Below are 42,257 nucleotides of genomic sequence, written 5' to 3' on the forward strand. Positions count from 1 at the left end.
TATGTGCTTTTAATTTTCCAGTATTATCCCATCTTTGCAAAGTTAATACTGATACATTTAAAAGTTCTGCAAATTCTTTTGGTTTATAATTTTTACTCAAATATAATCACCTCTAAATATATTATATTACATTTGATTATATTTGAATATATTTTTAATAACTATTAATATTCTCCTTCCTTTCTCATTGATAATTTAGAAAAATGCATAGTATTATTTTTTGATGAATAAAATGCTATTGTATCTTCACTTAAATCTTCATATTTTAGTAAATCAGTAAAATCTTTTTCGCTTTTTAAATAAATCTTAAGATAAGTAATTGTGGAATTACTTCTATTTCTTTATTTAAGCCTTTAAAATCGTAATTATTGTTACCATTGCTATAATTATCTATTATCATTGAATTAAATAATAATTTTTTATACTTATTAATATTTTCAGTAGTATAATCATTAACAAATTCTTCATCTAATATAGTGCTTTCTATTAAATATCCATCCAAATTGTATTGTTTTAATTTATTATTATCTAAAACAAGAACCTTATAATTTCCTTCAAATAAAACATCTATAGGATTTTCACTTGTATTATTAAAATTATATTTGTTTTTTAAAGCAAAAATATATGCGTAACTTCCCTTACACCCATTAATAGGCAAAATATTCTTTTATATTATTTGTATAATGGGTACTTGTATCTCCTAAAAGTTCATTCTTTTCTTCTAAATTAAATATATTTAGAAAATCATCACTTTTTTCTGAATAGTAACTCTTATTTTTATCACTTAAAATATAACTATCATAAAAATGGCCTATTTCATGAATAAGTACTCCTTCCTTATTTTGTTCTTCATTATTTAAATATATTCCTGTTGTAGCTGGTGTATAAAAAGCTATTGTATTATTTTCTAATTCCTCCTCATAAGAAACATTAGAATCAAAATCTTCTTTACTTTGCAAATAAATCTTTAAAGGTGAATCATAAATTTTTTCAACTAATGATGTAGGCAATTCCTTAATTTGTTCATTAATTTTACTAATGTCATAATCATTATCTGCAAGTATTGAATTAATTAACATTTCCTTATACCAATTATTATTGTTTTTTTCATAATTCTCTGAAATAATATTTGTACTAATATTATTCCCAATTTTGTTATATTCTATTAAATTATTATTATCTAAAATTATATCTTTACATTCACCTTCATAAATATTATTAGATGAATCATTTTGTACATCATTAAATTCAAGACCATTTTTTTTTGCAAAACTATAAGCATAACTATTTTTTACTCCACTTATAGTAAATTTACACTTATCAGTATCATTAAATACACTACTTTCTATGCTTGTTACACTTTTAGGTATTTTTACATTTTTAAGATTTTTGCACCCATTGAAAATGCCATACTGTATTTCATTTACACTTTCAGGTATATTTATTTCCTCCAAATTATAGCACTTACTAAAAGCATATTGAAAAATTTGTGAAATAGAGTTAGGTAAATGAACAGACTTTAAAGATTCACATTCAGAAAAAGCTTCTTTTCCAATATATAAAGCTCCACCATTAATTTAAACATTTTCAAGTAATGTACACCCCTTAAATGCCCCTCCTCCTATACCTTTAGAAATACTTGACATTTCAATGTTTCTTATCTTATTGCAGCTTGAAAAGGCATATTCCCTAATTTGTATTATTCTATTAGGTATTTTTACATTTTCTAAATTAGTGCAACCATCAAAAGTATGACTGTCTATTAAACTTAAGGAATTAGGCAATTCAATATTTTCTAAAGCTATGCAATCTTTAAAAGAACTACTTCCTAATTTAATTAATCCTTTGGGCAAATTAATATTTTTTAAATTTAAGCAACCTGAAAAAGCATCTTGCCCAATCTCTGTAATTGTATCTGGAAGAGTAATTTTTTCTATTCCTTCCTTTCCGGTAAAAGATCTATCTCCTATTTTTAATACTTTTTTATTGTCTATTTCAGATGGTATACTTATATTGGTAGAATATGAACCTACATAAGTAATAATTTCTATACCATTTTCATATTCGTCATATACAAAATTGTCATCATCTGTTATTTTATATAAAGTACCATTCCAATAAGAATCTTTTTCATAATATCCCCTATTTTTGTTAATATACTTACTATTTTAAACTATTGTTATATTATTTTCCACTAATACTTTATTTGTCACAAAAAAACTGCTGCAAAAACACTTAAGCAACAGTTTTTTATAAATTATTTAAGCTTTACCCTTATAAATCTTGGCAAAAATTTTATTATCTTAGGTGAAATAGATTCTATATCCTGCTTTCTAATTCCCTTTATAAGAATCATTGAATAGAAATATATAAATCCTCCAAATATTAATGATAATATTAAAAATATTATTGATAAATATCTTGATGGTGATAAAAATCTATATACTATACTAAATGGATATTTAATTAATATTATAGTACCTGCCATTAATGCAGATGCAAATAGAGGTTTTAATATAATTTTCATCATTGGCAATTTCATTTTCATAGTTTTTTTAATTTTTTTGTGATTTAAAAGTGCCGGTATCAAATGCCAGAAACAATTACCTATTAAAACACCATAAATATTAATATCCGTTATCCCAACAAATATATAGTTTAATGTAATTTTAAAAATTATGCCAATAACAAATGTACTAAGCATATAATAAAATTTATTTATACCTTGAAGTACTATTGACTGAAGTTGAGTTGTGGCCATTAGAACAATTACAAAGGAACCATAAAACATTAATGATGCTCCATTTGTATTTCCTGTAAGCGCCCTATATACATCATCACAGGCTACAGAAAGAGCTATAGCTGCTGGAATGGCTATTATATATATAAGCTTAAAGCCCTGTCTTATTTTTCTTCTTGCTTCTTTATGATCTTTAAGTACAACAGACTTTGAAAGTGCTGGCAAAACAGTTGTACCTATTGCTGTTATTATTACAAGAGGTACTCCATAAAGTGTCTGATAAAAGCCTAAATGTCCATATAAAATATCAGCATCTGTTGGTGAAAATCCAGCTACTAAAAGTCTCGCCTTAACATTAAATAAATCAATAAGACCTCCTAAATTTTGAAGTCCTGCACTTAAAATAATTGGTATAGAATAAGCTATAAGCTTATGAAGTATTCTTTTGTCACTTATTCTTTTACCATTATCATATTCTATTGCCTTATGCTTATATTTATTTTTAAAATAGCAATATACAAGGTAAAAACATGCAAAAAGTGCGCCTACAGATGTACCTACCTGCGCTCCTGCATTACCAAAGGCAAGACTTGCTTTTACTAAAATATAAGCACAAGCTAAGCTTAAAACAATATTTACAGCCTGTTCAATTATTTGAGATACTGCAATAGATGTCATATTATTTTTACCCTGCATAAAACCTCTATATGTAGATAATATAGATGTAATTACAACACAAGGGGCAAGAGCCATAATCCCATAAGCTATATCAGGTGAATTAGTTTTTTGGGCAACTATTGGTGCTAATGCTACCATTAAAAGTGCCAAAATAAATGCCACTGATCCATAAAGCTTTCTTGATATTTTTAGTGCTCTAAGAGCTCCTTTCTCACTACCTGTTGCTGAAAGTTCTGCTACTACTTTTGCTATGGCAGGTTGTGCTCCCATACAAGCTATTGCATAAACAAACACAAACACTTGAGTAGTTTGAGAATACATACCATATCCCTTATCACCTAGTATACTTTTTAACGCAGGTGTATAAAAAACTGATAAAACTTTTACTAAAATACCAGCAATTGAAAGCACAAACATTCCCTTTGCTGCTGAATTTGTTTCTTTCATATTTTTTCCCCTATCTTAACGAAAATTTAAATACATCTTGCTTAATTTTCTTAAAAAGAGGCGGAAGTGATGCTGGTATAGTTTTATTTTTTAAATAATCAAGCTTTCCCCCTACATTTCTAAATATTAATTTATAAGCATATAAATACTGATAATTTAAACCATATTTATTGTCAAAAAAAGAGTTTAGTTTTTTGTCACCATATTTATTGTCACCAACTACAGCATTGCCTAAATAAGCAAGATGTGCTCTTATTTGATGACTTCTTCCTGTAATTAAATGAATTTCAAGAAATGAATAAGCTCCATTTGTTTGTATGGTTTTAACTTCCATTGATATTTCCTTAGAGCCTTGAACCTTTTTATCAAAAATCTGAGATACATTATTATTTTCATCTTTTTTAATATATCCACTATATAAACCATCTTTAATTTTTCCTTTTACTAAGGTATTATAGTATTTTTCAATTTCATTTTCTCTTATAGCCTCATTTAAAAGTCTAAGACCTTCAAAGGTTTTTCCAAATAAAACTATACCTGATGTATTTCTATCTAATCTATTGCATGGTGCTGGTGTAAATGTAATTTCATTTTCTGGTGTATAATCACCTTTTCCATTTAAATATGAAAGTACATAATCAGTTAAAGTTGGTTCTTGCTTTTTACTATCTGGATGAACTAAAATTCCAGGCCACTTTTCAACTAATAATACATCTACGTCTTCATATATAATTTTTAAACCACTTGCATTTACTTTAATGAAATTTTCCTTTTTTTCTTTTTTAGTTTGAATATATTTTATTGTTACTATATCTCCATCTAAAAGAGAGTATTTTTCCTTTTGCTTTTTTCCATTAACTCTAACATCACCTTTTCTAAGTGCTTTAAATATTGCACTTAAAGGTACATCCTTTAAAAGTTTTCTTAGGAATTTATCAAGCCTTTGTCCTGCTTCGTTTGGGCCTATTTCTATCTTCAAGTATATCACTCCTAATTTTTTCCACTAGAATAGTTTATTCATTATATTAGATTAATATTATTTCATCATATTGTCAAATTATAATCTTATTCTTCTAAAAAATCATATGCTACTTGACATTGAATAGCAATTCCAATTTTAAGTGCTTCTTCATCTATATTAAATTTACTACTGTGGGCAGGCTTTGTTGTGTTTTTTTTACTATTTCCAGTTCCAACATAATAAAAACATCCAGGAACTTTAGATGCAAAGTAAGCAAAACTCTCTACTCCCATACTTATTTCCCTTTGATATAAAACATTATTTGAACCTATTATTTTTTTTGCAGAATTTATTAACCTATCACACATTTTTTCATCATTATATAAACTAGGATATCCTTCTTCTATTTCGATTTTTACTGTAGCCCCATGAGCTTTTGCTATATATGTTGCTATATTATATAAACTTTCTTTTGATATTTTTCTATCATTGTTATTGGTAGTTCTAATAATGCCACTTAAAGTAACTTCCTTTGGTATTACATTTTTAGCAGAGCCCCCATTAATTGATCCAACAGTTACAACTACTGGATTTTTAGGTGATATTTTTCTTGAAGAAATAGTTTGAAATGCCATAATTATTTCAGCAGCTACTACAATTGGATCTATTGATATGTCAGGTGTTGCACCATGAGCACCTTTTCCAATTATAATTATTTTAAAGGGATTAGAAGCAGCATTTATATATTTTTTGCGAACCATTATTTTATTTGTTTCAAGATTTTCAGTTACATGAAGTCCAAAAACTGCATCAACCTGCGGATTTTCAAGAACTTTTTCTTCTATCATTATTTTTGAACCACCAACAGTTTCCTCAGCAGGTTCAAAAATAAGCTTAACAAAACCACTAAATTCACTTGAATGATCTTTTAATATTTTTGCTGCAATTAAAAGTATTGCCATATGGGCATCATGACCACAAGCATGCATAATTCCAATATTTTTTGATTTGTAAGAGACATTATTTTCTTCTAATATAGGAAGAGCATCCATATCAGCTCTTAATGCAATAACTTTTGGTATCTTTTCTGATATTTTGCTTCCTTTAATTAATCCAACCACTCCTGTTTTACCACATGTATAGTAAGGAATGCCTTGCTTTTTCAAATATTCTATTATTATTTTACTTGTGCTTATTTCATTTAGTCCAAGTTCTGCATTTTCATGAAATTTTCTTCTTAATGATATAGCTTCCTTCTCCATCTTTGCAGCTTCTTCTAAAAAGTCCTTCAAAATGCTACCCCCATATAAAATTCATATATTAATATTTTATACAGAGCTTATTAACTTATGCATAAAATTATGTATAAAAAAAGAGACTGCATATAACAGTCTCATAATATTTATACTTCTTTAGCTTTTAATTTATTTTTAATATCAAACATTTTCTCTTCAAGCTGATCAATTTGCTTGTCAAGTAATTCTGCATCTTTTTGTCTTGAATGTGACTTTTTATCTAATAAATCGTCTATTTCCTTTACTGTTCTTAAAAAATCTAATGCTAAATCATAACAATTCATTATAATTCCTCCCTTAAGCAACTAAATTTGTTATTTTTATATAACTTACTATATCTTATTATCGTTTTGTAGTATAAATACTTGACCCCTTTTAAGTAACTGCTTAGAATGCTTGTAAGAAAATAATCTAACAATTACTACTTACATTATAATATTTAATTTTTACATAATCTAGTACAAAATTTAAAATTAAGAAATTTTTAATACTAATTATTTTATTCACTTTTTATAAGCTTTGCATGTATTAATAACCTTCCATCATCCATACTATAATCACATGTTGATAAGGTAACTATTTTATCATTTGGGGTAAATTCTTTTATATCATCATTTTGAACAAGAGATTTTTCTTTTAAACCCTTTAAAAAATTTAGATAGTCTTCATCCTTTTCAAATCTATTTTTGTATGGAGCATTACTTACTTTCTCAACATACACTGAAAATATCTCATATTCATATGTATGATCTCTAGTTGAAATATATACTATTTTATTATTATTAAAGAAATCATATTCCCTTGAAAATAATCCTTTCCATTTGTATTTATAAAGCTGTCCAAACATGCTTCCATTTTTCATATGATGACCATGAATAGTTGTATTTCTATCATTAAAATCATCATTATTATTAGCCCCTAAAAATATAGAGCCACCAGTTAACAAATATTTATCTAAGCAATGTTCTAAATAATATTCATTATCATCAGATTGCATAATAGGATAATTAGCTGTTGTATTTTCAACTGTAATCCATCCCTTAAAATCATTATTTTTTTCTTTAAGTTCATCAAACTTAATTGGATCCATTACATATCTTTTTCCTAAATTATCATCTACTAAAGTAGGACCATATTCCTTTTGAATTGCAGAATAATACTTATAATTTTCATAATAATCTCTTACTATAAGAAATAAATTAAAAGCTGAATACAAAAATACACATAAAGAAATAAAAAATATTATTTTTCTAATAACTTCTTTAAATGAATTTTTATTGTTACTCTTCTCTTCTTTTATATTATTTTTTTTCTCCTGTTCCCCCATATGTTACCTCACTAATAAAATATTTTACTTAATTATATATTTTTTTTAATACTTGTTCAATAATTTTTAGTTTTTTATTAAAATTCAATATCAAACTCATATTGCTTTATAAATTCTTTTGTGAGTTTTAATTTTTCATTCCATATTTTTTTACCTGGTTGCGTAACAAGTGGACATTCTATCATTTTTTTATAAATATGATCTTTCATTTTCTGTAAAATTTCTTCAAAGGATGTATCATTTTTAGCTTTTATCCATGTATCAATAACAAGACCCATAGCACCAGTATCATCAAGAACATCAGCTTCTAATAATATAATCATTTCGAGACTTGTACTAATATTGTATAAAAGACTTTTGTCTGAATGTTTTAATATTAAACTGCATATATGCTCTATCTTTTCGTTACTAAAATTGGTATTATTAATCAAATATTTTCTGCATATTTCACTACTATAAATTGCATGATTATTAAGGTTCTCTTCCTTTGAATATCCTGCATCATGAAAAATAGCAGCTATATAAAGATTTTCTCTATCAAAACTTACATTAAGCTCATTACACAAATATTTTACCCACTTTAGTACTCTTTTTGTATGAGCAAATCTATCATAATCTATTGCAATTTTATTTTTACTTTTTCCTCCTTGTTTTCCTTTTAACAAATTTTCTACAAATAAAAGCATTTCCTGATACACAAGTTTTCCTCCATTTTATAAATTAATGCACTTTGACAAGTATTTTTTTATTTCATCAATATACATCTTTCCAATATTGCTTATTACACTATTTTTTCTTGTAATATAACCAATTTTCATTATTTGCTCTGTTTCTAAAGGAACTGCTCTATAATCACTTCCATTTAGTTCTTCACAAATAATACCAGAACATAATGTATATCCATTTAATCCTACCATTAAATTAAGCATGGTAGCTCTATCACAAGCTTTTATTATTTTAGGATAATTATATGTACTTAAAATTTCTTCTGCAAAATAAAAAGAGTTATTTTCCCCTTGCTCAAAAGCAAGACATGGATAATCTTCTAATTCTTTCATTGTAATAATTTTATTTTTTGCTAATGGATGATCTTTCCACAAATATACATATCCCTTACACTTAATAAGTTCCTCAAATTGAAGTTCATTTGATTTTAAAAGCTTATGTATTACTTTTTCATTAAAATCATTTATATATAATATTCCTATTTCACTTTTTCCATTTTTAACATCTTCTAAAATACTATTTGTTCTTGTTTCCCTTATGGCAAATTCATATTTATTCATATCAAAGTCTTTTACCATTTCAACAAATGCCTTTACAGCAAAAGAATAATGCTGAGTTGACACTCCAAATTTTTTCTTTATATCATGATTTATATATTTTTCTTCAAGAAGTTCTACCTGATCTAATATTTGCTTTGCATATATTAAGAACTCTTCTCCCTCCTGAGTTATTACAACTCCCTTGTTAGTTCTTGAAAAAATGGTTATTTGCAGTTCATCTTCAAGTTCCTTAATAGCACTAGATAAACTTGGTTGAGAAACAAATAAATTTTTAGCTGCTTCATTCATTGAATTAGTATTTGCAATTGCAATTACATATTTTATCTGCTGCAAGGTCATTTTTGACACCCCATATATTTTATTAAAAAGCTATTTAACTTTTATTCAAGTATATTACATATATATATTATTGTCTAATGATAAAAAATAAAGACTGAGTATTAAAAATTTTATCTTCTAATACTCAGTCTATTATATTTTTTATTATTTTACAGCTTTAAATGCTTCATCTAAATCTTCAATTATATCATCAATATTTTCTGTACCTATTGATAATCTTATTGTATTTGGTTTAATACCTTGATCTAAAAGTTCTTCTTCTGTAAGTTGAGCATGTGTAGTTGATGCTGGATGTATTACAAGTGACTTAACATCAGCAACATTTGCAAGTAAAGAGAATAATTCTAAATTATCAATAAAGTCCTTAGCTTTTTGTGCATCACCTTTAATTTCAAATGTAAATATTGAACCTCCACCATTTGGGAAATACTTCTTATATAATTCCTTTTGAACTGGATCCTTTGAAACTGCTGGATGATTAACTTTTTCAACTTGTGGATGATTATTTAAATATTCAACTACCTTTAATGCATTTTCAACATGTCTTTCAACTCTTAAAGATAATGTTTCAAGTCCTTGTAAGAAAATGAAAGAATGTATTGGTGAAATTGTAGCTCCAGTATCTCTTAATAATATGGCTCTAATTTTTGTTACAAAAGCTGCTGGTCCTACTGCTTTTGTAAAGCTTATTCCATGATAGCTTGGATTTGGATCTGTTAATGATTTGAATTTGCCACTAGCTTCCCAATCAAATTTACCACTATCTATAATTACTCCTCCAATTGTTGTACCATGACCACCAATGAACTTTGTAGCAGAATGTACTACTATATCAGCACCATATTCTATAGGTCTAACTAAATATGGAGTAGCAAATGTATTATCTACAACTAATGGTATTTTATGTTCATGAGCAACTTTAGCTAAAGCTTCTATATCTACAACATCTGAATTAGGATTTCCTAAAGTTTCTATATATACTGCTTTTGTATTATCTTTAATAGCATTTTTAACTTCTTCTATATTATCTGGATCAACAAATGTTGTAGTTATACCATAGTTTGGTAATGTATGTTCAAGTAAGTTAAAAGTTCCTCCATATATGTTTTTAGCTGCCACTATGTGATCACCATTTTGAGCTAAATTTTGAATTGTGTAATCTATTGCTGCTGCACCTGATGCAACTGCTAATGCAGCTACACCACCTTCAAGAGCTGCTATTCTCTTTTCAAATATATCTTCTGTTGGATTTGTTAATCTTCCATATATATTTCCCGCATCTGTTAATCCAAATCTTGCTGCTGCATGATCGCAATTTTTAAATACATAAGATGATGTTTGATATATTGGTACTGCTCTTGAATCAGTAACTGGATCTGGTTGTTCTTGTCCCACATGTAATTGTAAAGTTTCAAATTTTAAATTTCTTTCTTCATATTTCTTTTTAGTCATAATTATCTCCTCCAAAATTCACTTATAATTTTTAATATAGTAACTTAAAAAATTTCTAATTAATAAAACTTCTACATTCGTCTTTCCTCAATTGTCACTCTATTATAATTATGAATCACTCTCATAAAACCAACTCCTTATCATATTTAATAGCTTATATGTTTTATATGTTTACTAGGACTTGCTATGTATATATAGTATCACCTGCTTCCATTACTGTAAATTATCTAAATTTTATAGCTTGTTATAACTTTTACCTTTAACAACCTTATTAGCTATTAACAAAAAAATCAAGAATATATTTGCTTTAACTTTGCAAATATATTCTTGATTTTATCTATATTAGAACTAACCTAATTCTTCTTCTATTTCATTATTCATATTATCTTCAGTATTTTTTCTTTTTCCATAATCTTTTAAAATTCCTTAACATTCTTAGGAACCACACTACTAACATGATAATTTTATTCTAACACCTCAATAAGCTTGCTTCTAAGAAGTATATCAAGGACAAAATTTCTTCTTACTCCATTTTCAAATAATATGCTAATTTCATTATCTGAAATACTTTGAACAATTCCTATTCCAAAGGCATTATGTTTAATTTTTGCCCCCTTAACAAGTCCTTTTTGTGTTGCCTTTTGAAGCTTTAACTCACCTTCTTTTATAAATCTTGAAACTTCTTTTATATTGTTTCCTTTAACCCTTGGTGCATAAAGATAAAGATTTTGTATTGCTCGAGTAATTGCTACATAAAAAAGTCTTCTTTCTTCTTCTATGTTAGTATCCTTACTAGAAGCATGAGGTATAATATCCTCTATGCAGTTCATAATAAAAACATTTGGAAACTCCATACCTTTAACTCCATGAATTGTACTTAATAATATTCTATTTTTATCTGTACTTTTTTTACTTTCTTCTATATTTTTATTAAATTCCTCTACATGTGCAAAAAATTCTGGTATACTTTTAAATTCTGCAGCAGATGTTTTAAAAGCTTCTACTATTTCTTCTAAATCTTCAATACTACTTGAAAATTTTTTAGAATATTCTTTTAAATAATCAATATAACCCATTTCGCTAATAATATATTGTATAGCTACATTTAGGGAAGATTTTGAAAGAAAAGCAAAATCTCTTTTTAAATCATCTAATTTTTTTCTTTGAAATGATGGTGTATCTTCTTTTTGAATTAATATATCAAAGGGATTTATATCTTCTTTATAATCTCTTACATAGCTTAAATTAATTTTGCTTATATATCTAAAAGGCTTATTTATAATTTTAAGAAAAGCTTCTCTATCATTATTGTTATAAACAAGTTGCAAATAAGATAATAAATCTCTGCATATAAAATGACTAAAAAAATTATATTCTCTATCAATCATAGTAAAAGGCATATTTCGTCTTATAAATACATCTATTATAGACATAGATTCAATATTAGTTCTATATAAAACAATGTTATCACTATAATTGTAGTTACCTTTTATTAGTTCTTGTATCTTATTTGATATTTCTTCACATTGAAGCCTCTCACTAGATGATTCTTGAAATTCTATAATCCCCTCCTTTTCATTATTCCACAAAATTTCTTTTTTATTTCTTTTTTTATTATGTGAAATTATCTTTTTGGAAAGTTCAATTATATTTTTAGTACTGCGATAATTTTTAGATAAATAATATTTTTTTCCACCTGTAAATATCTTATTAAATGTAACCATATACTCTGGTTTTGAACCTCTAAAACTATAAATGCATTGGTCCTCATCTCCCACAGCAAAAAGATTATTTTCATTTCCCTTATTTATTAAATTTAAAAAATCAATTTGAAGTTCATCACAATCTTGAAATTCATCTACAAGTACATATTTAAATAAACCCTTATAGCCCTCTCTTATTCTTTTATTATTTTCAAAAAGTTTTAATGTTTCAATAGCCAAATCATCAAAATCCATTAAATTATTTTCATCCTTATACTTAGAATAAGCTTCTAAACATTCAATAAATATATCCTTAGAAAAAGATGGTTTAAAAGCTTCTAGAGTATTCCTTGAGGTTTTATATAAAGATATGTTATTAAGAGCTTCTTTAATTTTATCTTCATTTACTTCATCAAAATATCTTCTAAGAACTGACTCCATTATCTTATTAGATATATATCCTTGAATTATATTTATATTAATTCCATACCTTTTTAAAATTTGATAAAAAAGTCCATGAAAAGTACCAAAAAAAGGTGTCTTTGATCTATTGAAGGCCTTTTTATACCTATCTTTCATATTCAATGCAGCAGCTTTTGTAAAAGTTATTACAATTATATTATCCTCTGATATTAATTTTTTTCTAATAAGATAATCTATTCTATTAATTATTACAGTAGTTTTACCTGAACCTGGAGCTGCCACTACTAAAATATTTTTTTCTTTCGCCTCCACTGCTTCCATTTGATATTTATCTAACTTCATTTAAGCATTCTCCCACAAAACATTGTTAATAAATTTATTATGTATTAATTTTTTCTTTTTTACAATATATTATTATTTTTTTGACACATAAAAGTAACAATAGTTACATATAATAAAAGTACAAAGAAGAATAAAAGCTTCTTTCTTATCCCCCTATAATTTTGTACTAAAAAGACCAAGGTAACCCCCTAAACCTTGGTCTTTTTAATATAAAAAATTGTATTATTATTCTAATGTTGTACAATATAATTGTATAAAAACTTTTGAGGTGAAATTTATGAATAGTACAGAAAAATTTAATTTTAAGTCTAGAAGAAATTTATCAATGCTTTTAGATTTTTATGAACTTACCATGGGAAATGGATATTTAAAAAATGGTCTTAAAGATAAAATAGCAGTTTTTGATATGTTTTTTAGACGAATACCTGATGGTGGTGGATACACTATTATGGCCGGTCTTGATCAACTTATTGAATATTTACAAAATTTGAAATTTGATGATTATGACATAGAATATTTAAAAAGTAAAAATTGTTTTTCAGAAGATTTTCTAAATTATTTAAAGGATTTTAAATTTGAATGTGATGTATATGCAGTTCCTGAAGGCACACCAGTTTTCCCAGGTGAACCTCTTGTAACTATAAAGGGACCTATTATACAAGCTCAGCTTTTAGAAACAATGGTACTTCTTACAATAAATCATCAAACATTAATTGCAACAAAATCAAGCAGAATATGTAGAGCAGCTGGTAACAGACCTGTTATGGAATTTGGTTCAAGACGAGCACAAGGATATGATGGTGCTATATATGGTGCAAGGGCAGCAGTTATTGGAGGATGTAGTTCAACTGCATGTACAATGTCTGATCAATTATTTAATATTCCTGCTGTTGGCACTATGGCTCATAGTTGGGTTCAACAATTTGATTCTGAGTATGAAGCCTTTAAGGCATGGGCTGAAATATACCCTGATAATTGTCTTTTGCTTATTGATACATACAATGTTATAAAATCTGGAATTAAAAATGCAATTAAAGTATTTGATGAATGTTTAAAACCAAAGGGTATAAGACCAGCAGGTATTAGAATTGACTCCGGAGATATAACATATCTAACAAAAAAATGTAGACAAATATTAGATGAAGCTGGGTATACTGATGCAAAAATTGTTATTTCAAATTCTCTTGATGAATATATTATAAGAGATGTTTTAGAGCAAGGAGCATGTATTGATTCTTTTGGTGTAGGTGAAAGACTTATTACAGCAAAATCTGAGCCAGTATTTGGTGGAGTTTATAAGCTTGCAGCAGTAGAAAAAAACGGCACATTAATTCCTAAAATTAAAATAAGTGAAAATGAAGAAAAAATAACAAATCCAGCTTTTAAAAAAATAATTAGAATATATGACAAAGAAACAAATAATGCTTTAGCAGATCTTTTATGCTTAAAAAATGAGGAAATTGATATTTCAAAACCTATTACTATTTTCAATCCTGTATATACATGGAAAAGAAAAACTATAAAAAATTATTATATAAAAGAACTTCAAGTACCTATATTTAAACAAGGAAAACTTGTTTATAACTCTCCTTCTGTACTTGAAATTAAAGAATATGCCAAAGAACAACTTAATAATATATGGCCAGAAGTATTAAGACTAGAAAATCCACATAAATATTATGTAGACTTATCCCAAGAACTTTGGGACTTAAAAGATGAACTTTTACACAAAAATGTATTTTCTGAATAAGTAAAAAAGCGTACTATGATAAAAAATAATCATAGTTACGCTTTTCATTTTACAAACCTGAAATATTTAAATATTTAAAATTTAAAAGTGTGCTATCTGCATAATCATCTTGAATTATATCTTTATATTTCAAATTAAATTTATCATAATCAGACAAATATTCCTTAAAAGCACACTCTTCTCCTTTAAATTTTAACTCCTGCATAGGACACTCCCCATAACAAGATACTGTTTCACCATTACATGACCAAAATGGACATTTACTCATAATTCCCCCACCCCTTTTAACTTTTGAAAACGAAATCATTAACTATTTGTATTATATTACATTTTTAATAGAATTTAAATAGCTAATGTTTTAAAAAAAGTTAAATTATTTTAAACTAATTGTTAATTCATTTAACCAATCAATGGAATCAAGGTACATTTGCAACAATTCTTTTTTATTTAATGATAATTTATCAGTTAAAAAATCCATTTTTTCACTGTCCATTACTTCATATGCTTTTACTAAACTTAAAATATTCCCAAGAGCGTTTTCTTTTCCAAGAAGTGCATCCTTTATATCATTATCTATTGGAAGTTCACTTACGATACTTTCCATATCCATATTAATAAATTCATTTAAATTAGAAAATAAACCAACTATAAATGCATGAGATTTCTTTTCCTTAGATATCTTATCACATATAAGCTCGCAAAGTCTTCCTCTTATAATAGTATTATTACTTAATTCTTCATTACTATCTATCTGCATTTCACTTATTACTATTAATGTTAGCCATTTTCTAAGTTCTTCACGTCCAAGAAGCATTATAGCTTGTCTTATAGAACTAATTTTTTGTACAAAGGAAAAAGCTGCAGAATTTAAAAATCTCATAAGCTTATAGCTAATACCCACATCTGACTTAATTATAAATTCAATTTTATCTATATCAAAATTATCTTTTAAAAGTTCAAGAATTATGTTAAATCTATTTACATTTCTGGCTGTAATGTCCTTATCCATCACTCTTTCACTTTTCCCAAAAAATGAGCCTTGAAAATATGTATACCCTTCTTTCACTGAATCATTATACTGCATTTCATTATCCACATTAATAGCCATAAACATAGCTTTACTATTAATACTTGAAATATGATTTTTTAAATATATTCTCTTTTCCTTAGAAAGAACACTAAAATCAATTTTATAAATATCAATAAAATTTTTAAATTCTTTTATCTTGTCAATATTAGATATATTATACATAGAAATAGTATAACCATCTTCCTTAAGTTCTTTTAATGCTTCTAAAGTTTCTGAATTTAATATAAAATCTTCTGAAATGTCAACTATAATTACTTCACGACCAAGAAGTGATGGAATGTCTTCAAGGATAGCTATTTCATTAAACTGCACAAAAGCTTTTTTGCTACTTGTAAAATGACTAATTCCAATTGTACCACAGCTACACAGTAGCTGCAATTTGGCATTATCACTATCTTCATTGCTTACTGTATTACTATTGTAAAATTTTAATTCAAATGCTTCTACTTTTTTATTTTTATTATAAACACCTTGTCTTGCAAAAAATATATCCATATTACTTCTCCTACTTCTTTATAATTACATTTTTTATACCTATTTAAGTTTATTATACATTATTTCAAATTGATAGTGTCTATTTTCATATGAACATTATTTTAATTATTATTAAAATTTTTGATAATATTTCACAAAAAAATAACAAGATATTTTAATACCTTGTTATTTAAAAAAACTATTTTATTTTACTATTCTTTACAACTGAAATATCAATAATTTCATTTAAAAAGGCTTTTAACAATGCCTTTTCAAGGACTTTTTCTCTGTCAAAAGTTTCTATATCCTTACATACTGCAAAAACTTTATTTTTTTCTCCTGCTACATTTCTGTAAGTTAATGTAACATTAGGTTTATCATACTCAACATTAATTATCTTAATGCCCCAAGAAAGATTTGCATAATCATCTTCTACTGTAAGATGGGTAAGTTTCTTTAACTTCTCTTTTTCCTTATTAGGATCATTTACTATTATAAGTTCATCTCCAACTTTATACTTAGCCATATATAACACTTCCTTATGTTCTTTCTCCTATAAATAACAATAACATATATTATTATACTTAATATGTTAAGTTTATCACCACTTTAACATAAATGCAAATGAATGAATAAATTAGTTATTTACATAAACATTTAATTTAAAAGTAATTATTCATTAATAATTTTTATTAATCATAGTTTTATTTTATAATAATAACTATCTTTTAAAAACCACTTGCTTTTTGTAGAAGTTTTTTGTATAATCAATTACAAATATAAAGGAGTGATTATTATGGATGATATTATCTCAATTTTTAAAGATAAAAAACTTAAGTTAACTCCTCAAAGACTTGCTGTTTATAAATATTTAATGGGTACAACAGCTCATCCAACTGCAGAAACAATCTATAATGCCTTACATAAAGAATATCCTACTATGAGCTTAGCTACTGTTTACAAAGCTTTAAAAACTTTAGCTGAAGTTGATTTAATTCAAGAAATTAATGTAGGAGAAGGAAATTTTAGATATGATGGTAATGCAGAGCCTCATCCTCACATTCAATGTATAAAGTGTGGAAAGGTTGATGATCTTGGCGATTTATCTTTTAACCATTTAAATAGTAAGGCTAAAGATTATACTTCTTTTGATATTTTATACAATAAGGTTTATTTTTACGGAGTATGTACTAATTGCAAAAATTCATAATCTAAAAATCATCTCATATAAATTTATGAGGTGATTTTTTTATGAACCATTTGTTATTAAAAAACAATTATATACAAGCAATTTTATCATTTATTCTTATTATGACATTTTTAATTATATATTACCCAATTAACAAAACCTCTGGGAAATCTCTTTTAACACTTAGTGAAAATGATACTTCATCAATATCACTAGATATTAATGGTGATGGAATTGTAGATAATGCTTATATAAAAAACTCAAAAATATATTTAAATTTAAACAAGAAAACTTTTTGTCTTAATGATTTTTTTCAATCAAAAACTATTATCTCAGCAAAATCCTGGCCTATTAAAGTATACTTTAAAAAAATATCTCGAAAAAATTCCTATGATATTATAGTAGAAGCCATGGAAAATTCTAATAAAAATTGCATTATGGTATTTTCCTTCAATAATGATATGCTTGAAAAAAAATATGAAAGTAACAATAATATTTTTGGTATTCTTAATTTAAATACTTCAAAAACACCTGAGTGTTTTTCATTAAATTCCTCTTGCGGAAATAATTCTAAAGACTCTTTTATGATTATATCTAATAAGAAAAAAGATATAACTAAAAATTCTCATGATATACCAGATATTGATGCAATGCTTAAACTTGTTAATATTATAGAAGCTGATTATGAAATTAATGAAACAAATGATATTTTTAGTCCTAATATATCATCTGAAGAACTCGGAATTTTATGGAATTTAAATAAAGAATATAATCATTACAGCTTTCAAAATGCTTATTTTGAAAATAATTCCTATGATTCAAAGGGAGAATTAAAATCAATAAAATGGACTTTATCCTTTGAAAAATATCCCCTTGGAAAAGATGATTCATATAAAAAAGAAATAATATTTAATGTAATAACAGAAAAATGCCAAGATACATTTAAAATATCATCTATTACTAATAATAACAAGGAATTAAATTTATATACAACATATAAAAAAGACCACTAAATAATAGTGGCCTAAAAGGGGGATGGGGGGGTACTAAATAATTGCCTAAAGGTAAGCTTTTATTTAGCCAGGAGAATTTCTCCTGTACAATTATTAGTATTACCTTTTTTTCTTTTTTTATTCATTTATTTAAGTAATATATCAATTATATTATCTATAAACACTTGCTTTTTCAAATCTACAATTTGTTTTAAATTAATTAAAAATTTCATATTGTCTTCATCTATTTTTTTTATTTTTGCTTTTTCTAAAATACTTTTTACATCTTTATTATTTAAATTGTTACTTTTCTCTAAATCATTAGAATTATGTTCTTTTTCGTTTTGTGGATTATTATTATACTTCATACCATTATTAAAATTATGGTTTTTCATTTCTTCATGTAATCCATTTATATCATATCCTTCTCTATTCATTGATGATAATATGTTATTAATTCTATTCATATCAATATTGCCACCAAACATAGATAAAAGCTGCTGAGGGGTTATGCCAAATGGATTATTCATAGGTCCTCGCATATTATTTCGCCATGAATAACCAAAGTTCTGATTATTCATATTTCTATTTCTGTCCTTATGCCTTCTTTTAGACATAAATCTGCCTCCATTATTTCTTTACTTTATTATATGTACATTTTTAATTTTTGCTATAATTTTTGGAGGATGTTTTTTTCATCCTCCACCTAACTTTACTATATACCAAATAGACCATTTTGGCAGCCACAACCATTGCCGCTCCATCCATATAGTAAGAATAGTAATATTATTAAAATTGAACTAGTATTTAATAATCCTGCACCACAGGCTATTAACCAAAAAATTATAGCTTCCCAACAGCCATTATTGCAGCCACCAAAGATTCCATTGTTTCCATAATTATTATTATAGCCATTCATCATATTATTGCAGCAACAACAATTATTACAACAACAGCTATTACAACAACAATCACAACAACATGCTGGTTGCATGCCATAAGGTGTCATTACGCAGCAACATTTACAGGAATTATCTTTGTGTTTTTTCTTTGACATAGCTTATCCCTCTCCTTATATTGTTTTTTTATCTCTCTAGCAGCCACAACCACAGCTATCTCCAAAACATCCTCCGCCGCAACTATCTCCAGAACATATAAATAAAAGAACTAATAAGAATAGCCACCATGCTCCACCAAAGAATCCATTATTACCGCCATTATTACCATATCCATTCATCATATTGTTGCAGCAACAGCAGCAACTGTTACATCCACAGCAATTGTTGCATCCATCATTCTTTTTCTTTTTTCCACTATTGCAGCAGCAACAACATGGCATATAATAGTTACCATATCCACCATAACCATAGTTATTACCACCCCAGCCGCCATAGCCGCCGCAGCCATTTCCTCCCCATCCAAAGAAGAAGAATAAAAGAATTATCCATATCCACCAGCCGCCAAAGCCGCCTCCAAAACCGCAGTTTCCGAAATTTCCTAACCCATTACATCCATTATTGCACCCACAGCAATTACCGCTATTATTGCAGCTACAATTATTGCCAGAAGAACAGTTATCACTAGAATTATTATTTAATCCATTAATAATATCATTAATCTCCATATTATTTCCTCCTAAGAATAAAATAATTAATTTTTATACTATATCTTATTCTAAACAACATTATTTGACACCATTTTTTTATTTTAGTAGTCAAAAAAAATCTGCCTACTACTTAAGGAGACAGACTTTTTAATAAAGTTTTTAATAATTTTTATCAACAGCTTCTTTTAATATATTTTGAAGAACATTATCATTAATTTTAATCCAATTATCTTCAAAAGCATATTTTGTTTTCATTCCATGTTCATCTTGAAAAACAATTTTTGTAGCTTGAACTGCTTCAGATTTTACATCAATTTTAATTTCCATATCTTTTATAGTTTCTTTATAATCTCTAGAAATTTCTACAGATTTTAATAAGGATTCTGTTCTTGATTTTTCATAAGCCCCTTCTTTTGTTCCTTTTAATACTTTTTTATAGTAATAGTATCCATCATTGCCTTTATACCAGTAATCACTATAGTTATCCATAAAATTAAGCTTAATTTTCTCCATATCAATTGCTTTAACTTCCTGTGGATTATTAGGATCAAATAATCTTACATTTATACTTACTCTTACTAATGAATCTGTATCAATAGGATTTTCTGTCCAAACTTCCTTGTAACCTGTTACTGGATCAAAATTCTCATTTATTTCTGTTTTTATACTTCCTACTAAAAAGTTATTTTTCACACTATCTTTTGATGAAAATGATGCAAGTGTTACCCCAAGGGCAATTGCTGCAGTTATAAGAATTAAAGAGATAATAATTGCAGTTACTTTGTTTTTTTTCTTCATTATTTGTCACCTGCCCCTATTTGTAATGACTCTATTGTATTTACTTTTACATCATCATCATAAAAATTTCTATTTGATATTTTCTTATTTATAATATAAATAATATCTTTATCTTTTATATTGCTGACATTTTCTTCTACTAAACTACTGTTTGTTATTTTTATATTTTTATTTAAATTTACTAGCTTGCTATTTTTAATGGCAAAATCAGTATAATTCATAGGCACAATTTCTGATATAGTATATTTTACTCCATAAAATAAATCTTTAATTAAATATTCTTTATTTAATTGTGCTTCTAAATTATATAAAGAATCATCACTGCCTTTTATACTTACAGAATAAGTTTTTTCTTCATTTTCCTCATTTATACCTTCATTATCTAATATCTTTTTAATCTTTAATGATGGCCTTTCTATTTCAAAATTTATTTCAGATTCTTCATATTCATTATTTTTGCTTACTATTACTTTATTTTTTAAGTAATAAGCCTCTTTTTTTGCCTTTGGTTCTAAAAGATCATAACTTATTACTATATTAACTTCTTCTTTGCCTTCTAAGTTGAAATTATTCACATCAAAATCTTCAGGTGATTCAATGGTCCAATTATTATCTTTTATTATTTCCCCAAGTTCATTAGAAAGTGTATCTTCTAATTTTAATTTTTTTATCTCTCTATTAGAATTATTTTTAATTAATATATTAAAAAATATTTTATCTCCTGGTAAAAATTTAGTATCTTCAATTTCATCTACTTCTTCAGTATCATTTCTAATATACTTTTTTATTGTTTTATTAACTGATATATTAAATTCTTCAATTTCTTTAGTCTTTACTATAAATTCTGCTTCCTTTGCCATAGTAAGACCTCCACCTAAATAAGACACATAAGATTTTACTGTATTTTTATATTCACCTGATTTTGCATCTTCTTCACTTATTTTGTGCTTAAGAATACTTGGAAAATCTACTTTAATACTTTCATTATAATTACTATTTTCAGGAAGAACCTTTAACAAATCTAACGCTTCTTTACCTTCTTTAGTAATACCATTGCTTGTTATTTTCAAATCACTATAATCTTGAATTTCTTCATTTTTATCATAATTTCCATCATTATTTTTATCTAAATATACTCCATCATTTGTTATTTTTACTTTCAAATTATCATCTTGAAATGTAATATTAGCATTACTAAATTTTTTATTTTTATTATTTTTTATAGAAAAAGTATAATAAACATCAGTATCTTCCTCTATTTTATTTTCATCATCACCACTAACTAAATCCTTATTGTTTCCTTCATTATCTTTTATATAAGCATCTTTTTCTAAAGAATAATCTGGTTCATCAGCACAATAAACTTCTAGCTTTGACATACCGCCTCCACCACAAAGATCTGCTGCAAGTATTTCTATAGTATGGTTATTTCCATCTTTTAAATAACTTGTAATATCTCCAAGTCTTAAATTTTCTCCATCTCGATTTGTTGATTCATCTAAATGAGCATGCCAATAATCTGTGTTAATACATTCATTTAAATGACTACTATTTGTACATGCAGGTTTTTCTTTTTTTTCATTCCAATATAGTGGAGTAAATTCTAATTTTTGACCATTTATATACATTGCTCCATTATAAACATGGTTTGAAAAATTCATCTTTGTAACTTTACCATCTACTAAAATAATAACTATATCATTTATTGGAAATATAAGACTTTTATTATTTAAACCTACAAATACTTTTTTATCTCCAATATCTGATAAATTGAAAGTTCCTTTAAACATTCTCCATTCAAGCTCTTGATGATCATTTCCAAAAAACCTCCATGTAGCAAAGTCCGGGTACTTAGCCAAATTATCCTCTGATATTCTACTTACATAATCATTATAATATCTATTGTTTTTGTTTTTTCCATCCCATACATTTTTATTTTCTGCTGGATCTAATATTTTCTCTAAATATCCCAAAGTATAATATTGAGGATTTTCAGGTGTTGGCTTATTTATTCTAAATACACCTTTTTTAGAAACTTCAGTATTATCATTAAAATTATTTCCGTGTATTTTTATTCTATCATCCTCTGGTGTTCTGCTCCAATTTACATCTATATTTTCATATTCACCTTCACTACTTGAATCACTAGCTAAAATATTTTTTCCTTTAATACTTGGAAATAATATTACTTGAAAAAGAAATATAGTGGATATTATAAATACAAGGGGCATTATTTTTACTTTGTTTTTTTTATATTTACATAATCTAGTTTCTTTCATTTCTACCCCTCCTATTTAATACACCTTTTATTGCAAAGTAAGATGCTAACAAAAAGCATAACATGAAAATCACCAAAAATAATATTGCAAAAGGATCACCAGTTTTAAATTTTGTAATAATATTGTTAACTGGAGTATTTATATTCTTTGTAGTTTGTATATAATTATTTACAGGTTTTTCTATATTTTCATTATCACCTACTGCAGTAAATATCCATTTAACTTTAGCAATTTTGTTTTTATATTCATTACCTGCATTTTTATCAAAATTAACCTGAGCCTGAAGTTCTTTAACATCACCTGGATTAAAAATTCCAAGGTCAATATTACTGCTCATACCATCTATTCCTGATGCATTTCCCTCATAAATAATTTTCCCCTTATATGTTATTTTTAAGCTTAAAACATTAAATAAATCGTCTTCCTTATCTTCTGTCATTTTTTCTGCTCTTAAATATAATTTATAAGAATCATCTCTTCTATTTCTAATGGTCATACTTCTTGATATAGTATCACCAGGAAGCATATCCTTATTTTCTAAAAAAAGTTCATCACCAGGTATAAAGACAATTCCATTTGCATTTCCATCAAGAATTACATTAGAAGGTACTGTATCATCTGCCAAAACAGTTATACCTGAAATAATAATAAACAGTGCAGTAAAACTAAATATGGCACTTAAAATGCTGCCTTTATTTTTTTTCACTTTTAAGCCTCCTTTGCCACTTTAATTAAAGAAAATAAAGGGCATACAAAAAATGCAAGCCCTTTATTTATTGTTTATTTTATTATTTATATACTTCTTGAGATGTTGGTTGAGTTTTAGTTCCTTCTCCTTCATATTGTTCATTTCCTACGCCTACTGAATGAATCTTATCTTCTTGTAGAACAGCCAATTTACTAAGAACAGCATCTCCAGCACCTTTAAATTGCTGTGCAAATGCACTATTTTTAGCCTGTACAGCTTCTGCATCTACATCCACATCAAATATTGCATTTTTATATTCATTTCCTAAACCTAACTCTAAACTAACTGATCTTAATAAAGAAGTAGTCAAAGTATTTTCTAAATCTCCATTTTCATTATTAGCTCTTACTTTTCCTATAAAATAATAATAGTCATCATTACCTTTTAGCCAATATCCATTTTCACCATCCACAAAAGCATTTTCACTAAAGTTTAATTTTACAACATTAATATCTGGTGATGATGTTTCAGATAACCACCATGAAGGTTTTTCATCTTTAGAAACATCTACATGATTACCTTGTCTATCCAAATTCATCCATTTTGGTGTTAATTTAACTCTAATAAATTGGTCATAATTTGCTAAGTTTTTAACCTGTACAAGTTTTGGTCTTGTATCACCTGGTAATAATTTATCCTGTTCTGGAAAGTATTCGTTTATGTCAATTCCGCTATTTGGATCATCACCAATATTACCTCCCTTTGTTTCGAATTGGTTAACAACAGAATCTTGAGATGTAAAATATGCCAAAGTTCCTCCTACAACTCCTACTGTTAATGTCCCTGCCACTAATAGTGTTACAATTTTTCTCTTATTCATCTTAATACCCCCGATGTTTTATAAATATTATAATAATTAATATAATAAATTTAATTATTACCACCATCACTACACTTAACTGCCTTGTCTTTTTTTAAAAGCTTAATTGCAATTGTCCAAAGCAGTATTAATCCTATTATCACTGACATAATGATAACCTTATGTTCATTAAGAAATTTAAGAATAGTACCAAATCCAGGTATAACCTTAACTACCTTACCTATTAAATGGTCAGAATCCACAAAACCACTATCTTGTATATTATTTGCATCTCCCTTTGTAATTAAATTTATATTATTTGAAACTGCAATAGAATCTACCCTGTGAGTAACAGTATTGTTAGATTCTCTTGAAGTAAAAGTAATAACATCTCCAATTTTTATATTGTCTATATCTGTATTTTTAGTTACTACAAGATCTCCTGCACATATATTAGGTTCCATACTGCCAGTTAAAACTCCATAAAATCTATATCCTAGTATTTCAGGCTGCTTTCCCTTTACCTTTGCATTAATTAAAAATACACAAAAGACCATAAAGAATAATATGAGCAAAGTAAAAATAATATTAGATAATATATTTATTATTTTTATAATCCTTCCCAAAATACTTTTGTCCTTTTTCCTTTTTATCCTTTTACTTCTCATATTTCTTACTCCTAATAATTAAATTTAGAAACTTGTCCTTAAAAGACTGTCTTAATCACTTACATTTATATTATATTAGCCTATTGTAAAATTATTCCATTAAGTGATAAAAAATAAGCATTATTTTTTGCCTTTGCAAAAATAATGCTTATTCCCTATTCATCTTCTAAATTTACTTTACCTTCTTCTGATAAGTCTAAAAATAAATTATCTATAAGTTCTTCTTTCCCTTTCTTATTTAAAGAGGAAAAGAAATATAACTTATCATTTTTTTCAAGCTTTAAAGTTTCTTTTATAAGCTTTTTAGCTTTTGGAAGTTCATTATTAGAAAGCTTATCACTTTTTGTTGCAACAACTATAACATCATATCCATAATGCTTTATCCATTCATGCATCATAATATCATCAGCTGTTGGCTTGTGCCTTGAATCAACTAATAAAACTACTCTTTTTAAGGGTTCCCTTCCATGAAGATATGTTTCTATAGTTTTTCCCCAGCTTTCCTTTTCCTTTTTAGATACCTTGGCATATCCATAACCTGGCAAATCCACAAGATAAAAATCATTATTTATTAAAAAGAAATTTATAAGCCTTGTTTTTCCTGGTGTCTGACTTACTTTTGCAAGTTTTCTTCTATTAGTAAGAGCATTTATAATAGAACTTTTACCAACATTAGAACGACCTACAAAAGCTATTTCAACTCTATTATCTACAGGATATTGATTTCTTTTTACTGCAGAAATAATAAATTCACTAGTTTTAATTATCATTAATATCCTCTCCAGCTATTGCATTTTTTACGACAGTATCAACTTTTTCAGCAGTAATTACTTTAATTTTTTTTCTAATTGATACAGGAATTTTTTTAATATCTCTTTCATTTTCCTTTGGAATTATTATAGTATCAACTCCGGCTCTATAAGCTGCAAGAGTTTTTTCTTTTAAACCTCCAATTGGTAAAACTCTTCCTGTTAATGTAACTTCTCCTGTCATAGCAACATTTGATTTAACTTCTTTTTTAGTAAGAGCAGATACTAAAGCTGTTACCATAGTAACACCTGCTGATGGACCATCTTTAGGTACAGCGCCCTCTGGTACATGAATATGAATATCCTTATTTTTATAAAAATCTTTATCTATACCATACTTGCTGCAATTTGCTCTAACATAAGAATATGCAGCCTTAGCAGATTCCTGCATAACATCACCAAGTTTACCTGTAAGCTGAAGTTTACCTGTTCCTTCCATAACAGCAGCCTCTATTTTAAGAGTATCACCACCATAAGCTGTCCATGCCATACCATTTACAACTCCAACTTCACTTTTTTGAACTTTATCATAATCAAATTTACGTTCACCTAAAAGCAATGTTACCATTTTAGTATTTACTGCTATTGATTTTTTATTCTCTTTAAGAATTTTTGCCATAGATTTTCTCATTAAAGAAGCAATAGTTCTTTCAAGACTTCTAACACCTGATTCTCTTGTATATCCATCAATAATTTCCTTTATTGATTCATCAGAAATTTTAATAGTTTTACTAGAAATATTATATTCTTTGTAAAGCTTAGGTATTAAGAAATCCTTAGCTATATGAAATTTTTCTTCATAAGTATAGCCTGAAACTTCAACAACTTCCATTCTATCAAGAAGTGGTCTTGGAATTGTATCAAGGCTATTAGCTGTTGTAATAAACATAACTTTTGACAAATCAATAGGAACTTCTAAGAAATTATCTCTAAAAGTATTGTTTTGTTCACTATCTAATACTTCAAGTAATGCATCTGCTGGATTTCCTTTGTAATCTTGGCTAAGCTTGTCTATCTCATCTAATACAATAAGAGGATTCATGGATTTTGCTTCTTTTAATCCATAAACAATTCTTCCTGGAATTGCAGCTACATATGTTCTTCTATGACCTCTAATTTCAGCTTCATCTCTTATACCCCCAAGAGACATTCTAAAGTATTTTCTATTTATTGCATAAGCTATAGATTTTGCAATAGAAGTTTTACCTACTCCTGGAGGTCCCACAAGGCAAAGTATAGGGCCTTTTAAAGAACCACTTATTTTTTTAGCTGCTAAATATTCAATAATTCTATCTTTAACATCCTCAAGTCCATAATGTTGTTTATCTAAAATTTCTCTTGCTTTTACAATATCTAGCTTTTCCTTTGTAGTTTTATTCCAAGGCACACCAAGTAGCCAGTCTAAATAACTTTCTATAGTATTTCCTTCACTAGAAGAAGCATTCATATTTTTTAATCTGCCTAACTCATACTCAGCCTTTTCCTTAATTTCTTTTGGTGCCTTAAGTTCTGAAACTTGTTTTTCATATTTTTTTATAAGCTTAGTTTCTTCATCATCTTCTCCAAGCTCTTCTTGAATAAACTTCATTTGCTCTTTTAGATAATATTCCTTTTGAGAATCATCTACGCTTTTTTTCATTTTTGTGGCTAATGTTTTTTGAACTTTTATTATTTCAATTTCATCATGAAGACACTTTAAAAGTTCCTCAACTCTAACAAAAATATCAAGACTTTCTAAGATAATTTGCTTTTTCTCTTCACGAATTGGAACATAACTTGATACCATATCTACAAAGTCATTTACATTATCTTCTTTTTCTATACCTTTAATCATTTCAGGGTTACTTTCCCCTGCAAGATTAATAAATTGAATAAATACTTCTTTTAATGTATTAAAATAGCCTTGAACTTTAGGATCATCTCTATAGTCTTCTTCTACTATTGGTTCAATAGACGCTTCAAAGTATTTATCATTTTTATAATATCTCTTTATTCTACCTCTTGATTTACCTTCTACAAGTACCTTAAGGGTTTTCCCTTGAAGTTTTATTATTTGTTTAATAGTACTTATTGTACCTATACGACTAATTTCATCTGTTGTTGGATTTTCAATTTCAGAATCTTTTTGAGATACCAAAAAAATAGTTTCATTATTTTTCATGGCAGCTTCTATAGCTTCTACTGATTTATCTCTACCAACATCAAAATGTAATACCATATTAGGGAAAATTGTAAGTCCTCTAAGAGGAATTAATGGTAGTCTTAAATTCTTTTGGTTCATCTTCTTCCCTCCATCCATATCCAATAAAATTATTTGGACTTAATTAGTATATCATAAAATAACTTCATTTAGAATATTTAAGAAAAAAAGTGTGATAAAATATCACACTTTTAAGCAGTTTCTACACCTTTTTTCAGTTTAGACTTTTTAGCTTTCAAAACTGGTCTAGTTTCGCCTTCAGGAACCATCTGAATTTCTGGCTTTTCCTTTTCTGTAATAGTTGGCTCTGTAATAACTACTTTTGAAATTCTATCATTAGATGGAATATCAAACATTATTTCAGTCATTATATCTTCTATTATACTTCTTAATCCTCTTGCACCTGTTTTTCTTTCAATTGCCTTATTAGCTATTGCTTTTAAAGCTTTATCAGTAAATTCAAGTTCTACATTGTCAAGTTCAAATAACTTTTTATACTGCTTTACTAATGCATTTTTAGGTTTACTTAAAATATTAACTAATGCATCATTATCTAGAGAATCTAAAGTAACTACTATTGGAAGTCTACCTACAAATTCAGGAATTAAACCAAATTTTAACAAATCACTTGGTTCAATTTCTTTAAAAAGGCTTCCAACATCTTTATTTTCTTTAGATTGAATATCAGCACCAAATCCCATAGTACTTTTTCTAGTTCTTTTTTCTATTATTTTATCAACACCATCAAAAGCACCGCCACATATAAATAGTATGTTAGAAGTGTTTATTTGAATAAATTCTTGATGAGGATGTTTTCTACCACCTTGTGGTGGAACAGAAGCAACAGTTCCTTCTAAAATTTTTAAAAGTGCTTGTTGTACTCCTTCACCAGATACATCTCTAGTTATTGAAGGATTTTCAGACTTTCTAGCAATTTTGTCAATTTCATCAATATAAATTATACCTTTTTCAGCTCTTTCTATGTCATAATCTGCATTTTGAATTAATCTCAAAAGTATATTTTCAACATCTTCCCCAACATATCCAGCTTCAGTTAATGTTGTTGCATCAGCAATTGCAAATGGAACATTTAAAAACTTAGCTAAAGTTTGAGCTAAAAATGTTTTACCAGAACCAGTAGGTCCTAAAAGTAATATATTACTCTTTTGAATCTCTACATCATCTTTAGTAGCTTCGTTTGAGCTAATTCTTTTATAATGATTATATACAGCAACAGATAAAGCCTTCTTAGCTCTTTCTTGACCTACTACATAGTCATCAAGATATGCTTTAATTTCTTGTGGTTTTGAAAGTATATTTGATTCAAATTCAACTGTTTCTTCAGTTTCATCTGCTATAATTTCTGAACAAAGTTCTATACATTCATCACATATATAAACACCAGGTCCAGCAATAAGCCTTTTTACCTGATCTTGATTTTTACCACAAAAAGAACACTTTAATTGTTTCTTTTCATCATACTTAGCCATTGATTCACCTCACAAACTAATTATAAAATTATATAATTTTATTTACTTTTATCATTCCCAATTTCATTTCTACTTATTACTTTATCAACTAATCCATATTCAACAGCTTCACTTGCACCAAAGAAATTATCTCTTTCTGTATCTTCACAGATAGTTTCATAAGGTTTACCAGTATTTTCACTTAAAATCTTATTTAATCTTTCTTTAATACGTAATACATGCTTTGCATGAATATCAATATCAGTTGCCTGACCTTGAAATCCTCCTAATGGTTGATGAATCATAATTTCTGAATTAGGAAGTGCAAATCTCTTTCCTTTTGCACCACTAGTTAATAAGAAGGCTCCCATTGATGCAGCCATTCCCATACATATAGTTGATACATCTGGTTTAATATAATTCATTGTATCATAAATTGCCATTCCAGCAGTTACTGAACCACCTGGGCTGTTTATATAAAGACATATATCCTTATCTGGATCTTCACTTTCTAAGAATAATAATTGTGCAACTATTAAATTTGCAGAATCATCTGTAACTTCACCACTTAACATTACTATTCTGTCTTTTAAAAGCCTTGAAAAAATATCATATGATCTTTCTCCTCGTCCAGTTTGTTCTACAACCATAGGTACTAATGCCATATTTTCTACCTCCTCATAAAGCTACTTAATATTTATAGCCATAATATTGAAATAACTCTAATAATACATTTTATTTCATTATACATTCATAAAATAAATTTGTTAATAGTAATTTAAATAATTGCCAGAAAATTTTTTCTGGCAATTACTTATATTAAAATACTATTTATTTACTTATTAATGTAAATGCTATTTTGTTTTACAATTTTCAACTAATAAATCAATTGTCTTTCTAATTTTAATATCATTTTCAAGCATTGGTCTTTGTGCTTTAACTAGCATATCTACCATCTTGTCATCAGCCTTTGCAGAATACATTTTTGCAATTTCTTCTGCCTTTTGTTTAACTTCTTCATCAGTTGCTTCTACATTTTCTGCCTTTGAAATAGCATCTAACACTATATCAGCTTTAACTTTTCTATCAGCATTTTCTCTCATGTAATCTCTCATTTTATCAGTTGTGTTACCAGTGTATTCCATGTATTGTTCTAAAGTTAAACCTTGATATTTTAATCTATTTTCTAAGTCTTTAACCATAGCATCTATTTCATTTTCAACCATTACAGCTGGAACATCCATCTTTGTGCTCTCAATTGCTGCTGAAATAACTGCTTCTTCAAGTTCAGCCTTTGCTTTATTATTATTAGCTTCAACCATTTTTTCTTTAATATCTTTCTTTAATTCATCTAAAGTATCAAATTCTGAAACATCTTTTGCAAATTCGTCATTTAATTCTGGTAATTCTTTAACTTTAATTTCATTAACAGTTACTTTGAATAAAGCTTTTTTACCATTTAAATCTTCTTTTCCATAATTTTCAGGGAAAGTTACATTTACATCTCTTTCTTCTGAAGCTTTTGCTCCTACTAATTGATCTTCAAAATTATCTATAAATGAACCTGAACCTATTTCAAGAGAATAATCTTTTCCTTCTCCACCTTCAAATTCTACTCCATCAACAAATCCTTTAAAATCTATAACAGCTATGTCACCTTTTTCAACAGTTCCATCTTCTTTAGTTTCAATTCTTGCGTTCTTTTCTTGCATAGATTTTAATCTTTCTTCTATTTCTTCATCTTTAACTTCATATTCTTTCTTTTCAACTTCTAAACCTTTATATTGTCCAAGTTCAACTTCTGGATAAACTGTAACTTCAGCTGTATAATTTAAGTCTTTTCCTTCACCAATTTCTACTATGTTTATTTTTGGATAATCAACTGGTTTTATGTTATTTTCATCAATTATTTGTGGATATGTTTCTTGTACTAAATAATTAACAGCATCATCATAAAGAACTTCTACTCCATAGAATTTCTTAACCATTGCCATTGGCACTTTTCCTTTTCTGAAACCTTGAACATTAAAGTGCATTTTATTTTTATTATATGCTTTCTTTAAAGCTGCATCAAACTTTTCAGCTTCTACCTTTACATCAAATTTTACAACGTTAGCTTCTATTTTTTCCATTTTAGCTTCCATCTTCTATAATTCCTCCTAAAATAGTTATTTACATCTTATTCATAGACTTGATTATTATAACACATAATGATATTTATTTTCAAATTATTATAAAAATTTTATACTTATTTTGTGTTAACATTTCATATTTTTATAAATTTAATAGTTATTCTCATTAGTTTCTTGACTATATTGACCATTTAATCCTGTATTATATTGACTATTTGCTCCTATATCATCTTTTTGAACACAACTGCCATCAGCCTTTATATAATAATTATATCCATTTACTGAAACTTCAATTCCATTTACTGAATCTAAATTTCCAATTGAAACATTAGTACCTATAAGACCTGTAAGCATTTGTTCTTGCATAGTTTCAGTATTCATCATCCAAAAGTACTTATCTTGAACCCCTGCACCTACATAAGGCAAATTACTGAAATATATAAGTGTATTATCATCAATAAATTTTATACTATTACACCATATATTTTCTGGATACTTTGCTAAAATTTCATCTTTATTATACACATTACCTCTTTTATCTGTATAAGTATATTTACTTAAATCTTTTGTAGTTCCATCAATATTTCCAAGTATTACATTTTGATTTTGATCTATAATTACAACTTTTGTCATAGATGGACTTAATGAATATGTAACCCCTGCTGGAACTTCAATACCTTGAAAATTTTTCACTCCATTACTTTCTTGATATTTTGCTTTTATTATTGAGCCATTAGGAGTAGTAAAATCATAAGATAAATCTTTTGGTTTTTCTTCTACTGGTTCTGGTACTTCTTCTTCCTTGTTTGTATCCTCCTTAGGTTCTTCTTCTGGTTTTCCACTATCAACCCAAGCTTGAATACTTGATCTTAAATTTGAAAAATCAGCATTTGCAACTTCAAATTTAATAAATAGTGCAACAAAAATTATTATAGCAAGTATAGCTACAATTGTTATATTTCTCTTTCTACGTTTCATCTTACGTTCATAATCCCTACTAAATATACTAGGTTTTGCCAAAACTATTTCCCTCCTTAAAGAAATTTCATTTCTTTTTGCAACAATTACCACAACACTGGCAATTTTTATTAGTTTTATCCTCTATGTAATTTTTTGAATAATCTTCATAATCAGGGCCATCCTTTAATAGATTATATTTATCTTCAAAATTAATTGTTATATTGCTTTTTATTTTATCTTTTTTCATATTATTTTACCTCATAAATTTGTTATAGTTCAAAATTATCAATATCTTCAATTATCCAACTATCATCTTTATAAATAATTCTTGTAAAAAAGTTTTTAGTATTTTTCGTTTTATTAATATTAAAAATTTTCTTACTTACATCATAATCAATAATAACAACTATAGTACCCTTATATTCATTTTCCTCATAATAAAGCAGACTCTTTTCTTTATCAATATTAATATTTGTTATATCATACTTATTTTTAAGTATGAAGTATTTCTCGCTCAATATATTAAATATCTTTTGTTTTACTAAGTCTGTACTTTCTTTAATTTCATCTTTATTTTCATTATTTAATGCTCTAAAAACACTTTTATAAAAATCCTTTACCTTTTCTTCTATATCATCATAAATTTCATTACTTTCAATAACTGCATTAAGTTTTATTGTAGGAACATTTGTAATTTCCTTTTCTTCACTTTTTAGTATTCCAAAAGGACTATCTGTTTCAATATGTACTAAATTAGATCCATCTGCCAAAATAGGCCCGACTTTTTCATTATCAGATACTTTTATTAAAGTATCTTGATCATTTATGTATATTTCTGCATCTTTAAAATCTGACTCAACATTTAAATTTACAGCATTAAAGTCTAAACTGTCAATTTTATCTGACATAATTAAAATATCCTTTGATGACTCAATAGTAGAATAATCGCTAGGTAAATTACCTTTTATTGTGTATACTCCCGGATAAACATCCTTTATACTTTCACCAGATTTTATTTTGTTAATATTTTCACTATCTATTTTATCATCTTTTGAAGACAAATAAAACATTCCTTCTTGAAAATTACTGTTAATTGTAATTTTATATTTTTTTATTTCAAGATAATATTTTGAAAAAAACAAATAGTCTTTTTTTACAAGCTTAAAATCATCACTTTCTCCAGAATTTTTAAGCTTATTAATTGTGGCATCAATTTTCAATGAATTTTCGTCATAATAATTAATTAATGGTTTCAATGATTCTTTTTTTATTTTTTTATTATTATCCCTAACTATTTTTCTAAGGCTAGATACATCAGATGATTTAACTGCATATGAAAAATTATCTAAGGTTCTATCCATAGATGTAGAACTTCTTCCAATAAAAAATCCCACAAATGCTAGAATAAAAATAAATAAAACAGTAATGAAACTAATTAGATAAAATTTATTTTTATATAATTTTTGTCCTTTCTTCTTAATGCTTTTGCTTTTAATTTTTAAGCTTTTATATTTTTTATTTATGTATTTTTTTATCTTTTTATAGTAATTATCTTTTTTCATATTTAATTTAGATTACTTAAGCCATCATCAATTACATCAATAATCCATTTGCCACAATCAACACATTTATAAACTCTAATAATATAAAGGCTTAATTTAGATTTATCTACATTAAATTTTTCTACTTCTTCATTTGTAATGAATTCATCATTTTCATCAAGAAATCCTTGTAATTCAACTATATAATTTTCTTTGCCAATATTACAGCACTTATTAACTTCCGTACATGTTATTTTTTCATATGTTAATGTATTTTGAAGCTCTTTAAGAACTGGAATATTACTTTCTAAATATTCTAAATCTTCAGCATACTCATCATCATAATCCTTTGCATGGTCTTCATCATAAAAAATTAAATCTTTAACTCTAAATAATTCTTTCAAGAAAATAAACTCCTCTCAAATAAAATGAGACAAAAAAACTTATTAAGATAAGCTTTCTCATCTCATTAATAATACCATATAATTTATAAATTCAAATGATTTTTTATAATTTTTTATAAATTTTCTATTGGTTTTCTTTCACCTTTAAAATTATTTTGCTTTTCAGCTCTCTTTACAAGTTCTTTTTCAACATCTTCAAGAGAAATTCCAAGTTCAGCCATAAGAACAAGCATATGATAAGTTACATCACATATTTCTCCAATTTGTTCTTCTTTACTTTGAGAAAGACTTGCAATTACAACTTCTGTTGTTTCTTCTCCTACTTTTTTTAATATTTTTTCAAGTCCTTTATTAAAAAGATATGTTGTATAAGAACCTTCTACAGGTTTTTCTCTTCTTTTAAGTATATTTTCAAAATCTTTTTCAAGTTGTTTCATAAAATAATAGCTCCTTTTATTATATTTCTTTAACATCTCTATAAAAGCATGTTCTATTACCAGTATGACATGCTGCACCTTTTTGATCCACTAATAATAATATTGTATCATTGTCACAATCAATCTTAATATCTTTTACATATTGAAAATGACCTGATGTAGCTCCTTTATTCCAAAGTTCATTTCTGCTTCTTGAAAAATACCATGCTGTATCCCCTTCTAAAGTCTTTATAAAGCTTTCTTTGTTCATATAAGCAAGCATTAAAACTTCTTTATTTTCATAATCTTGAGCAATTACAGGAACTAATCCATTTCCCTTTTGAAAATCTATTTTATCTGCAATAATCTTTATTTCTTCTAAATTCAAATTATAACACCCCATTTAATATATTAAATTCTAACTGGTATGTTTTTATCTTTTAAATATTTTTTAACTTCTTCTACTGTTACTTCTCCGTAATGGAACATTGAAGCTGCTAAAGCTGCATCTGCAGCATTATCTTTAAATACATCATAAAAATGCTCTAAAGATCCACAACCTCCTGAAGCAATTACAGGAACATTTGTTATATTTGATACTGCCTTTGTAAGTTCTATATCAAAACCTTTTTTAGTGCCATCTGCATCCATTGATGTTAAAAGTATTTCTCCTGCCCCAAGTCTTGTTCCTTCTTCTATCCATTTTAGTGCATCTATTCCAGTATCAATTCTACCACCATTTATTACTACATTCCATCCAGATTTATCTTGTCTCATTTTTGCATCTACAGCTAAAACTATACATTGATCTCCAAAATAATATGCTCCATTTTGTATTAATGTTTTATCTCTAACTGCTGCAGAATTTAAACTTATTTTATCTGCACCAGCTCTCAATATTGCTTTTATATCATCCATTGTTCTAAGTCCGCCACCAACAGTAAATGGTATAAATATTTGTTCTGCCACTCTAGATACTACATTTTCCATTATACCTCTGCCTTCATGAGTTGCAGTAATATCTAAAAATACAAGTTCATCTGCTCCCTGCTGGTAGTACTGTTTTGCAAGCTCTACAGGATCACCAACTTCTTTAATTCCTACAAAATTAACTCCCTTAACTACTTTTCCACTTCGAACATCTAAACATGGGATTATTCTTTTTGTATGCATTTATTTTCCCTCCTTTGTTAGATTAATAGCCTCCTCTAAAGATAAAGTATTTGAATAAATTGCCTTTCCAGTTATAGCACCATAAAGTCCTAAATCATTTAATTCCTTAATATTATTAATATCTCTTATACCACCAGAAGCTGTTATATCCATACTTACTTCTTTGCTTAGATTCTTTAACATTTCTGTATTAGGTCCCTCAAGAGTTCCATCCTTACTTATATCTGTTACAATAACATTTTTAACTCCAAGCTTTTCTAATTTTTTTGCAAAATCTATATAATAAAGTGAACTTTCTTCAAGCCATCCTCTGCCACAGGCATATCCATTTTTACAGTCTATACCAACAGCTATTTTTTCTTTAAAATCTCCTATAGCTTTTTTTACAAGCTCTTCATCTTCCATAGCACTTGTACCAAGTATTACTCTTGATACACCATTTGAAATAAGATATTTTATAGTTTCATAGCTTCTTATACCGCCACCTACTTCTACTGGTACATTAACTGTTTTTGCCACCTTAATAATAGCATCTCCATTTACAAGTTCTCCACGTTTTGCACCATCTAAATCTACCATATGTATGTATCCAGCACCTTTTTCTTCGAAAGACTTAGCAGTTTCTAAAATATCTTCCGCAACTATTTCCTTTTTATTATAGTCCCCTTGATATAGTCTTACAGGTTTTCCATCTATTATATCTATTGCAGGTATAATTATCACATTACCAACTCCTTAAAATTTCTAAGTATGTTAAGACCTATTTCTCCGCTTTTTTCCGGATGAAATTGTGCCCCTATTATATTTCCTTTTCTAAAAAGTCCTGGAACTTTAATACTTCCATAATTTGAATATCCCACTAAATCTTTTTCATCATAATTAGTAGCTGCATAGGAATGAACATAATATACAAAAGAATTTTCTTTAAGTCCTTTTATAATTTCATCATTTCTATTAACTTCTAAATTATTCCATCCTATATGAGGTATTTTTACATTAGGGTCCTTCATTAATTTAATTTCACCCTTTAAAAGTCCAAGACCTTCTCTTTCTTCAACTTCATAGCCTATTTCAAATAAAACTTGCATTCCAAGACATATTCCAAGAAGATATTTACCTTTTTTAGCTTCTTCTTTAATAACATCTACAAGACCAGCTTTATTTAAATTATCCATACAATCTTTAAAAGCTCCAACCCCTGGAAGTATTAAAGCATCTGCTTTTTTTATATCTTCTACTTTTCCAGAAATCATGCATTCACAATCTATTTTTTTTAATGCATTATAAACACTTTTTAAGTTTCCCATTCCATAATCAATAATGACTATCATTTATTTACCTCCTTTTAAAGCATTCCTTTTGTTGAAGGTAATACCATATTATCTTTATCAACAGTTTTTGCAATATTTAATGCTCTTCCTAAAGCCTTAAATATTGCTTCCACCTTATGATGATCATTTTCACCATATAAAACTCTTGCGTGAAGTGTAATACCTGCATTAAAGGCAAAAGCTCTTAAAAATTCTTTAGTCATTTCTGTAGAGAAATTTCCAATGCTTTCTCTATTAAAATCACATTCAAATACAAGATATGGTCTGCCACTTATATCAAGAGATACATGAGCTAAAGTTTCATCCATTGGTACAAAAAATGTTCCATATCTTTTTATACCCATTTTATCTCCTAAAGCTTCTAAAAATATTTTTCCAAGGGCTATACCAATATCCTCAACAGTATGATGATCGCATACTTCTAAATCACCTTGAGCTTGAACCTCAAGATCAAATCCTCCATGAAATGCCATTAAATTAAGCATATGGTCAAAAAAACCCACACCTGTTTTTATATTAGTTTTTCCAGTTCCATCTAAATTAATTGCAAGTTTTAGCTTAGTTTCTTTTGTATTTCTTTCAATTTTTGCTTTTCTTTCTTTCATTATTTTAACCTTACCTTTACAGAATTAGCATGTGCTGTAAGACCCTCTTTATTTGCCAAATTTACTATCTTTTCTCCATGAGCTTGTATTGCTTCATCTGAATAATAAAGGAATGATGATTTTTTAATAAAGCTATCTACTGAAAGGGCTGAGAAAAATCTTGCTGTACCACTTGTTGGTAATACGTGATTTGTACCACCAAAATAATCTCCTATTGGCTCTGCTGTGTTATGTCCTAAAAATACAGATCCTGCATTTTTTACTTTTCCTAATTGTTCCATAGCATTATCTATCATAAGTTCCAAATGCTCAGGAGCTATTTCATTAGATACTTCAATACATTCATCTAAAGTATCACAAAGTATTACCTTACCATAATTTTCAAGAGATTCTTCTATAATTTCTTTTCTTTCAAGAGTTGCCATTTGTCTTTTTAATTCCTCATTAACTTTTGGAATAAGTTCTTTTGAAGTTGTTACAAGAATTGCAGATGCTAATTTATCATGTTCAGCTTGACTCATTAAATCAGCTGCAACATACTTTGGATTAGCATTTTCCTCAGCTACAATAAGTATTTCTGATGGTCCTGCAATCATATCTATATCTACAGTTCCAAATACTAATTTTTTAGCAGTTGCAACAAAAATATTACCAGGTCCTACTATTTTGTCTACCTTAGGAATACTTTCTGTTCCATAAGCAAGTGCTCCAATAGCTTGTGCTCCTCCTACTTTATATATTTTATCTACTCCTGCAATTTTAGCAGCTACACCTATATAAGGATTAATACCACCATCTTTGCTAGGTGGTGTTACCATTACAATTTGTGATACTCCTGCAACCTTTGCTGGTATAACATTCATAAGTACTGATGAAGGATATGCAGCTGTACCTCCTGGTACATATACACCAACCTTTTCAAGGGGCAAAACTCTTTGTCCTAAAAAGATTCCTTGATTTTTATTTAAAATAAATCCTCTTTGTTTTTGAGCTCTGTGATAGAACTCAATATTTTCTTTAGCTTCTTCTAAATCCTTAATAAATTTATCTTCTACAATATCAAAACATTTGTTAAGTTCCTCTTCTGTAACCTCAAGCTTTTCTAAAGAAACTTTATCAAATTTCTCTGTATATTCTTTTAATGCTTTATCTCCATTTGATTTAATATTACTAAGTACACCAGAAACTATTTCAATAACTTTAGTATCTGCTTCATTTTCTCTTTCTTGAATTTGCTTTTTTAATTTATCATAACCTTCTTTTTTTAGATCAAATTCTTCCATTAACATAGTTATAAAACCTCCTAAATAACTTTCTTTAAATTATTTATAAAATCTTCTATTTCATCTTTTTTCATTTTAAAACTTGCCTTATTAACAATTACCCTTGCACTTATTGGGCATACTGTATCAAAAACTACAAGTCCATTTTCTTTTAATGTTGTTCCTGTTTCCATTATATCAACTATTGCATCACAAAGTCCAAGAATTGGTGCAAGTTCTACTGAACCTTCTATTTTTATTATTTCAACGTCCATATTTTTCTTTTTGAAATATTCTTTAGCTACTGTAGGATATTTTGTCCCAATTTTTATATGACCTACTTTTTTAAATATATTTTTTTCTGGAAGTGATGCAACTATAAATTTGCATTTTCCTATTCCAAGATCTAAAAGTTCATAATAATTATCATCAGCTTCTAAAAGTGTATCTTTTCCTACTACTCCAATATCTGCAACACCATGTTCAACATATGTAATTGAATCAGCAGCTTTTACAAGAAAATATTTTATATCATATTTTGTATCCTTAAATACAAGCTTTCTGCCTTTGTCTTTTAATTCTTCAGTTCCATAATTACACTTATCAAGTAATTTTACAGTTTCCTTTTCTAATCTTCCTTTAGTTAAAGCAATACTTATGCTCATTAATTACACTTCCTTCTTTATTTCAAATTTTGAACATTCTTTTGTTGGAATAAGTTCTACTACATTTCCTTCTTGTCTTAATCCCTTAGCTTTTTTTAATGCCTCAATTTTATTATCTTTTCCATAATATATTACAAATTTATCTCTATCATCTGCATTTTTAATATCTAAAACACTTAATAAAGTATCTAAATTAACAGAAAAACCTATGGCAGGATAATCTTCTCCAAAAGTTTTTATAAGCTTATCATATCTTCCTCCACTTAAAACAGTAGCACCAACTCCATCTACAAATCCTCTAAATATAAGACCTGTATAATAATTAAGTCTTGGAACCATAGCCAAATCAAATGTAATACTTTCTTTATATCCTAAACTTCTTAAATCATTATATAAACTTTCAAGATAGCTTATACTTTCTTTTAATTCTTTATTAAAAGCTAATTTTTTTGCCTTTTCTAATACTTCAATTCCTCCAAATAATAATGGCAGTTCATTAAAGAAATTTTTATATTCTTCTGATAAATTTAGTTCATCTAAATAATCATATAATGATTTTAAACTCTTCTTATCTATTAATGTAGCAAGTTTTTCTCTTTTTTCTTCATCTAAATTCAAATCTTTTACGGCAGCATTAAAGAAATCCATGTGTCCCATTTCTAATTTAAACTTTGTATCACCTAAAACTTCTAATGTTTCTAAAGCTGCTTCTAAAATTTCAAGATCTGAATCTTTGTCCTTTAATCCTATAAGTTCAACACCACAATCTGTATATTCGTTTTTCTTACCGCCAAAATTTTTATGTAATCTAAATACATCTGCTGTATATCTAAACCTAAGTGGTTTTTCTATATTTTTAAATTTAGTAGCTGCCACTCTTGCTATAGGAACTGTCATATCAGGTCTAAGTACAAGTATTTTTCCCTTAGAATCAAAAAATTTATATACTTCTTCTTCTTTTAAATTTTGAAATCCTGAATTTATTGTTTGATAATATTCTATAGTAGGTGTAACTACTTCTTTATAACCCCATCTATCTAAAACTTCTTCTATATCCTTTTGTAGCTTTTTCTTAACTTCACATTCACCTAATATTAAATCTCTCATTCCTTCTGGAATTACATATTTATTATTCATAACCATCCTCCGCTTTATTACTTTATCACGCTAAATTATTAAACTATAGTAATTATATTAATATATTTTTAATTTTATGTCAATAGCTATATATAGTGCAACTTTTTTCTAAAAAAAGAAAGAGTTTCTCAAATTAATGAGAACTCTTTGTATCTTAAAGCCATGTAATAAAATAATCTTGTTTTAATTAATATTTTTTATTTCCTTTCATGTTACTATACTCAAAAAATAATTTTTTACATTCTTTACGTTCTAATTCTTCTAACTCTAAAATATTACTATTACCATTTAAATAATCATAAAAATCACTATCCCTAAATCCAATTTCTGCTGCATCAGCACAGGTACATCCATAATATACCTTATGTATATTTGCCCATAAAATTGCTCCAAGGCACATAGGACATGGCTCTGATGTTGTAAATAATACGGCACCACTTAAATCAAAAGTATTTAAATTTTTACATGCATCTCTTATAGCTTCCATTTCTCCATGCCTTGTAGGATCATTTCCAGATACAACACAATTATGACCTCTTCCAACTATTTTTCCATCCTTTACAATAACACATCCAAAAGGACCACCATGATGATTTTTAATACCAGAATATGCTTCTTTTAATGCTTCTTCCATAAAATTTTACTCCATTAAATTACCTGCTACTTAAAATGTAATCAAATATAAACATTTTAAGAATTTTACTGTTTCAATGTATCTGCTTTTGTTATAAAAACTACTTGCATTTGATATGATACTCCACAGTCGT

45 protein-coding genes and 1 pseudogene are annotated in these 42,257 nt (G+C 27.1%); 3 read left to right on the forward strand and 43 right to left on the reverse strand.

Going from position 1 to position 42,257, the window contains the following annotated elements; translation table 11 throughout:
- The 13 genes and pseudogenes from ACTNAO_RS08455 to ACTNAO_RS08515 all read right to left on the reverse strand — a co-directional run.
- A pseudogene (locus ACTNAO_RS08455) lies at positions 1-100 on the reverse strand (IS607 family transposase); the annotation flags it as partial.
- Between the two features lie 195 nt (positions 101-295).
- Positions 296-658 (reverse strand): hypothetical protein, encoded by a 363-nt coding sequence (locus ACTNAO_RS08460; RefSeq protein WP_441028094.1) that lies wholly within the window; start codon positions 656-658, stop codon positions 296-298.
- Complete coding sequence (locus ACTNAO_RS08465) at positions 648-1,577, reverse strand: leucine-rich repeat protein (RefSeq protein ID WP_441028175.1); 930 nt, start codon at positions 1,575-1,577, stop codon at positions 648-650. Before ACTNAO_RS08465 ends, ACTNAO_RS08460 begins: the two co-directional genes overlap by 11 nt.
- The gene (locus ACTNAO_RS08470) at positions 1,578-2,156 is read right to left on the reverse strand and encodes a leucine-rich repeat domain-containing protein (RefSeq protein WP_441048066.1); all 579 of its coding nucleotides are present in this window, start codon (positions 2,154-2,156) and stop codon (positions 1,578-1,580) included. It lies immediately after the preceding gene.
- 101 nt (positions 2,157-2,257) lie between these two features.
- A complete protein-coding gene (locus ACTNAO_RS08475) occupies positions 2,258-3,865 on the reverse strand; it encodes a putative polysaccharide biosynthesis protein (RefSeq protein ID WP_441028098.1) in 1,608 nt (535 codons plus the stop codon).
- Between the two features lie 10 nt (positions 3,866-3,875).
- Positions 3,876-4,844, reverse strand: a complete 969-nt coding sequence (locus ACTNAO_RS08480; RefSeq protein WP_441028100.1) for an RluA family pseudouridine synthase — start codon at positions 4,842-4,844, stop codon at positions 3,876-3,878.
- An 86-nt stretch (positions 4,845-4,930) separates the two neighbouring features.
- Positions 4,931-6,088 carry a M20 metallopeptidase family protein gene (locus ACTNAO_RS08485; RefSeq protein WP_441028179.1) on the reverse strand — a complete coding sequence of 386 codons (1,158 nt, stop codon included), beginning with the start codon at positions 6,086-6,088 and terminating at the stop codon, positions 4,931-4,933.
- Between the two features lie 140 nt (positions 6,089-6,228).
- Positions 6,229-6,405 (reverse strand): hypothetical protein, encoded by a 177-nt coding sequence (locus ACTNAO_RS08490; protein WP_441028102.1) that lies wholly within the window; start codon positions 6,403-6,405, stop codon positions 6,229-6,231.
- A gap of 215 nt (positions 6,406-6,620) precedes the next feature.
- On the reverse strand, positions 6,621-7,448 hold the full coding sequence (gene srtB / locus ACTNAO_RS08495; RefSeq protein WP_441028104.1) for a class B sortase: 828 nt from the start codon (positions 7,446-7,448) through the stop codon (positions 6,621-6,623).
- A 77-nt stretch (positions 7,449-7,525) separates the two neighbouring features.
- Positions 7,526-8,146, reverse strand: a complete 621-nt coding sequence (locus ACTNAO_RS08500) for an HD domain-containing protein (RefSeq protein WP_441028106.1) — start codon at positions 8,144-8,146, stop codon at positions 7,526-7,528.
- Positions 8,147-8,161: 15 nt separating this feature from the next.
- Entirely contained in the window at positions 8,162-9,073 is a 912-nt protein-coding gene (locus ACTNAO_RS08505) for a LysR family transcriptional regulator (protein ID WP_441028108.1), read from the reverse strand.
- A gap of 144 nt (positions 9,074-9,217) precedes the next feature.
- Positions 9,218-10,525 carry an O-acetylhomoserine aminocarboxypropyltransferase/cysteine synthase family protein gene (locus ACTNAO_RS08510; protein WP_441028110.1) on the reverse strand — a complete coding sequence of 436 codons (1,308 nt, stop codon included), beginning with the start codon at positions 10,523-10,525 and terminating at the stop codon, positions 9,218-9,220.
- Positions 10,526-10,989: 464 nt separating this feature from the next.
- Entirely contained in the window at positions 10,990-12,993 is a 2,004-nt protein-coding gene (locus ACTNAO_RS08515) for an ATP-dependent helicase (protein WP_441028112.1), read from the reverse strand.
- A gap of 277 nt (positions 12,994-13,270) precedes the next feature.
- On the opposite strand from ACTNAO_RS08515, the gene ACTNAO_RS08520 reads away from it, so the two are divergent.
- Positions 13,271-14,743, forward strand: a complete 1,473-nt coding sequence (locus ACTNAO_RS08520) for a nicotinate phosphoribosyltransferase (protein WP_441028114.1) — start codon at positions 13,271-13,273, stop codon at positions 14,741-14,743.
- 49 nt (positions 14,744-14,792) lie between these two features.
- Here ACTNAO_RS08520 and ACTNAO_RS08525 read toward each other — a convergent pair whose 3' ends face one another.
- The 3 genes from ACTNAO_RS08525 to ACTNAO_RS08535 all read right to left on the reverse strand — a co-directional run bounded on the left by ACTNAO_RS08525 (position 14,793) and on the right by ACTNAO_RS08535 (position 16,833).
- On the reverse strand, positions 14,793-15,011 hold the full coding sequence (locus ACTNAO_RS08525) for a hypothetical protein (protein WP_441028116.1): 219 nt from the start codon (positions 15,009-15,011) through the stop codon (positions 14,793-14,795).
- Positions 15,012-15,116: 105 nt separating this feature from the next.
- The gene (locus ACTNAO_RS08530; RefSeq protein WP_441028118.1) at positions 15,117-16,328 is read right to left on the reverse strand and encodes an EAL and HDOD domain-containing protein; all 1,212 of its coding nucleotides are present in this window, start codon (positions 16,326-16,328) and stop codon (positions 15,117-15,119) included.
- Positions 16,329-16,506: 178 nt separating this feature from the next.
- On the reverse strand, positions 16,507-16,833 hold the full coding sequence (locus tag ACTNAO_RS08535; protein ID WP_441028120.1) for a hypothetical protein: 327 nt from the start codon (positions 16,831-16,833) through the stop codon (positions 16,507-16,509).
- 270 nt (positions 16,834-17,103) lie between these two features.
- Between ACTNAO_RS08535 and ACTNAO_RS08540 the strand changes: the two genes are divergently transcribed.
- Positions 17,104-17,517, forward strand: a complete 414-nt coding sequence (locus tag ACTNAO_RS08540) for a Fur family transcriptional regulator (protein WP_441028122.1) — start codon at positions 17,104-17,106, stop codon at positions 17,515-17,517.
- 41 nt (positions 17,518-17,558) lie between these two features.
- Positions 17,559-18,509, forward strand: coding sequence for a hypothetical protein (locus ACTNAO_RS08545; RefSeq protein ID WP_441028124.1), 951 nt, complete (start codon positions 17,559-17,561; stop codon positions 18,507-18,509).
- A gap of 125 nt (positions 18,510-18,634) precedes the next feature.
- On the opposite strand, the gene ACTNAO_RS08550 is transcribed toward ACTNAO_RS08545, so the two are convergent.
- The 27 genes from ACTNAO_RS08550 to ACTNAO_RS08680 form a co-directional block, all read right to left on the reverse strand.
- The gene (locus tag ACTNAO_RS08550; RefSeq protein WP_441028125.1) at positions 18,635-19,105 is read right to left on the reverse strand and encodes a hypothetical protein; all 471 of its coding nucleotides are present in this window, start codon (positions 19,103-19,105) and stop codon (positions 18,635-18,637) included.
- Between the two features lie 98 nt (positions 19,106-19,203).
- On the reverse strand, positions 19,204-19,545 hold the full coding sequence (locus tag ACTNAO_RS08555) for a hypothetical protein (RefSeq protein ID WP_441028127.1): 342 nt from the start codon (positions 19,543-19,545) through the stop codon (positions 19,204-19,206).
- Between the two features lie 36 nt (positions 19,546-19,581).
- On the reverse strand, positions 19,582-20,112 hold the full coding sequence (locus ACTNAO_RS08560; protein ID WP_441028129.1) for a hypothetical protein: 531 nt from the start codon (positions 20,110-20,112) through the stop codon (positions 19,582-19,584).
- 141 nt (positions 20,113-20,253) lie between these two features.
- Complete coding sequence (locus ACTNAO_RS08565) at positions 20,254-20,892, reverse strand: hypothetical protein (RefSeq protein WP_441028131.1); 639 nt, start codon at positions 20,890-20,892, stop codon at positions 20,254-20,256.
- Positions 20,892-23,171, reverse strand: a complete 2,280-nt coding sequence (locus ACTNAO_RS08570; protein ID WP_441028133.1) for a hypothetical protein — start codon at positions 23,169-23,171, stop codon at positions 20,892-20,894. Before ACTNAO_RS08570 ends, ACTNAO_RS08565 begins: the two co-directional genes overlap by 1 nt.
- Entirely contained in the window at positions 23,158-23,877 is a 720-nt protein-coding gene (locus ACTNAO_RS08575) for an LPXTG cell wall anchor domain-containing protein (protein WP_441028135.1), read from the reverse strand. The genes ACTNAO_RS08570 and ACTNAO_RS08575 overlap by 14 nt, the downstream gene beginning before the upstream one ends.
- An 82-nt stretch (positions 23,878-23,959) precedes the next feature.
- Positions 23,960-24,739 (reverse strand): BsaA family SipW-dependent biofilm matrix protein, encoded by a 780-nt coding sequence (locus tag ACTNAO_RS08580; RefSeq protein WP_441028137.1) that lies wholly within the window; start codon positions 24,737-24,739, stop codon positions 23,960-23,962.
- 50 nt (positions 24,740-24,789) lie between these two features.
- Positions 24,790-25,386, reverse strand: coding sequence for a signal peptidase I (locus ACTNAO_RS08585; protein WP_441028139.1), 597 nt, complete (start codon positions 25,384-25,386; stop codon positions 24,790-24,792).
- Positions 25,387-25,541: 155 nt separating this feature from the next.
- Positions 25,542-26,156, reverse strand: a complete 615-nt coding sequence (gene yihA, locus ACTNAO_RS08590) for a ribosome biogenesis GTP-binding protein YihA/YsxC (protein WP_441028141.1) — start codon at positions 26,154-26,156, stop codon at positions 25,542-25,544.
- Positions 26,146-28,476, reverse strand: coding sequence for an endopeptidase La (lon, locus tag ACTNAO_RS08595; RefSeq protein ID WP_441028143.1), 2,331 nt, complete (start codon positions 28,474-28,476; stop codon positions 26,146-26,148). Before lon ends, yihA begins: the two co-directional genes overlap by 11 nt.
- Positions 28,477-28,586: 110 nt before the next feature.
- Positions 28,587-29,885 (reverse strand): ATP-dependent Clp protease ATP-binding subunit ClpX, encoded by a 1,299-nt coding sequence (gene clpX / locus ACTNAO_RS08600; protein ID WP_441028144.1) that lies wholly within the window; start codon positions 29,883-29,885, stop codon positions 28,587-28,589.
- Positions 29,886-29,923: 38 nt separating this feature from the next.
- Positions 29,924-30,529, reverse strand: a complete 606-nt coding sequence (gene clpP / locus ACTNAO_RS08605) for an ATP-dependent Clp endopeptidase proteolytic subunit ClpP (protein ID WP_441028146.1) — start codon at positions 30,527-30,529, stop codon at positions 29,924-29,926.
- Between the two features lie 189 nt (positions 30,530-30,718).
- A complete protein-coding gene (gene tig, locus ACTNAO_RS08610) occupies positions 30,719-32,008 on the reverse strand; it encodes a trigger factor (RefSeq protein ID WP_441028148.1) in 1,290 nt (429 codons plus the stop codon).
- A 138-nt stretch (positions 32,009-32,146) separates the two neighbouring features.
- The gene (locus ACTNAO_RS08615; protein WP_441028150.1) at positions 32,147-33,016 is read right to left on the reverse strand and encodes a hypothetical protein; all 870 of its coding nucleotides are present in this window, start codon (positions 33,014-33,016) and stop codon (positions 32,147-32,149) included.
- A gap of 25 nt (positions 33,017-33,041) precedes the next feature.
- Complete coding sequence (locus ACTNAO_RS08620) at positions 33,042-33,203, reverse strand: hypothetical protein (RefSeq protein ID WP_441028152.1); 162 nt, start codon at positions 33,201-33,203, stop codon at positions 33,042-33,044.
- Positions 33,204-33,225: 22 nt separating this feature from the next.
- On the reverse strand, positions 33,226-34,317 hold the full coding sequence (locus ACTNAO_RS08625; RefSeq protein WP_441046136.1) for a TcaA 3rd/4th domain-containing protein: 1,092 nt from the start codon (positions 34,315-34,317) through the stop codon (positions 33,226-33,228).
- A gap of 203 nt (positions 34,318-34,520) precedes the next feature.
- Complete coding sequence (locus ACTNAO_RS08630; RefSeq protein ID WP_441028155.1) at positions 34,521-34,901, reverse strand: hypothetical protein; 381 nt, start codon at positions 34,899-34,901, stop codon at positions 34,521-34,523.
- 113 nt (positions 34,902-35,014) lie between these two features.
- Positions 35,015-35,338 carry a phosphoribosyl-ATP diphosphatase gene (gene hisE, locus ACTNAO_RS08635; RefSeq protein ID WP_441028157.1) on the reverse strand — a complete coding sequence of 108 codons (324 nt, stop codon included), beginning with the start codon at positions 35,336-35,338 and terminating at the stop codon, positions 35,015-35,017.
- Positions 35,339-35,357: 19 nt separating this feature from the next.
- Positions 35,358-35,705 (reverse strand): phosphoribosyl-AMP cyclohydrolase, encoded by a 348-nt coding sequence (hisI, locus tag ACTNAO_RS08640; RefSeq protein WP_441028159.1) that lies wholly within the window; start codon positions 35,703-35,705, stop codon positions 35,358-35,360.
- A gap of 23 nt (positions 35,706-35,728) precedes the next feature.
- Entirely contained in the window at positions 35,729-36,490 is a 762-nt protein-coding gene (gene hisF, locus ACTNAO_RS08645) for an imidazole glycerol phosphate synthase subunit HisF (protein ID WP_441028160.1), read from the reverse strand.
- A complete protein-coding gene (hisA, locus tag ACTNAO_RS08650; RefSeq protein WP_441028162.1) occupies positions 36,491-37,213 on the reverse strand; it encodes a 1-(5-phosphoribosyl)-5-[(5-phosphoribosylamino)methylideneamino]imidazole-4-carboxamide isomerase in 723 nt (240 codons plus the stop codon).
- A complete protein-coding gene (gene hisH / locus ACTNAO_RS08655; RefSeq protein ID WP_441028164.1) occupies positions 37,210-37,821 on the reverse strand; it encodes an imidazole glycerol phosphate synthase subunit HisH in 612 nt (203 codons plus the stop codon). The genes hisA and hisH overlap by 4 nt, the downstream gene beginning before the upstream one ends.
- Positions 37,822-37,835: 14 nt before the next feature.
- Positions 37,836-38,426, reverse strand: a complete 591-nt coding sequence (hisB, locus tag ACTNAO_RS08660) for an imidazoleglycerol-phosphate dehydratase HisB (protein ID WP_441028166.1) — start codon at positions 38,424-38,426, stop codon at positions 37,836-37,838.
- Positions 38,426-39,715: a histidinol dehydrogenase gene (hisD, locus tag ACTNAO_RS08665; protein ID WP_441028168.1), complete on the reverse strand. Its 1,290-nt coding sequence runs from the start codon at positions 39,713-39,715 to the stop codon at positions 38,426-38,428. The genes hisB and hisD overlap by 1 nt, the downstream gene beginning before the upstream one ends.
- Positions 39,716-39,729: 14 nt before the next feature.
- Positions 39,730-40,353 carry an ATP phosphoribosyltransferase gene (gene hisG / locus ACTNAO_RS08670; protein WP_441028170.1) on the reverse strand — a complete coding sequence of 208 codons (624 nt, stop codon included), beginning with the start codon at positions 40,351-40,353 and terminating at the stop codon, positions 39,730-39,732.
- 3 nt (positions 40,354-40,356) lie between these two features.
- A complete protein-coding gene (gene hisZ / locus ACTNAO_RS08675; RefSeq protein WP_441028172.1) occupies positions 40,357-41,490 on the reverse strand; it encodes an ATP phosphoribosyltransferase regulatory subunit in 1,134 nt (377 codons plus the stop codon).
- A 187-nt stretch (positions 41,491-41,677) separates the two neighbouring features.
- On the reverse strand, positions 41,678-42,124 hold the full coding sequence (locus ACTNAO_RS08680; protein ID WP_441028174.1) for a nucleoside deaminase: 447 nt from the start codon (positions 42,122-42,124) through the stop codon (positions 41,678-41,680).
- Between the last annotated feature and the right edge of the window lie 133 nt (positions 42,125-42,257).

The sequence above is a fragment of the Clostridium sp. HCP1S3_C6 genome (assembly GCF_052066735.1).
GTDB lineage: Bacteria > Bacillota > Clostridia > Clostridiales > Clostridiaceae > Clostridium.

Excerpts from the sequence above, each read along its gene's own strand:
- ACTNAO_RS08505 (WP_441028108.1), bottom strand. The coding sequence starts at position 9,073 with ATGACCTTGCAGCAGATAAAATATGTAATTGCAATTGCAAATACTAAT.
- ACTNAO_RS08490 (WP_441028102.1), bottom strand. The coding sequence starts at position 6,405 with ATGAATTGTTATGATTTAGCATTAGATTTTTTAAGAACAGTAAAGGAA.
- hisG (WP_441028170.1), bottom strand. The coding sequence starts at position 40,353 with ATGAGCATAAGTATTGCTTTAACTAAAGGAAGATTAGAAAAGGAAACT.
- ACTNAO_RS08560 (WP_441028129.1), bottom strand. The coding sequence starts at position 20,112 with ATGGAGATTAATGATATTATTAATGGATTAAATAATAATTCTAGTGAT.
- ACTNAO_RS08550 (WP_441028125.1), bottom strand. The coding sequence starts at position 19,105 with ATGTCTAAAAGAAGGCATAAGGACAGAAATAGAAATATGAATAATCAG.
- ACTNAO_RS08555 (WP_441028127.1), bottom strand. The coding sequence starts at position 19,545 with ATGTCAAAGAAAAAACACAAAGATAATTCCTGTAAATGTTGCTGCGTA.
- ACTNAO_RS08620 (WP_441028152.1), bottom strand. The coding sequence starts at position 33,203 with ATGAAAAAAGATAAAATAAAAAGCAATATAACAATTAATTTTGAAGAT.
- ACTNAO_RS08525 (WP_441028116.1), bottom strand. The coding sequence starts at position 15,011 with ATGAGTAAATGTCCATTTTGGTCATGTAATGGTGAAACAGTATCTTGT.
- srtB (WP_441028104.1), bottom strand. The coding sequence starts at position 7,448 with ATGGGGGAACAGGAGAAAAAAAATAATATAAAAGAAGAGAAGAGTAAC.
- clpX (WP_441028144.1), bottom strand. The coding sequence starts at position 29,885 with ATGGCTAAGTATGATGAAAAGAAACAATTAAAGTGTTCTTTTTGTGGT.
- ACTNAO_RS08475 (WP_441028098.1), bottom strand. The coding sequence starts at position 3,865 with ATGAAAGAAACAAATTCAGCAGCAAAGGGAATGTTTGTGCTTTCAATT.
- hisD (WP_441028168.1), bottom strand. The coding sequence starts at position 39,715 with ATGTTAATGGAAGAATTTGATCTAAAAAAAGAAGGTTATGATAAATTA.
- hisF (WP_441028160.1), bottom strand. The coding sequence starts at position 36,490 with ATGCATACAAAAAGAATAATCCCATGTTTAGATGTTCGAAGTGGAAAA.
- ACTNAO_RS08565 (WP_441028131.1), bottom strand. The coding sequence starts at position 20,892 with ATGAAGAAAAAAAACAAAGTAACTGCAATTATTATCTCTTTAATTCTT.
- hisH (WP_441028164.1), bottom strand. The coding sequence starts at position 37,821 with ATGATAGTCATTATTGATTATGGAATGGGAAACTTAAAAAGTGTTTAT.
- hisB (WP_441028166.1), bottom strand. The coding sequence starts at position 38,426 with ATGAAAGAAAGAAAAGCAAAAATTGAAAGAAATACAAAAGAAACTAAG.
- ACTNAO_RS08570 (WP_441028133.1), bottom strand. The coding sequence starts at position 23,171 with ATGAAAGAAACTAGATTATGTAAATATAAAAAAAACAAAGTAAAAATA.
- lon (WP_441028143.1), bottom strand. The coding sequence starts at position 28,476 with ATGAACCAAAAGAATTTAAGACTACCATTAATTCCTCTTAGAGGACTT.
- ACTNAO_RS08585 (WP_441028139.1), bottom strand. The coding sequence starts at position 25,386 with ATGAGAAGTAAAAGGATAAAAAGGAAAAAGGACAAAAGTATTTTGGGA.
- tig (WP_441028148.1), bottom strand. The coding sequence starts at position 32,008 with ATGGAAGCTAAAATGGAAAAAATAGAAGCTAACGTTGTAAAATTTGAT.
- yihA (WP_441028141.1), bottom strand. The coding sequence starts at position 26,156 with ATGATAATTAAAACTAGTGAATTTATTATTTCTGCAGTAAAAAGAAAT.
- ACTNAO_RS08680 (WP_441028174.1), bottom strand. The coding sequence starts at position 42,124 with ATGGAAGAAGCATTAAAAGAAGCATATTCTGGTATTAAAAATCATCAT.
- ACTNAO_RS08530 (WP_441028118.1), bottom strand. The coding sequence starts at position 16,328 with ATGGATATATTTTTTGCAAGACAAGGTGTTTATAATAAAAATAAAAAA.
- ACTNAO_RS08510 (WP_441028110.1), bottom strand. The coding sequence starts at position 10,525 with ATGACTAAAAAGAAATATGAAGAAAGAAATTTAAAATTTGAAACTTTA.
- ACTNAO_RS08535 (WP_441028120.1), bottom strand. The coding sequence starts at position 16,833 with ATGGCTAAGTATAAAGTTGGAGATGAACTTATAATAGTAAATGATCCT.
- hisZ (WP_441028172.1), bottom strand. The coding sequence starts at position 41,490 with ATGAATAATAAATATGTAATTCCAGAAGGAATGAGAGATTTAATATTA.
- ACTNAO_RS08625 (WP_441046136.1), bottom strand. The coding sequence starts at position 34,317 with ATGGATAGAACCTTAGATAATTTTTCATATGCAGTTAAATCATCTGAT.
- ACTNAO_RS08520 (WP_441028114.1), top strand. The coding sequence starts at position 13,271 with ATGAATAGTACAGAAAAATTTAATTTTAAGTCTAGAAGAAATTTATCA.
- ACTNAO_RS08515 (WP_441028112.1), bottom strand. The coding sequence starts at position 12,993 with ATGAAGTTAGATAAATATCAAATGGAAGCAGTGGAGGCGAAAGAAAAA.
- ACTNAO_RS08485 (WP_441028179.1), bottom strand. The coding sequence starts at position 6,088 with ATGGAGAAGGAAGCTATATCATTAAGAAGAAAATTTCATGAAAATGCA.
- ACTNAO_RS08545 (WP_441028124.1), top strand. The coding sequence starts at position 17,559 with ATGAACCATTTGTTATTAAAAAACAATTATATACAAGCAATTTTATCA.
- hisE (WP_441028157.1), bottom strand. The coding sequence starts at position 35,338 with ATGAAACAACTTGAAAAAGATTTTGAAAATATACTTAAAAGAAGAGAA.
- ACTNAO_RS08580 (WP_441028137.1), bottom strand. The coding sequence starts at position 24,739 with ATGAATAAGAGAAAAATTGTAACACTATTAGTGGCAGGGACATTAACA.
- ACTNAO_RS08540 (WP_441028122.1), top strand. The coding sequence starts at position 17,104 with ATGGATGATATTATCTCAATTTTTAAAGATAAAAAACTTAAGTTAACT.
- clpP (WP_441028146.1), bottom strand. The coding sequence starts at position 30,529 with ATGGCATTAGTACCTATGGTTGTAGAACAAACTGGACGAGGAGAAAGA.